The sequence below is a fragment of the Psychrobacillus sp. 05T411 genome (assembly GCF_056396485.1).
Map to the genome: position 1 here is coordinate 57,672 of NZ_JBFTLO010000012.1, position 57,671 is coordinate 115,342.

At 38.4% G+C, this 57,671-nt stretch carries 49 protein-coding genes and 1 other annotated feature (2 of these 50 cut by a window edge); of the genes, 41 read left to right on the forward strand and 8 right to left on the reverse strand.

What is annotated here, in order from left to right; genetic code table 11:
- From AC1DFT_RS11805 to AC1DFT_RS11905, 21 genes are all read left to right on the forward strand, one after another.
- Positions 1 to 1,118: the 3' portion of a 2-isopropylmalate synthase gene (locus AC1DFT_RS11805; protein ID WP_478158947.1), read on the forward strand. The gene continues 427 nt to the left of window position 1, outside the view; 1,118 of the gene's 1,545 nt are visible here — the last part of the coding sequence; its start codon lies beyond the left edge, outside the window; it ends in the stop codon at positions 1,116 to 1,118.
- An 18-nt stretch (positions 1,119 to 1,136) separates the two neighbouring features.
- A complete protein-coding gene (gene leuB, locus AC1DFT_RS11810) occupies positions 1,137 to 2,237 on the forward strand; it encodes a 3-isopropylmalate dehydrogenase (RefSeq protein ID WP_478158948.1) in 1,101 nt (366 codons plus the stop codon).
- A 20-nt stretch (positions 2,238 to 2,257) separates the two neighbouring features.
- Positions 2,258 to 3,667: a 3-isopropylmalate dehydratase large subunit gene (leuC, locus tag AC1DFT_RS11815; RefSeq protein ID WP_478158949.1), complete on the forward strand. Its 1,410-nt coding sequence runs from the start codon at positions 2,258 to 2,260 to the stop codon at positions 3,665 to 3,667.
- Between the two features lie 18 nt (positions 3,668 to 3,685).
- Positions 3,686 to 4,267 (forward strand): 3-isopropylmalate dehydratase small subunit, encoded by a 582-nt coding sequence (gene leuD / locus AC1DFT_RS11820; protein WP_478158950.1) that lies wholly within the window; start codon positions 3,686 to 3,688, stop codon positions 4,265 to 4,267.
- Positions 4,268 to 4,338: 71 nt separating this feature from the next.
- The gene (locus tag AC1DFT_RS11825) at positions 4,339 to 5,268 is read left to right on the forward strand and encodes a threonine/serine dehydratase (RefSeq protein WP_478158951.1); all 930 of its coding nucleotides are present in this window, start codon (positions 4,339 to 4,341) and stop codon (positions 5,266 to 5,268) included.
- A gap of 367 nt (positions 5,269 to 5,635) precedes the next feature.
- Complete coding sequence (locus tag AC1DFT_RS11830; protein WP_478158999.1) at positions 5,636 to 6,481, forward strand: VOC family protein; 846 nt, start codon at positions 5,636 to 5,638, stop codon at positions 6,479 to 6,481.
- A gap of 357 nt (positions 6,482 to 6,838) precedes the next feature.
- A complete protein-coding gene (locus AC1DFT_RS11835; protein ID WP_478158952.1) occupies positions 6,839 to 8,527 on the forward strand; it encodes a methyl-accepting chemotaxis protein in 1,689 nt (562 codons plus the stop codon).
- A gap of 176 nt (positions 8,528 to 8,703) precedes the next feature.
- Positions 8,704 to 9,198, forward strand: coding sequence for a C40 family peptidase (locus AC1DFT_RS11840; protein WP_478158953.1), 495 nt, complete (start codon positions 8,704 to 8,706; stop codon positions 9,196 to 9,198).
- Between the two features lie 129 nt (positions 9,199 to 9,327).
- Positions 9,328 to 9,708 carry a PilZ domain-containing protein gene (locus tag AC1DFT_RS11845; protein ID WP_478158954.1) on the forward strand — a complete coding sequence of 127 codons (381 nt, stop codon included), beginning with the start codon at positions 9,328 to 9,330 and terminating at the stop codon, positions 9,706 to 9,708.
- A gap of 110 nt (positions 9,709 to 9,818) precedes the next feature.
- The gene (gene hpf, locus AC1DFT_RS11850) at positions 9,819 to 10,376 is read left to right on the forward strand and encodes a ribosome hibernation-promoting factor, HPF/YfiA family (protein ID WP_478158955.1); all 558 of its coding nucleotides are present in this window, start codon (positions 9,819 to 9,821) and stop codon (positions 10,374 to 10,376) included.
- Positions 10,377 to 10,796: 420 nt separating this feature from the next.
- Positions 10,797 to 13,307, forward strand: coding sequence for a preprotein translocase subunit SecA (gene secA, locus AC1DFT_RS11855; RefSeq protein ID WP_478158956.1), 2,511 nt, complete (start codon positions 10,797 to 10,799; stop codon positions 13,305 to 13,307).
- Between the two features lie 25 nt (positions 13,308 to 13,332).
- Positions 13,333 to 14,437 (forward strand): peptide chain release factor 2 gene (prfB, locus tag AC1DFT_RS11860; RefSeq protein WP_478158957.1). Its coding sequence is split into 2 segments (ribosomal slippage): positions 13,333 to 13,407 and positions 13,409 to 14,437, totalling 1,104 coding nucleotides; the frame shifts between segments, so codons are not numbered across the junction.
- Positions 14,438 to 14,654: 217 nt separating this feature from the next.
- Positions 14,655 to 15,524, forward strand: coding sequence for a YitT family protein (locus tag AC1DFT_RS11865; protein ID WP_478158958.1), 870 nt, complete (start codon positions 14,655 to 14,657; stop codon positions 15,522 to 15,524).
- A gap of 52 nt (positions 15,525 to 15,576) precedes the next feature.
- Entirely contained in the window at positions 15,577 to 15,924 is a 348-nt protein-coding gene (cccB, locus tag AC1DFT_RS11870) for a cytochrome c551 (protein WP_478158959.1), read from the forward strand.
- Positions 15,925 to 16,882: 958 nt separating this feature from the next.
- Positions 16,883 to 17,569 (forward strand): cell division ATP-binding protein FtsE, encoded by a 687-nt coding sequence (ftsE, locus tag AC1DFT_RS11875; protein ID WP_478158960.1) that lies wholly within the window; start codon positions 16,883 to 16,885, stop codon positions 17,567 to 17,569.
- Positions 17,559 to 18,446: a permease-like cell division protein FtsX gene (gene ftsX / locus AC1DFT_RS11880; RefSeq protein WP_478158961.1), complete on the forward strand. Its 888-nt coding sequence runs from the start codon at positions 17,559 to 17,561 to the stop codon at positions 18,444 to 18,446. Before ftsE ends, ftsX begins: the two co-directional genes overlap by 11 nt.
- 39 nt (positions 18,447 to 18,485) lie before the next feature.
- Entirely contained in the window at positions 18,486 to 19,793 is a 1,308-nt protein-coding gene (locus AC1DFT_RS11885) for a murein hydrolase activator EnvC family protein (RefSeq protein WP_478158962.1), read from the forward strand.
- Between the two features lie 135 nt (positions 19,794 to 19,928).
- Positions 19,929 to 20,507, forward strand: a complete 579-nt coding sequence (locus AC1DFT_RS11890; RefSeq protein ID WP_478158963.1) for a redoxin domain-containing protein — start codon at positions 19,929 to 19,931, stop codon at positions 20,505 to 20,507.
- A gap of 71 nt (positions 20,508 to 20,578) precedes the next feature.
- Positions 20,579 to 21,997, forward strand: a complete 1,419-nt coding sequence (locus AC1DFT_RS11895; protein WP_478158964.1) for a S41 family peptidase — start codon at positions 20,579 to 20,581, stop codon at positions 21,995 to 21,997.
- An 81-nt stretch (positions 21,998 to 22,078) separates the two neighbouring features.
- Positions 22,079 to 23,248 (forward strand): PDZ domain-containing protein, encoded by a 1,170-nt coding sequence (locus tag AC1DFT_RS11900; protein ID WP_478158965.1) that lies wholly within the window; start codon positions 22,079 to 22,081, stop codon positions 23,246 to 23,248.
- 8 nt (positions 23,249 to 23,256) lie between these two features.
- Positions 23,257 to 23,511, forward strand: a complete 255-nt coding sequence (locus tag AC1DFT_RS11905; protein WP_478158966.1) for a CsbA family protein — start codon at positions 23,257 to 23,259, stop codon at positions 23,509 to 23,511.
- A gap of 228 nt (positions 23,512 to 23,739) precedes the next feature.
- On the opposite strand, the gene AC1DFT_RS11910 is transcribed toward AC1DFT_RS11905, so the two are convergent.
- A complete protein-coding gene (locus AC1DFT_RS11910; RefSeq protein WP_478158967.1) occupies positions 23,740 to 24,048 on the reverse strand; it encodes an AzlD domain-containing protein in 309 nt (102 codons plus the stop codon).
- A 4-nt stretch (positions 24,049 to 24,052) separates the two neighbouring features.
- On the reverse strand, positions 24,053 to 24,757 hold the full coding sequence (locus AC1DFT_RS11915) for an AzlC family ABC transporter permease (RefSeq protein ID WP_478158968.1): 705 nt from the start codon (positions 24,755 to 24,757) through the stop codon (positions 24,053 to 24,055).
- A gap of 113 nt (positions 24,758 to 24,870) precedes the next feature.
- Between AC1DFT_RS11915 and AC1DFT_RS11920 the strand changes: the two genes are divergently transcribed.
- The 8 genes from AC1DFT_RS11920 to AC1DFT_RS11955 all read left to right on the forward strand — a co-directional run bounded on the left by AC1DFT_RS11920 (position 24,871) and on the right by AC1DFT_RS11955 (position 38,067).
- Complete coding sequence (locus AC1DFT_RS11920; RefSeq protein ID WP_478158969.1) at positions 24,871 to 25,506, forward strand: TVP38/TMEM64 family protein; 636 nt, start codon at positions 24,871 to 24,873, stop codon at positions 25,504 to 25,506.
- Between the two features lie 2 nt (positions 25,507 to 25,508).
- Complete coding sequence (lepB, locus tag AC1DFT_RS11925; RefSeq protein ID WP_478158970.1) at positions 25,509 to 26,060, forward strand: signal peptidase I; 552 nt, start codon at positions 25,509 to 25,511, stop codon at positions 26,058 to 26,060.
- A gap of 324 nt (positions 26,061 to 26,384) precedes the next feature.
- Entirely contained in the window at positions 26,385 to 29,879 is a 3,495-nt protein-coding gene (gene addB / locus AC1DFT_RS11930; RefSeq protein WP_478158971.1) for a helicase-exonuclease AddAB subunit AddB, read from the forward strand.
- On the forward strand, positions 29,866 to 33,585 hold the full coding sequence (gene addA / locus AC1DFT_RS11935) for a helicase-exonuclease AddAB subunit AddA (RefSeq protein WP_478158972.1): 3,720 nt from the start codon (positions 29,866 to 29,868) through the stop codon (positions 33,583 to 33,585). The genes addB and addA overlap by 14 nt, the downstream gene beginning before the upstream one ends.
- A gap of 1 nt (position 33,586) precedes the next feature.
- Complete coding sequence (locus AC1DFT_RS11940; RefSeq protein ID WP_478158973.1) at positions 33,587 to 34,783, forward strand: DUF418 domain-containing protein; 1,197 nt, start codon at positions 33,587 to 33,589, stop codon at positions 34,781 to 34,783.
- A gap of 46 nt (positions 34,784 to 34,829) precedes the next feature.
- A complete protein-coding gene (locus AC1DFT_RS11945) occupies positions 34,830 to 35,726 on the forward strand; it encodes a fumarylacetoacetate hydrolase family protein (RefSeq protein WP_478158974.1) in 897 nt (298 codons plus the stop codon).
- Between the two features lie 184 nt (positions 35,727 to 35,910).
- Entirely contained in the window at positions 35,911 to 36,273 is a 363-nt protein-coding gene (locus AC1DFT_RS11950) for a YisL family protein (protein WP_478158975.1), read from the forward strand.
- Between the two features lie 360 nt (positions 36,274 to 36,633).
- Positions 36,634 to 38,067: an alpha-amylase family glycosyl hydrolase gene (locus AC1DFT_RS11955; RefSeq protein ID WP_478158976.1), complete on the forward strand. Its 1,434-nt coding sequence runs from the start codon at positions 36,634 to 36,636 to the stop codon at positions 38,065 to 38,067.
- Between the two features lie 59 nt (positions 38,068 to 38,126).
- Here AC1DFT_RS11955 and AC1DFT_RS11960 read toward each other — a convergent pair whose 3' ends face one another.
- Entirely contained in the window at positions 38,127 to 38,978 is an 852-nt protein-coding gene (locus tag AC1DFT_RS11960) for a DegV family protein (RefSeq protein WP_478158977.1), read from the reverse strand.
- 3 nt (positions 38,979 to 38,981) lie between these two features.
- On the reverse strand, positions 38,982 to 39,806 hold the full coding sequence (locus tag AC1DFT_RS11965) for a Cof-type HAD-IIB family hydrolase (protein ID WP_478158978.1): 825 nt from the start codon (positions 39,804 to 39,806) through the stop codon (positions 38,982 to 38,984).
- A 137-nt stretch (positions 39,807 to 39,943) separates the two neighbouring features.
- On the opposite strand from AC1DFT_RS11965, the gene AC1DFT_RS11970 reads away from it, so the two are divergent.
- From AC1DFT_RS11970 to AC1DFT_RS11980, 3 genes are all read left to right on the forward strand, one after another.
- Positions 39,944 to 40,702 (forward strand): prolyl oligopeptidase family serine peptidase, encoded by a 759-nt coding sequence (locus tag AC1DFT_RS11970; RefSeq protein ID WP_478158979.1) that lies wholly within the window; start codon positions 39,944 to 39,946, stop codon positions 40,700 to 40,702.
- Between the two features lie 48 nt (positions 40,703 to 40,750).
- Complete coding sequence (locus AC1DFT_RS11975; protein WP_478158980.1) at positions 40,751 to 41,059, forward strand: metal-sulfur cluster assembly factor; 309 nt, start codon at positions 40,751 to 40,753, stop codon at positions 41,057 to 41,059.
- Between the two features lie 444 nt (positions 41,060 to 41,503).
- Positions 41,504 to 41,680, forward strand: coding sequence for a hypothetical protein (locus AC1DFT_RS11980; RefSeq protein WP_478158981.1), 177 nt, complete (start codon positions 41,504 to 41,506; stop codon positions 41,678 to 41,680).
- Here the strand turns inward: AC1DFT_RS11980 and AC1DFT_RS11985 are convergent.
- Positions 41,677 to 42,369: a Crp/Fnr family transcriptional regulator gene (locus tag AC1DFT_RS11985; protein ID WP_478159000.1), complete on the reverse strand. Its 693-nt coding sequence runs from the start codon at positions 42,367 to 42,369 to the stop codon at positions 41,677 to 41,679. The genes AC1DFT_RS11980 and AC1DFT_RS11985 overlap by 4 nt on opposite strands.
- Positions 42,370 to 42,523: 154 nt before the next feature.
- Between AC1DFT_RS11985 and AC1DFT_RS11990 the strand changes: the two genes are divergently transcribed.
- Positions 42,524 to 44,650 (forward strand): ATP-dependent Clp protease ATP-binding subunit, encoded by a 2,127-nt coding sequence (locus tag AC1DFT_RS11990; protein ID WP_478158982.1) that lies wholly within the window; start codon positions 42,524 to 42,526, stop codon positions 44,648 to 44,650.
- Positions 44,651 to 44,782: 132 nt separating this feature from the next.
- On the opposite strand, the gene AC1DFT_RS11995 is transcribed toward AC1DFT_RS11990, so the two are convergent.
- Positions 44,783 to 44,971, reverse strand: coding sequence for a YjzD family protein (locus AC1DFT_RS11995; protein ID WP_478158983.1), 189 nt, complete (start codon positions 44,969 to 44,971; stop codon positions 44,783 to 44,785).
- Positions 44,972 to 45,137: 166 nt separating this feature from the next.
- Here AC1DFT_RS11995 and AC1DFT_RS12000 point away from each other — a divergent pair, with 166 nt between their 5' ends.
- From AC1DFT_RS12000 to AC1DFT_RS12030, 7 genes are all read left to right on the forward strand, one after another.
- Positions 45,138 to 46,073 (forward strand): beta-ketoacyl-ACP synthase III, encoded by a 936-nt coding sequence (locus tag AC1DFT_RS12000; protein WP_478158984.1) that lies wholly within the window; start codon positions 45,138 to 45,140, stop codon positions 46,071 to 46,073.
- A gap of 28 nt (positions 46,074 to 46,101) precedes the next feature.
- Positions 46,102 to 47,337 carry a beta-ketoacyl-ACP synthase II gene (gene fabF / locus AC1DFT_RS12005; RefSeq protein WP_478158985.1) on the forward strand — a complete coding sequence of 412 codons (1,236 nt, stop codon included), beginning with the start codon at positions 46,102 to 46,104 and terminating at the stop codon, positions 47,335 to 47,337.
- A gap of 1,267 nt (positions 47,338 to 48,604) precedes the next feature.
- Complete coding sequence (locus AC1DFT_RS12010) at positions 48,605 to 49,618, forward strand: ABC transporter ATP-binding protein (RefSeq protein WP_478158986.1); 1,014 nt, start codon at positions 48,605 to 48,607, stop codon at positions 49,616 to 49,618.
- Entirely contained in the window at positions 49,615 to 50,562 is a 948-nt protein-coding gene (locus tag AC1DFT_RS12015; protein ID WP_478158987.1) for an ATP-binding cassette domain-containing protein, read from the forward strand. Before AC1DFT_RS12010 ends, AC1DFT_RS12015 begins: the two co-directional genes overlap by 4 nt.
- A 1-nt stretch (position 50,563) precedes the next feature.
- Positions 50,564 to 51,526 (forward strand): oligopeptide ABC transporter permease, encoded by a 963-nt coding sequence (gene opp4B / locus AC1DFT_RS12020; RefSeq protein ID WP_478158988.1) that lies wholly within the window; start codon positions 50,564 to 50,566, stop codon positions 51,524 to 51,526.
- Between the two features lie 30 nt (positions 51,527 to 51,556).
- Complete coding sequence (locus AC1DFT_RS12025; protein WP_478158989.1) at positions 51,557 to 52,468, forward strand: ABC transporter permease; 912 nt, start codon at positions 51,557 to 51,559, stop codon at positions 52,466 to 52,468.
- Positions 52,469 to 52,530: 62 nt separating this feature from the next.
- Positions 52,531 to 54,375: an oligopeptide ABC transporter substrate-binding protein gene (locus AC1DFT_RS12030; protein ID WP_478158990.1), complete on the forward strand. Its 1,845-nt coding sequence runs from the start codon at positions 52,531 to 52,533 to the stop codon at positions 54,373 to 54,375.
- 244 nt (positions 54,376 to 54,619) lie between these two features.
- Here the strand turns inward: AC1DFT_RS12030 and trpS are convergent, their stop codons facing one another.
- Complete coding sequence (gene trpS / locus AC1DFT_RS12035; RefSeq protein ID WP_478158991.1) at positions 54,620 to 55,606, reverse strand: tryptophan--tRNA ligase; 987 nt, start codon at positions 55,604 to 55,606, stop codon at positions 54,620 to 54,622.
- Between the two features lie 283 nt (positions 55,607 to 55,889).
- Positions 55,890 to 56,104 (reverse strand) — a binding site (T-box leader).
- 40 nt (positions 56,105 to 56,144) lie between these two features.
- Positions 56,145 to 56,489 carry a DUF3899 domain-containing protein gene (locus AC1DFT_RS12040; RefSeq protein WP_478158992.1) on the reverse strand — a complete coding sequence of 115 codons (345 nt, stop codon included), beginning with the start codon at positions 56,487 to 56,489 and terminating at the stop codon, positions 56,145 to 56,147.
- 236 nt (positions 56,490 to 56,725) lie between these two features.
- On the opposite strand from AC1DFT_RS12040, the gene AC1DFT_RS12045 reads away from it, so the two are divergent.
- A protein-coding gene (locus tag AC1DFT_RS12045; RefSeq protein ID WP_478158993.1) for a peptide ABC transporter substrate-binding protein crosses the window boundary here: on the forward strand, positions 56,726 to 57,671 show its 5' portion. It continues 761 nt past the right edge of the window; only the first 946 of its 1,707 coding nucleotides appear in the window; it begins with the start codon at positions 56,726 to 56,728; its stop codon lies off the right edge, out of view.

The window sequence follows — 57,671 nt, forward strand, 5'->3', positions numbered from 1 at the left end:
CTCGTTCAGATAAAGACTTCCTTGTTCGCATTATTAATGAAGTGATTAAAGCAGGGGCAACAACGATCAACATACCAGATACAGTAGGGTATGCAACACCTATAGAATACGGTGCTTTATTCAAATACTTGACTGAAAACGTGAATGGCATTGAAAAAGTGAAGCTTTCTGCTCATTGTCACGATGATTTAGGTTTAGCAACAGCAAACACTTTAGCAGCAATTGAAAATGGTGCAACACAAGTAGAAGGTACGATAAATGGTATTGGTGAACGAGCTGGAAACGTAGCGCTAGAAGAAATTGCAGTTGCACTACATATTCGCAAAGACTACTACCAAACGGAATCCGGCATCATTTTGAAAGAAACGAAACGCACAAGTCAGCTTGTTAGTAAGCTAACAGGTGTTGCCATTCAACCAAACAAAGCGGTAGTTGGGAAAAATGCTTTCGCACATGAATCTGGCATTCACCAAGATGGCATGCTTAAAAATCCTGAAACCTACGAAATTATTACACCTGAATTAATCGGTGATGCAACTACTGAGCTTGTCCTTGGAAAACACTCTGGTCGTCATGCTTTCTCTAGCCGAGCAGTGGAAATGGGCTTCCATTTAACGGATGAAAAACTAAATGCAGCATTTGTAGCATTTAAAAAATTAGCGGATTCTAAGAAAGAAATCACAGAAGATGATTTATTTGTTTTATTAACAGATCAACAAGTGAAAACATCTGAAGTGGATGTATATGAATTAGAGAGCGTGCAAGTGCAATACGGTACGTCCAATATTCCGACTGCTACCGTTCAAGCGAAAACACCATCTGGTCAAGTGGAAGTAGTATCGTCTACTGGAGCTGGCTCGGTGGAAGCTATTTTCAATACGCTAGAAAAACTGGTGAACGGGAAAGTTCATATTGTTGATTATCGTGTATCTTCTGTATCTAAGGGAAGAGATGCACTTGGCGAAGCTGTTATTAATTTAACTTTTAACGACGTGGTTTCAGTTGGTCGCAATGCTTCACAAGATGTATTAGAAGCTTCTGCAAAAGCGTATTTAAATGCCATTAATAGACAATTAATAAAAGCCTATTATCAAGAAAGAGTGCCAGTAACACAATAATAAACGGGAGTGAATGGGATGGAAAAGACGATAACGGTATTACCAGGAGATGGAATCGGTCCAGAAGTAACGGGTGCAACTGTCCAAGTGCTTCAAGCCATTGAAAAACGATTTAATCATACGTTTAACTTTCAGTATGCATTGATCGGTGGGGCGGCAATTGATGCATGCGAAAATCCACTTCCAGAAGAAACGATTAACTTATGTAGCGAAAGTGATGCCATTCTTTTAGGTGCAGTTGGTGGGCCGAAATGGGATCAAAATCCATCTCATTTACGCCCCGAAAAAGGATTACTTGCTATTCGCAAACATTTCGGATTGTATGCGAATATTCGTCCAGTAAAAGCAATACCTGCATTACTAGAAGCATCACCGCTTAAAAAAGAAATTGCTGAATCAGTAGACTTAGTTATTGTTCGTGAATTAACAGGAGGTTTATACTTTGCTGAACCTCGTAAGAAAACAAAAGATTACGCAATAGATTCACTCGTTTATACACGCGAAGAAATCGAGCGTATTGTGGATACAGCCTTCCAACTTGCGCGTAGCCGTAGAGGAAAACTTGCTTCTGTCGATAAAGCAAATGTACTAGATTCAAGTAAGTTATGGCGCGAAATTGTGGAAGAAAAGAAACAAGGCTATCCAGATGTAGAAGTGGAACATATGCTTGTTGATTCGACTGCAATGAAGTTGATCACGAAGCCAGATGCATTTGACGTTATTGTAACGGAAAATATGTTTGGAGATATTTTAAGTGATGAAGCATCTGTTATTACAGGTTCCCTAGGAATGCTAGCTTCTGCAAGTACAAGAGGAGACGGTTTTGGTTTATACGAACCAGCTCATGGTTCTGCCCCTGACATTGCAGGGCAAAACAAAGCAAATCCAGCAGCGACTATTCTTTCGGCAGCAATGATGCTACGCGAAGCATTCCAAATGGAAACAGAAGCAGCAGCAATGGAAGAAGCGGTATTTAATGTGCTAAATGACGGCAACTTCACAGCAGACCTACAAATAGAAGGCAAACGCGTTCTTTCCACTACAGAATGGACAGCAAAAGTGTTAGAAGAATTAGACTCAGAATTTGTATCCGATAGTATTATGTTTACTTATGTCTAACCAAAAGGAGAGAAACTAAAATGGCAAAAACGATAATTGAGAAAATTTGGGATGAACATGTAGTATATGAGGAAGAAGGTAAACCAGACCTTCTCTATATCGATTTACACTTACTCCATGAAGTGACATCTCCGCAAGCTTTTGAAGGGTTACGACTAAATAATCGCAAAGTTCGTCGTCCGGATCTTTGCTATGCAACGATGGATCATAACGTGCCAACTCGTAATAGAGAACAGATTAAAGATGAAATTGCACGCAAGCAAATTAATACGTTGCAAGAAAACTGCGAAGAATTTGGTGTTCCACTTGCCAATATGGACCATCCAGATCAAGGAATTGTGCATATTATCGGACCAGAGCTTGGTTTAACACAACCAGGTAAAACAATTGTTTGTGGAGACAGCCATACTTCTACTCACGGAGCATTCGGTGCCATTGCTTTCGGGATTGGAACGAGCGAAGTAGAGCATGTTCTTTCTACCCAAACACTGTGGCAAGCAAAACCGAAAACGATGCAAATTAAAGTAACAGGTGAGCTAGGTTTCGGAGTTGCAGCAAAAGATATTATTCTAGCCATTATTTCGAAATTTGGAATCGATATGGGAACAGGTTATATCGTCGAATATACGGGTGAAGCTATTCGCAAACTATCGATGGAAGAACGTATGACAATTTGTAATATGTCCATTGAGGCAGGGGCACGTGCAGGTTTGATTAGCCCTGACGCAACTACGGTTGAATTTTTAAGAGGGCGCGAACATGTTCCAACTGGCGAAGCTTTTGAAAAAGAAGCAGCACGTTGGATAGCACTCGCTTCTGACCAAGATGCAGTTTACGATAAAACAGTTGAAATTTCAGCAGATGAAATCGAACCATTCGTTACTTGGGGCACAAATCCTTCCATGGGATCAGGAGTTTCCAACAATATTCCACTTACAACAGATTTCACAGAAGCAAGCGACCGCTCAGCGCATGAAAAAGCAATTGCTTATATGGGTCTTGAAGAAGGAATGCCGTTAACGGATATTGCAATTACGAATGTATTTATCGGATCATGCACGAATGCTCGCTTAAGTGATTTACGCACAGCAGCAAGCGTAGTAGAAGGACGTAAAGTACATCCAACCGTAAAAGCAATAGTTGTTCCAGGGTCACAAACAGTGAAAAAACAAGCCGAACAAGAAGGCATCGATCAAATCTTCCTTAATGCAGGATTTGAATGGCGCGAATCAGGTTGCAGTATGTGCCTAGCGATGAATGACGATATTGTTCCTGCTGGCGAACATTGTGCTTCTACATCCAACCGTAACTTCGAAGGTCGTCAAGGTGCAGGATCTAGAACACATCTGATGAGCCCAGCAATGGCAGCAGCAGCAGCAATCGAAGGACATATTGTAGATATTCGCAAATTCCAACTAGTGAATGCGTAAGCGTAAGGAGGAAAAACGATGGAGCCTATTAATGAAGTAAAAAGTGTCATTACACCTTTAAATCAAAAAAACGTCGATACCGACCAAATTATTTCAAAAGAATTTCTAAAAAGAATCGAGCGTACGGGGTTCGGCAAGTATTTGTTTTACCACTGGCGCTTCGATGCAGAAGATAATCCAATTAAAGACTTTGTATTAAATGATGTGCGATATAAAGATTCTACTATTTTAGTAGCGCATGATAACTTCGGATGTGGATCATCGCGTGAGCATGCTCCATGGGCAATTCTTGACTATGGTTTCCGTGTAGTTATCGCTCCAAGTTTCGCAGATATTTTTTATAATAACTGCATGAAAAATGGAATTCTTCCTATTAAACTGTCAGTCGACGAAGTGGAAGCCATTTTGAGTAAAGAGCAATATAAGGTAGAAGTAAATTTAGAAAATCAAACGGTAACAGGAGCGGACGGTGCGATTTATTCATTCGACATCGATCCCTACCAAAAGAAAATGCTTCTAAATGGATGGGATGAAATTTCATTGACCTTCCAATATGAAGATCATATTCAAGCTTTTGAAAACAAAAAATTAGCAAACTAGGAGATGGTTTTGTTGGGAATTCATACGACACTGTAGGTTTATTTGAAGCATCAGAAAGAGTAGCGGAGTTCGTGCATCGTACACCGTGTAAAATGTCGACTACAATTAATAATATGACAGATAAGAAAGTGTACTTGAAATTAGAGAACTTGCAAAAAACAGGTTCATTTAAAATTAGAGGTGCGATGAATAAAGTATCACAGCTAACAGAAGCAGAGTGCGAGAAAGGATTAATCGCCGCTTCTGCAGGGAATCACGCACAAGGAGTAGCCTATGCCGGAAGAGCACGTAATGTGCCAGTGACGATTTTTATGCCAATCGGTACTCCGGAAACAAAAGTGAATGCGACAAAAGGTTACGGGGCGACCGTGAAGCTAGTCGGACAAAATTTCGATGAAGCCTTCGTTGCAGCAAGGGAAGAACAGCTTCGAACAGGAGCGACTTTTATCCATCCTTTCGACGATTTAGCCGTTATCGAAGGCCAAGCGACGGTTGCAATGGAAATGCTGCAGCAAAGTCCAGGAATCGATACAATTGTCGTTCCAGCTGGAGGCGGCGGCTTACTAGCAGGCACCTTGCTTGCAGTGAAATCAACTCGTCCAGATATCCGTGTCATTGGCGTCCAACCAGCAAACTCCCCTGCCATTGCAACTGCTTTTAAAGGAAAAAATGGAGGACTTATCCCATTCCAAGGCAAAACAATTGCAGAAGGTATTAACGTGAAAGTACCAGGTAAGCTGACGATGAACATAATTCATTCGCTCGTTGACGATATCATCACTGTATCCGAAGCAGAAATTGCATCCTCAATTCTCTTTATGCTCGAACACGAAAAAACACTTATTGAAGGTGCTGGAGCCGCAGCAGTAGCGGCAGTGTTGAACAACCGCATGCCATCCGCATCACGAAATGTAGGAATCATCGTAAGCGGAGGAAACTTCGACATCAGTAAACTGACTGAATGCCAAAGCATGTCATTCCAAGTTCCATTAGCAAAATAAAGCTTGTAGAAAACCACTAGCCTATGACGGCTAGTGGTTTTCTTACGTGGAGCGGGATCTTGCGATTCTGCGACTAGATCTTGCGATTTAGAGCAGCTACCTTGCGATTCATCGCTCCTATCTTGTGATTTGGACAAACTAGTCCTACATTTTGCGATTTGAAGGTAGTATCTTGCGATTTAGCCCCTCGATCTTGCGATTCAGAGCAGCTACCTTGCGATTCATCGCTCCTATCTTGCGATTTAGACAAACTAGTCCTACCACTCCCAATATCTTTCTCAAACAATTGATTAACTTACTTGACTTTACAAGGTAACTAAAATATAATTACTTACGAAAAGTAAGTTAAAAAAGAGGAGAATATTAAATKAAATATCAAAATAAACCATACACATTTGTAGAATTAGTCGAATTAAAAGTAATGAACTTAGAAGAATCACTTGCATTTTATCAAGAAGTAGTAGGATTCAAAGTGCTAGAAAAACAAGACAACAAAGCACTTTTAACAGCTGATGGCAAAACAGCATTACTTTCCATCGAACAACGACCAGACTTCGAACCGAAAAATCAAAAAACAACTGGTCTTTATCACTTCGCTTTATTACTTCCTACTCGTGCTGATCTTGGGGCAGTATTAAAACACTTTATCGAGATCAATATTCGAGTTGGAGCAGGGGACCACTTAGTAAGTGAAGCACTTTACTTAAATGACCCAGATGGTAATGGCATTGAAATTTATAGTGACCGCCCAGATACGGAGTGGAAATGGAATGGTGAACATGTTGCAATGGACACATTACAAATCGATGCACAAAGTATTTTAGCAGAAGGCGCAAGTACTAAATGGGAAGGTCTACCAGCAGGCACTGCGATGGGACATATTCATTTACATGTTGCAGATTTACAAGCATCTGAAAAGTTTTATAATGCATTAGGATTTGAAGTTGTAACTCCATACCCAGGCGCATTATTTATGGCAACCGGAAAATACCATCACCATATCGGTATGAACACATGGGCCGGAGTTGGAGCACCTGCTGCAGCGGAAAATATTGTAGGATTAGAAGCATTCACTTTAGTATTTCCAAGTAATGAAGTATTAAATACTGCAATTGAAAATTTGAAAGCAATCGAAGCATCACTTACTGAAGAAAGTGGAGTATACATCACAAAAGATCCATCTCAAAATAAAATCAAATTAATCGTGAAATAATCAAAGAGCGCCCTTTATTAGGCGCTCTTTTTCATACAACAAAATCCAAATAATGAATATAAGCCATCGTTCCTCCCTCATCATCCACGAAATCTTCTCCTTCATTGCAATAATTTTCTCCAATCATCATTCGACAAATTACTCCTATTCGACAAAACAAAATAATCGACAAATTTTATGTAGAAAAAACAGGAAGTCACTAATTTTACATTTTACATATTTAGCGGAAAATGACATTACTTAAAAACATATAACGACATAATTTTTCTTATTGTAAAGTTACTGTAAAGTTTTGAAAAAGTCGCTCTAAAACGCGTTATAATATGCTATATTTCCTAGTGGGAGGTCTCATTACCTATGAAAAAATGGTCTAGCATTCCACTGAGAACGAAGTATTTAATCGCAATTTTTAGTTCTTTTCTCTTATTTGGCATCATGACAGTGTTATTAATTATTCAAGTGATTCACAATCAAAAACTGTCCGATAAATTAGAAGTGTCATCAGAAAATGTCGAGAAAGCAGACATTATGAGGGCTGAGGTAGCTAGTTTATACATAGCGATTTCCCTTTTTGCGGGTGATCCTTTAGAAGAATTCGACAAAGATTACGAAACGAAGAAAACCAATTTGGCCCAGCTAGTACCCACAGCCAGTAAGCGAATGGCTCACATAGATTGGGAAAATTTTACACAAACTCTAGAAAGTATTCAAACGACTTATGAAAACAATTTGAAAAAATCAGTTGTCAATAAAGAAAATGTTGCAAAACGTCGCCAGCTTCAATCGATTAATGAAAAGTATACTATATTAATTGAAATGCTCGATGCGACAAGAGAGCAAGAGTCAAATAATCGACAATTAATAATAGATGAAATGAATGCAAGCCAGCAAAATACGATTGTCATAGTCGTTGCTTCTTTCTTAATAGCCGGTATACTTTCAATCATTTTATTGTTACTAACGAACAGACAAATAAAAAGTCAACTAACAAATGTAGCATCATCGGCAAAAGAAATTTCTAAAGGGAATCTACTTGTGAAACCAATACATATTTCGACAAAAGATGAAATCGGCGAAGTATCAATGGCGATGAATGAAATGAAAAGTAATCTAACTGACATGGTAGAAATGATTAAACTAACAGCAGAAAAGTTAAGTATCGACAGTACTACATTAAAAACGTATTCGGCCCAAACGGTGGAAAGTTCCAATACTGTACAAATAGCAATCAATGAAACTAGTGTAAGTATGATGGAGCAAAAAGAAGCGTCTATAGGAATCCGGGCATTTTTAGAAGAATTTTCACGAACTTTTGAGAGTGTATCAGAAAAAGCGGTTACTTTAAATAATCACGCTTCAGTTGCAGTGGAAGTTGCAGATGCAAGTGCGGATGCCATGAAAAAAGCAGCAGCGGAAGCCGCACATTTACGTTCTTTATTCAAAGCGGCAGATAAAGAAAGAAAATTATTACAAGAGCGAACAGAAGAAATCGCAAGGATGACATCTATTGTACAATCTATTTCTAAACAAACAAATCTACTTGCCTTAAATGCAGGGATCGAAGCCGCAAGATCTGGTGTGCATGGAAAAGGATTCGCGGTCGTTGCTGAAGAAGTAAAAAAACTGGCAGATGAAGTATCAGTAACAGCGAATACGATTAATAGCATATCCACGTCTATTTCACATCAAGGACACGAAATGGAAATGGTTTTTGCAGAAGGGCTTTCAACGTCCAAAAATAATGCAAGATCGTTCCAGTTATTGCATGAAAAATTTGATACAATTGTGTCCTTTATTCGGGAGTCCAAAGATCAAAATGATCATATGACCGATTCTATTAGGACAATCGAACAGGAAAAGAATATGTCTGAAAAACTAATTTTTGAATTAAGCGAATCTATCGAAGCAAACACAACCCAAATGGAACAAACGGTAGAATTACTAGTTTCAAATGTCCAAACAATAGAGTCACTATCAGCGTTGATCAATGAAATTAGTGATCAAGCAACGATACTAGAAGCATCAACCGCACGTTTCGTTATATAATCTTAGCCCAAAAAGTCATTTTACGAGACTTTTTGGGCTTTTTCTTTGTGATAGTCTTATATTAGACGCCTTTGTAATATAATTGTTACACAAATGTAAAATTTGAAGGTTCTAAAGCGTGGTAAGATGAATTTAGAAAAATTTTTCTGAAAACTTCAGCCACTCGGAGGAACACAATGAATTTCAAATCTATGTCGCAAAAAGTCATTGCAATATTCATATTATCTATACTTTTAGTTACAGCACCATTCGCAGGAAATACTGAAGCAGCAAGTTCAGTAGACTCGAAAGAATTAGTAGCAACTGCTAAAAACTTAATAGGGACTAGATATCGCAGCGGTGGTACTACAAAAGCAGGATTTGATTGTTCAGGTTTCGTAGGATATGTATATGAAGATTTAGGTATCAGTCTACCTCGAAGTTCATCAGGTATGCATGCATCCGGTTCAAAAGTAGAAAAGGCTGATTTATTATCAGGAGATTTGGTTTTCTTCAATACATCAGGTAAAGGCGTTTCACATGTTGGTATATACATAGGCGACGGTAAGTTTATCCATTCATCGACTTCCAAGGGCGTGAAAATTGATAAATTAAACGATCCACATTATTGGGGAAAACGCTATGTTGGAGCTAAACGAGTGACAGATATAACAGTAGCTATAAATAAATAAACATATACAAGAAGGCTCTATCGTATAATTTACGGTAGGGCTTTCTTTTTATACAAAAATAGTTTGAAAAAAATGATATTGGGAGTCATAATGGAGAAAAAACGACTCAAAGTAAAGGGGAGATAAACAATGCACTATAAAAGAAATGAATCCTTCCGCTATACCTTTACTGAACCATGTAAAGCAACTTTTCGATTAATCAAAGATGCAGCAGGATTTACAGGACAAGAAATATCGAAAAAAGGTAGTTGCGAAATTATTGATATAAGCCCACATGGCTTGAAAATTTTTACAGAGTTTTCCATCGCAATCGATAAACAACTACATGTAGAACTCCATTTTACAATAAACGAATTACCCATCGATTTAGTAGGCGAGTTTGTCTGGTCACACAAAAAAATGAGTGGATATGAATACGGTATTAACTTCCCAGTTGATATTAATACGGAGCAAATAATTATTAGTGAATTAAAAAGTCTTCGTAGAAAATCGATGAACCTGGAAAAGTAAAGATTATTACATCATTCGACAAAAAATAAATAATTTCTTAAAAGTAAGAAGGATATTTCGGGTGCGATGTTGAATCATATATATAGAGTTAAATTAAAGGAGGAATTTTCATGCTAAACTTTAACATTCGTGGAGAAAATATTGAGGTAACTCCTGCAATTCGTGAACATGTTGAAGGGAAAATTGAGAAAGTAGACCGTTACTTCAACGAAGAAATCCAGGCAACAGCTAACGTCAATTTAAAAGTGTACAACGACAAGCAAACGAAAGTAGAAGTAACGATTCCTATGAAAAATTTAACACTACGAGCAGAAGAACGCCATTCCGATATGTATGCTGCTGTAGATCTCATCGTAGACAAGCTGGAAAGACAAATACGTAAATATAAAACAAAAGTAAATCGCAAATTCCGTGAACGAGAAGGGGTCGCTACTTTTTTTGCTACAGTAGACGCACCAGATGCCCCTGTAGTGCAACCGGACGARGAAGCATACAATATCGTTCGTACAAAACAATTCGATCTTAAACCAATGGATCAAGAAGAAGCAGTTTTACAAATGAATATGCTTGGGCATAATTTCTTCATCTTCACCGATGCCGAATCGGATGGCACAAACATCGTCTACAAACGAAAAGACGGTAAATACGGCCTAATCGAAACAAACTAACTAAACCAACTCCCCTTAAACTTAAGGGGAGTTTTTTGCTGGTTGGCAAAAAATAAAATTAATACGCAACGTTGAAGTACATATTCGCAACGTTTATAAATGATGCATCCCAATCACTGGCTTCGCATTCCAGGTAAAGAGTTATTTTAAGAATTGGTTGCTTCCACCAGCAATTTGGTTGCTCTCATGCGAAATTGGTTGCTTTCCAAGTAGAACTGGTTGCTTCCCATGGTCAATTGGTTGCCCTAAGCCATTTTCTGTATTCACTCAGTCGAAAAAACATATAAAACAATAAGCAAAAGTTTAAGCGTTTTTCCATCTCATTTAACTCACTATTGTCCAATTGTAAATTTGCTTATTTGCGTGACTTTCTATCGAATGGTAAAATGGGGAGTAAGACTAAATGGGAAGTGAAAATAGATGCTTGGTGTATTAAATAAAGTATTCGATTTAAATAAACGTGAGATTAAACGATTAGAAAAAATTGCAGATCAAGTAGAAGCATTGGCTAACGAAATGGAAGCACAAACGGATGATCAGCTAACTGCAAAAACAGAAGAGTTCCGTGCTCGTTATGCAGAAGGAGAAACATTAGACAAACTGCTACCAGAAGCATTTGCGGTAGTGCGTGAAGCGGCGAAGCGTGTACTCGGCATGTACCCTTTCCGTGTTCAAATTATGGGGGCAGCTGCACTTCATGAAGGAAATATCGCGGAGATGAAAACGGGGGAAGGGAAAACCCTTACTTCTACCATGTCTGTATATTTAAATGCGATTCCAGCACTTGGGGCACATGTTGTAACGGTCAATGAATATTTATCTAGCCGTGATGCTGAAGAAATGGGACAACTGTATAATTTCTTAGGATTATCAGTAGGCTTAAATTTAAATTCATTGTCAAAAGAAGAAAAACGAGAAGCATATGCGGCGGATATCACGTATTCGACAAATAATGAGCTTGGTTTCGATTACTTGCGCGATAATATGGTGTTGTACAAAGAAGATAAAGTACAACGTCCACTTCATTATGCTGTAATTGATGAAGTCGATTCGATTTTAATTGATGAAGCAAGAACGCCATTAATTATTTCGGGGCAAGCAAATAAAGCAGCATTATTGTACAAGCAAGCAAATGCCTTCGTCCGTACACTGATCATCGAAACGGATTATACCTATGAAGAATCTACAAAAGGCGTTACATTAACTGATACCGGCGTAGAAAAAGTGGAAAAAGCGTTTAATATTGATAACTTGTTTGATTTGACACATGTTCGTTTAAATCATGCGATCAATCAATCGTTGAAAGCACATGCTTCCATGCATTTAGATGTGGACTACGTTGTACAGGACGGCGAAGTGGTGATTGTTGACTCGTTCACAGGTCGTTTGATGAAAGGTCGTCGTTATAGCGATGGTTTGCACCAAGCGATTGAGGCAAAAGAAGGATTAGAAATTCAAAATGAATCGATGACAATGGCAACGATTACCTTCCAAAACTTTTTCCGTATGTATGATAAATTATCTGGTATGACTGGTACGGCTAAAACAGAGGAAGAAGAGTTCCGTAATATTTATAATATGAATGTTATTGCGATTCCTACAAACCGTACGATTGCAAGGGATGACCGCGCAGATTTAATTTACGCGTCCATGAACGGAAAATTTGAAGCAGTTGCTGCGGATATCGCAGAGCGCAATCAAAATGGGCAACCAGTTTTAATCGGTACGGTTGCCATTGAGACGTCTGAAATTATTTCCAAATTGTTAACAAAACATGGCATTAAGCATAATGTATTAAATGCGAAAAACCATGAGCATGAGGCGGAAATTATTGCAACGGCGGGACATATAGGTTCTGTTACTATTGCGACAAATATGGCTGGACGTGGTACGGATATTAAATTGGGCGACGGCGTTTTAGAAGCGGGCGGTTTAGCTGTAATTGGTACAGAGCGCCATGAATCACGCCGAATTGACAATCAGTTACGTGGACGTGCTGGTCGTCAAGGAGATCCTGGGGTGACACAATTCTATCTTTCGATGGAAGATGAATTAATGCGTCGTTTTGGTTCGGACAATATGCGTAATATGATGTCCAAACTAGGCATGGATGATTCGCAGCCAATCCAGTCGAAAATGGTTTCTCGTGCTGTAGAATCTGCACAAAAACGTGTTGAAGGTAATAACTTCGACTCACGTAAACGCTTGTTACAATATGATGATGTTTTACGTCAGCAACGTGAAATTATTTATAAAGAACGTAATGAAGTATTGGAAACGGAAAATATGCGTGCACTTGTAGAATCAATGATTTTCGGTGCAATCGAACGTTTAGTAGGCTCAAACACTGCTTCGGACAATAAGGCTGAGTGGAGTTTAAAAGGAATAGTAGACTACGTACAAGCGAATTTATTGCCAGAAGGTATTATTACAATTCAAGACTTGGAAAACCTGTCTTCCGAAGAAGTTATTGAAAAGTTAAAAGCCGAAGTAATCCGCTTCTATGATGCCAAAGAGGAAGAAATGACTCCGGAGCGCATGCGTGAATTTGAGAAAGTCGTATTACTTCGTTCGATTGACTCTAAATGGATTGACCATATCGATGCAATGGATCAGCTACGTCAAGGTATTCATCTACGTGCATACGGGCAAACAGATCCACTTCGTGAGTACCAAAGCGAAGGGTTCGCGATGTTTGAAGCAATGGTTGATGCCATCCAAGAAGACGTTGCCAAATATGCAATGAAAGCAGAAATTAGAAATAATTTAGAACGTGAAGAAGTAGCGAAAGGGCAAGCGGTGAATCCAAAAGAAGAAGGTGGATCCGTTAAGAAAAAACCAGTTCGCAAAGAAGCAGAAGTTGGACGAAATGACTTATGCCCATGTGGAAGTGGAAAGAAATTTAAAAACTGTCACGGGACTGGGCAGTAATCGAGAAAGTCGGAGGAATAACAATATGGTAGAAATAGCAGTAGTACGTAATGAATTGGATCGAACAGCAGGGAAACTAAAAGACTTTAGGGGGTCTCTTTGACTTAGAAAACAAAGAGGTTCGTATACAAGAATTAGAAGAGATGATGACATTTCCTGACTTTTGGGATGATGCTCAAGCTGCTCAAAAAGTAATTAATGAAATGAATGCACTAAAAGCAATTGTGGAGCAATACAATGATCTAGTATCTACGCAAGAAAACTTAGAGATGACACTTGAACTTATTAAAGAAGAACCGGACGAGGAACTACAAGAAGAACTTGGTTCAGAATTAAAAGAGTTCACAAGTGCACTAGGTGATTTCGAATTACAATTATTGCTAAGCGAAGAATACGACAAGCATAATGCGATTTTAGAATTGCATCCTGGTGCTGGTGGTACCGAGTCACAAGACTGGGGTTCCATTTTACTTCGTATGTATCAGCGCTGGGCTGATAAACATGGGTTTAAAGTAGAAACGCTCGATTATTTACCTGGAGATGAGGCAGGTATTAAATCGGTCACATTGCTTATAAAAGGGCATAATGCATATGGCTATTTAAAAGCAGAAAAAGGTGTACATCGCCTTGTTCGTATTTCGCCTTTCGATTCATCTGGTCGCCGCCATACATCATTCGTTTCTTGTGATGTTATGCCGGAATTCACTGATGAGATTGAAATTGAAATTCGCACTGAAGATTTGAAAATTGACACATACCGTGCAACAGGTGCCGGTGGTCAGCATATTAATACAACCGATTCAGCGGTCCGTATTACGCATGTACCGACGAATACGATTGTTACTTGCCAAACCGAACGTTCACAGATTAAAAACCGTGAGCATGCGATGAAGTTATTGAAATCCAAATTGTATCAATTGAAAATCGAAGAACAAGAAGCACAACTTGCCGCAATCCGTGGGGAACAAAAAGAAATCGGATGGGGAAGTCAAATCCGATCTTATGTGTTCCACCCATACTCGATGGTAAAAGATCACCGTACAAACGAAGAGAGCGGTAATGTCCATGCAGTTGTTGATGGTGAATTAGATCAGTTCATCCACGCATTCTTACGTTCACGCATAAATTAATAGATAAAAAAAGCCTAATGTTATGTTATATAACATTAGGTTTTTTTATACGCTTACTTTACGTGTTACAGATATGTTACTGGTGCCAGGCACCAGTAACATATCTGTAACATTGCTCTAATACTTTAACTAGTTAAAACGGTGCTTTGTTGAAGTTCACAAATATTGTTTCTGTTGTTATACTAGTGCAATCAATGACTATGAAAGAGGATATTCGATGGAAACTAATCACAGACTACATAAAGAACTACCTCCAATTGTGGAGCATACGAAAGATTATTTGTTCGTAATTATTGGTGCTGCCATTATTGCGATTGGTTTTAATGTTTTTTTATTGCCAAACCAAATTGCTTCTGGTGGAGTAAGTGGGATAAGTATTATTTTAGAGCATATTTTTGGATGGAAACCGGGAATTGTGCAGTATGCATTTAATATCCCCTTATTTATCTCCGGTCTAATCTTTTTAGGTGCAAAATTTGGTGCGAAGTCCTTACTTGGAACCTTAGTTTTACCAGCCGTTGTTTTACTAACAGCCGACGTCGAACCTTGGACAACTAATCCGTTATTGGGCTCCATATTTGGAGGAATGATGGTTGGCCTTGGATTAGGAATTGCTTTTCGCGGTGGTGGGTCAACAGGAGGAACGGATTTAGCGGCACAAATCATTACGAAATATACTGGATTTTCCCTTGGAAAAAGCGTATTGCTGTTGGATGGTTTAATTGTTATTAGCGCTGCGGTCGTTTTTGATATTGAAAAGGCACTTTATGCATTAATTGGCTTATTTGTGACGACGAAAACGATCGACATTGTGCAACTAGGTTTTAGCCAATCGAAAATGATTTATATTATTACGAATAAACAAGATGAAATAAGAGATGCTATCTATAAAGAGATAGATCGTGGGGTGACAAAGCTTCCTGCTTTTGGCGGATACACAAATAAAGAAAGACCTATTTTAATGGTTGTGGCATATCAGACGGAGTTCACAAAACTGAAACATATCATTAAGACGATCGATCCGGCAGCTTTTGTGATAGTTTCTGATGCCTATGAAGTGCTTGGCGAAGGTTTCAAAAGGTATTAAATTTGGTATAATAAAGAATGTAAGTAAAATTTAGTTGAGGGAGGTTATAGTGATGAACAAAAAACTATTAGCCGTAATATTTGGTGCTGGATTAATGTTAGCTGCTTGTGGCGGTGGCAATGATAAAGCAAATGATACTGACACTACAACTGACACAGGTACAACTACTGAAACTGCTACAGTAGATGCAGAGAAAATCGTTAACTCGAAATGTATTAGCTGTCACGGTGGTAACTTAGAAGGGCAAGGAAACTTCCCAGCTCTTAATGATGTTGGATCTCGTTTATCTGAAGATGAAATTTTAAATGTTATTGAAAATGGTAGAGGTGCTATGCCAGCTGGACTTGTAACTGGCGAAGAAGCTCAAGCAGTAGCTGCATGGTTAGCTGCTAAAAAATAAAATCTAAGAAAAATCAGTTGCTCCAATTGGACAACTGATTTTTTTGTGTGCAAGGATATATTTCTGCAAACATCCTTATGCTCGATGTTTATTAAACACAATATAGGGATGATGCGTCGCAGTGACCGCTGAACCCTCCCCGCTACCCTTAGGTGTACGCCTGCGATCTCTCATTTGCCCATAAAGGAACAAAGGCTAAGAGCGCCACATCATGTGGCAACGCCTTCATGACCAAGATCCTGTTGGCATCGGTAGGAGTCGATGCCGGCAGCGAAAATAAATGGAAAATACTAACTTATCAGTGACCCAAATTAACAATAAATGGTTGAACGAGACAATATACACTGCGAACACGACAATAAGGCAGCTGAACACGACAAACCCGGCTAGCAGATCCTAGCCTGGCGAGTTCGGCACATATTATTCTCGAAATCATAGTCATCTCACTCCAAGTAAAGAGCTGTTTTAAGAATTAGTTGCTTTCAATGATCGTTTGGTTGCTCTATTCCATTTATTGGATTTCCTCCGTTGGAAAACTGGATATAATTTTGTCTTTTTAGCAAGCCGACACTGATAATTGTGCAATTTCCATTGATTTTTGCTGCATGTACCGAAAATCCCAGCGGTCCCTTCTTTCAACACACTAAAACACATTATCCCCAAACAGTTCATCTCCTCCCGAAAATAATCAATTAGATTTCTACAGCATTTTACTGAAAAAAAGAAAATGTTAAAAGAAAAGAAGGATTTCGACCGAATGATGTAGAAATGAACAGCGATAGGACATTCGTAAGGAGGTAATTTTACCTATAAAAACCGAAAAACAAATCGAATTATCGAATTTATCCCTAATATTTCCCATGAAATGAAATGTAATTGTAACAAATAAAGTAGCGTCTAATGTTATAATAGGCATGTCGCATTTTTAATTAAACGAAACAAATTAGGTGGTTTATAAATGATTGAAATGAAAAATGTCTATAAAAAGTATCCAAACGGGATTGTTGCCGCTAATGGAATTGATATAGAAATTAAGCAAGGTGAATTCGTTTACGTAGTCGGTCCAAGTGGTGCAGGAAAATCGACATTCATCAAAATGATGTATCGGGAAGAACGACCAACATCAGGAGATATATTCATCAATGGAACTAATTTATCGACATTAAAAAACAGTAAAGTTCCTTATTTGAGAAGACAAATAGGCGTAGTCTTTCAAGACTTTAAATTACTGCCACGTCTAAGTGTATATGAGAATGTCGCATTTGCATTAGAAGTTATTGAAGAAACACCAACTGTCATACGCAAAAAAGTGATGGAAGTTTTGGAACTAGTAGGACTTAAACATAAAGCAAGAATGTTCCCGACGGAGCTTTCAGGTGGGGAACAACAACGTGTTTCGATTGCAAGATCCATTGTCAACACACCGAAGCTTGTCATTGCGGATGAGCCAACTGGAAACTTAGATCCAGACACATCATGGGAGATTATGAATATATTCGAAGAGATTAATACTCGAGGAACTACAATAATAATGGCAACACATAATAGAGAAATTGTAAATACCATAAGACACCGTGTGATCGTTGTTGAGGGTGGATTAATCACTCGAGACGAAGATAAAGGAGAATACGGTTATGAAAACTAGAACAGCAGGTAGGCATTTTAGAGACAGCCTAAAAAGTATCAGTCGAAATGGTTGGATGACCTTTGCTTCCGTAAGTGCAGTAACTGTTACGCTATTATTGGTCGGCGTGTTTGTCATGATTATGATGAATTTAAACAAAATTGCAGATGATCTTGAAAGAGATGTAGAAATTAAAGTAATTGTCGAATTGACAGCGGATGAAACTGCTATTACAACACTAGAAGAAGAGCTTAAAAATACATCAGGTGTAGCAGAAGTACAATATTCGCCAAAAGAAGATGAACTAAACAAATTAATGCTGGATTTCGGGGAAGATTTGCGTTTATTTGAACAGCAAAACCCTTTACATAATGTATTTTATGCAAAAGCAGCAAATCCGCAAGAAACAGAACAGGTAGCTAAAAGAATCGATCGTCTAGATAACACGTTCGAAGTGAAGTATGGAGAAGGAAAAATTGAAAGACTATTTTCTTTCTTGAATACTAGTAGAAATGTAGGGTTAGTACTCATATTAGGGTTATTGTTCACAGCGATGTTCTTAATATCAAACACGATTCGCATTACCATTGTTGCAAGAAGAAGAGATATTGAAATTATGAAACTTGTTGGAGCGACAAACTGGTTTATACGTATTCCTTTCATATTAGAAGGAATGTGGCTAGGAATTCTAGGTGCGATTATTCCAATCACGCTCGTAACAACACTCTACTACAATATTCATAAAGTACTAGCGCCGAAACTTGCGCAAGGAAACTTATTCGAACTGCTCGACTTTTCACCATTCATCTATCAAGTGAATGCGTTGATTTTATTGATGGGCGTCCTGATTGGTGTCTGGGGAAGTTTCATGTCGGTAAGAAAGTTTTTACGTGTATAAAAGAGAACTATGAACGTAATTTGAAAGGAGCAAGAAGTTTTGAGAAAACAGTCTAAATGGGTGCTACGTGTATTTGCGGTAGCTACTACTTGCGCACTTTTATTCACAGGACCAAGTGCCCTTGCTAACACATTGAACGATTTAAAAAGTCAACAACAAGAACTGGAACAAAAGAAAAATTCGATTAACTCCAATATTAAAGAAACAGAAGGTAAGATGAACGAAAATGAGACTAAAATCGAACAGATTATGGCTCAAATTCAAGCATTAGACACAGAAATTATTACGACAGAAGATAAAATCTCAAAAGTGTTAAAAGAAATAGAGTTAACAACGACGGAAATTGAAGCTCTACATGCTTCTATTGCAGAATTAGAGCGCAAAATTGAAGAACGTGATGAGCTATTAAAAGAAAGAATCCGCGCAGTGCAAGTTAGCGGAGGATCCGTTAGTTATTTAGACGTTTTACTAGGTGCAAATAGTTTTATCGATTTTATCGACCGATTTTCCGCAGTCAATACGTTAATGGAAGCCGATCGCACGATTTTGAAAGAACAAGCAGATGATAAAAAACAACTAGAAGAGCAAAAGGCAAGCTTAGAAGAAAAATTACAACAACAAGAAGCAAGCAAAAATGAGCTACTATCGTTAAAAGCTTCATTAGATAAACAAAAAGCATCTAAAGGAACTTTAGTAGATCAATTAGAAGTAGAGCAACAAAAATTACAAGCGGATAAAGAAGTAATGGAATCCGAGTACGAGGAAGTATTAAATTTAAGCGAAGAAGTAACAAATAAAATTGTGGCAGAACAAAAACGCCAAGCAGAAATTGCTCGAAAACTAGCAGAAGAGAAAAAACGTAAACAAGCAGAGGAAAGAAAACGTCAGCAAGCAGCAAGTGGTTCATCTACCGAAATTCCAGCAGTGTCTTCAGGTGATTGGACAAAACCAGCGTCAGGACGTTTTACTTCCGGTTATGGATATCGTATGCACCCGATTTATGGAAAAGGGAAAATGCACTACGGAGTAGATTTTGCAAATTCGATTGGAACTCCCGTAGTTTCAGCAGCTGATGGTGTCGTTTCTTATGCTTCTCCACTTAGTACATATGGAAATGTGATTATGGTGACACACTCTATTGATGGTCAAACATTCACTTCTTTATATGCACATTTAAGTAGTATTAAAGTAAGTGTTGGACAAGCTGTATCAAAAGGACAAACTATTGGTGCAATTGGTAATACAGGTAATTCTACCGGACCGCATTTACACTTTGAAATCCATGTTGGCACTTGGAGCGGCATGGCGGCAAACTCCGTTAATCCATTAAGATATATTTCTTTATAATTTCAAACTAAGACGTCATCCAATCTTTGGACGGCGTCTTTTCTTTTGTCATAAACAATACATTGGTATACAAGTGCATATTCGGTTTATAATAAGGGCGAGGACGTACTGAAAATGCATTAATGGAGGTAAGCTGTGAAGAAAAAATTAATAGGCTTATTAATCGTAGGTTGCTTAGTCGCTATTGCAACTATATCCTTTGTAAAAAATAATATAGACGATGCGGAAGCGTTTACCGGAGAACAAATGGGAACTGACATGGCAGCAAACCCTGCAAACGAAGGGATTGGTCAAGGGGATCGTGCTCCGAATTTTACACTTACAACGCTTGATGGAAAAGAAGTATCACTTTCGGATTATCAAGGAAAAAAAGTAGTGTTAAATTTTTGGGCAACTTGGTGTCCACCCTGTAAAGCCGAAATGCCCCATATGCAAAACTATTATGAAGATATGGCAGAACAAGAAAATGTAGAAATTTTAGCTGTTAACTTAACAAGTTCAGATGTTGGCATCGATAAAGTAGAGCTTTTTAAAGAAGATTATGGACTTAGTTTCCCTATTCCCTTAGATGAAGAAGGGGATGTTGGAAAAACATATCAAGCGATTACGATTCCAACCACTTATATGCTGGATACAACCGGGACGATTCAAAACAAAATAGTGGGACCCATGGATGAGCAGATGCTAATAGACTATATAAGTAATTTAAAATAAATACCGATTTTTGGGCAAGTATTAAACTTCGCTTTCCACACATATATTAGTGGAAAAGTAGGAGGTTGAACTTGCGCAAAAGTCGGATTTTTTTATATGTCTTGTTATTTATTATTTTACTAGGGGCCGTGTATTTTTGGTTTGGAAAATCTACTAAGTCGGAAGTAACAGGGGTTAGTAATAGTCAAGTAATTGACGAAGCATTTCAGTTGATCAAAAAAGAGGCGGTGTTTTCAAAAAATGAAAAGTTGCTAGTTGAAGGTGCCATTCGGGGAATGACTGAGGCATTAGAAGATCCGCATAGCACGTATTTGACAAAGGAAGAAGCAGCAAATCAAGAAGCATCGCTTGCAGAGGAACGGGTTGGAATCGGTGTAGAAATTATGCAATCAGCGGGTAAATTCATCGTCGTTGCTCCTCTCAAAGACTCGCCAGCCTATAAGGCAGGTTTAAAATCTCAAGATGAAATTGTCAGGGTAAATGAAGAAAGAATAGATGGTAAAACCATGGCAGAGCTCGTCCAATTATTAAGTGGAGAAAAAGGCACATCGTTGAAAATGACGATCTATCGCGCAAGTGAAAATCGTCATGTAGAGTTACATATGAAACGGGATACAATCGCTATGCATACGGTTTCCAGTGAAGTATATGAAGTGGATAATCATTCCATTGGGATTGTGACTATTTCATTATTTGGGGAAAAAACAGGGGAAGAATGGGAAAAGCAAACAAAATCATTAGTGGAGCGTGGCATTGACGGATTAGTCATTGATGTGCGTGGAAACCCTGGTGGTTACTTATTTAGTGTTTCATCTGTCATTGGTACATTGATGAAAAATGGAACGACTTTTGCCTATATGCAAAATGCAAAAGGTGTTTTAGAAATGCTAAACACTGAAAGTAAAGAAGCCCCTTATTTGAACAAAGTACCTACTGTTTTATTGCAGAACGGGGGAAGTGCTTCTGCGAGTGAAGTATTAGCCGGTGCACTAAGAGATAATAATCGAGCGTTAATTGTAGGGGAAAAAAGCTTCGGTAAAGGAACCGTGCAAGAAACACATCCATTATCAAACGGTGGGAAGCTGAAAATTTCCACGCATAAATGGTTGACTCCTAAACAAGAATGGATTCATCATAAAGGAATAGAAGCGGATTTAAAAGTAGAGCAAGAAGAATTGTTTGCAATGGATCAAAAATATTTGAGCGGAGAATTCCGAAGTGGTGATTACGGGGAAGAGATAAAATATGTCCAACAAGTATTAAGCGCACTTGGCTATAATATCGGTCGAGAAGATGGCTATTTCGATGAAGATACAGGAGATGCAATCGAAAAGTATCGACAGGAGAGAAGCTTAGGTGAGGGGAATGAAATGAACGCTGCTTTATTTCAATCTTTAGCGGATACAATAGCAGCATATAAGGAAAAGAAGGAAAATGATAAGCAATTACAAATGGGAATCGGTTATTTAATACATGATTTAAAAAAATAAGATTATACGAAAATCCTATACGCAAAAGGCTCCTCGTTTGTTACAATAATAGGATAATATGTGCAAGTGAGGAGGATGCGTATGGTAGAGGAAATATTAATCGAATTGGCTAAAGGAATCGGACGGTTTTTCCTTCATCCAGCAGTATATATTACGATCCTTTTCTCTGTTTTAATTGGCTATTTCCGTGTAAAGCGGGAAAGAAGACAGTTAAGAACAAGAATTTTGTGGGGATGGACAGAAGCAAAGCGACTTGTGGTCGATGGATACTTATGGGCAATCATTTTATCAGTCCTTAGCGTCGGTATTGGACTTGTACTCCAAACTTCCTGGATATACATATTTAGTGCGTGGATGATTTTGATTGTTTTATTGTTTATGTATCAAGTTGGTTCTGCTATTTTCGCAATTGCTTTAAGCGTAGCAACGTTGTATGTAATTGATTTATACGATTGGTCATTCAACATATTATCATGGAATTTAACTGGATTTAATATAATGAGTAAGGCAATTGTCCCGATCGCAATTTTAGCAGGATTGTTACTAATTGCAGAAGGGGCGCTCATTCAAAAGCACGGTGCAAATCATGCTTCCCCGCGCTTAGTAACTACCGCCCGCGGAATTGAAGCAATGGAATATGTAACGAAACGACTATGGTTATTACCGATTTTACTCGTTGTGCCAGGTGATGTGATTAGTTCATATATTCCGTATTGGCCGCAATTCCCGTTAGGAGAATCTACGTTTTCACTGATGCTTTTTCCTTTTGTAATTGGATTTCAGCAGAAAAGTAGACATACATTAACGGTGCATTTTTTCAAAAAGTACGGGAAAAAAGTTTGGCAGCTCGGAATTATCGTGACAATCATTGGGGCGGTTGGTTATGTCATGCCTCTAATCAGTGTAATTGCGATTGCACTTGGGGTAGTAGCTAGATTACTTATTACCTATTTAGAATATAAGAAAGAGACTTCCGGATCGTTTGCGGTGTCTCCACAGTCAGATGGTGTTATGATAGCAGCAGTGCTTTCCGATTCTCCAGCAGAAAAAATGGGGCTTCTTATCGGAGAACGTATTGTGAAAGTGAATGGACAAAAAGTGGCCAGCGAACAAGAATTATACGAAGCGATACAAATAAATGCAGCACACTGCCGCTTAGAGATATTGGATTTCAACGGCGAGCTCCGCTTACGTCAACATATTTTGTTTAGACATGATCATTATCGATTAGGGCTTATTTTAGTAAGGTAGGAGAATTTATGGAAACATTATCTTTATCAACGCAAATAATACTTGCCATTTTTGCCCCTGCATTACTTGTTGTTCTTTTTACACGCATTACATTTAATCGTTATGTGGCACTCATACTTACGGTCGCATTATTTGCCGCTTCTGTACAAGCAGGGTATACACATAGATGGTGGATTTATATACTAGATGCAGCATCACTAACTGTAGGATTTTGGTACTCTACTAAAAATAAAAAACCAAAGAAAAATTCCGTCTCTGAATGAGGCGGAATTTTTTGTGAGGAAAAGAAATAGGCTAATCAAATCGCAAGATAAGACTCCAGAATCGCAAGATAGGACTCCGGAATCGCAAGATAGACCCTGCAAATCGCAAGAACCACTCTCGAAATCGCAAAATCCAGGTGAATCGCAAGATAGGTGCTCAGAATCGCAAGATACCCCATGCAAATCGCAAGATCCATCCTCAAAACCGCAACATTATGTAATCACCAATCAAAATATCAAACTATAAACAGCTAAAACCCCAATTGTCCCTAAAACAACGACCATCACATTAGAAAACAGAATGGCCAAAGTAAAAGCTACGATTGTCCCGATTATTCCAAACAATAAATTCCCTTCTTGGACATATAAAATGGCCGGGAATATCAATGCACCTAAAACAGCGAATGGAATATTGCGCAAAACACCAGAAACAACTGGCGGCAATTCTTTTCCTTCTAAAAAAGTAAGTGGAATCGCTCTTGGAATATACGTAACGACCGCCATGCCAAGTAAAGTCCACCAATACCATGCTCCCATTTTGTTAAGCTCCTTTCGGTAAACTTTTACCACGACGTACATAAATAATTTCCACAAAAATAGAGGATGCTAAAGTCGCAACTAAAATAGACCATCCTGTTGATAAAATACCAGACCAAAAGAAAAATCCATTAATAACAGCGGCAATCAATGCAAGCATGACCACTTTTCGATTGCCACGCATAGATGGTACGAGTAAGCCTACAAACATCGCATATAAGGCAATGGACATCGCCGCTTGTAAAAATTGTGGTAGATTTGCGCCGATTACATGTCCAACTGCAGTGAAAATTACCCAACTACTATAGGCGATAAAAGCGACACCGAATGCAAAGGACGTGGCAATCTTGTCCTCTTTTCTCGTTGCGAGGACAGAAAAAGATTCATCTGTAATGCCAAAAGCATAAATTCCTTTTATCCATCTTTTTTCGCTCTGCATCTTTTCATTGAGTGCAGCCGTCATTAAGAAGTGGCGAATATTAAGGACAAATGTATTTAAAACGATTAAAATAGGGTCAACCCCTTTTGAAATTAGTGTTAAAGACATGTATTGTGATGCTCCCGCATAAACGAAAATACTCATCGCAGTAGCTTCCCATATGGATAACCCTGATGTTTTGGCCAGTAAGCCGAATGTTAAAGCGACTGGGAAATATCCGATTGCAATACTCAACCCAGATTTCAATCCTAAAACAAAATTATTATTCAATTATTTGTCACCACCTAAAAAATCATAATAGACAAATTATACTATAACCGAATAGTTTTATGAATATGAAATATGGGAATAGTATAAACATACATATCTTGGAGGAGAGCAACATGTTTGATTGGTTTTCAATGGATACATTTACAGGTTTGACGCAAGATTATAGGGCACTTGGGCCGATAATCGGTATCCTTTTGCCTTTTTTAGAAGCTTTTTTACCGTTTTTACCTTTAATTGTGTTTATAGTGGCGAATGTAACGGCCTATGGGTTGCTCTTTGGATTTTTACTTTCCTGGGCTGGTTCGGTACTTGGGGCATATACAGTCTTTTTAGTTATTCGAAAATATGGACGAGCGCGTGTGCTTGGTTTCATAACAAGACATGAAAAGATCCAAAAATTAATATTATGGGTAGAGAGGAACGGATTTGGGCCGCTTTTTTTACTCATTTGTTTTCCATTTACTCCCTCTGCACTTGTGAATATTGTTGCAGGTCTTTCCAATATGAAAAAGAAGACATATTTATGGACGGTTACCCTTGGAAAGCTCATTATGATTTTCATCGTTAGTTTTATTGGTTCGGATATTAAAGCACTTATTACCCAACCAATTCGAACGGCGATTGTGGTCTTGATTATTATCATCCTATGGTTTGTCGGAAAAAGGATAGAGAAACGGATCGAAAAAAAGGTAGAGGAAGATTTACATGGATTCAATAAAGATAGAAAAACGAGTAAAGAAAGGAGATAAGCTTGAGTAAAACGAAAAAGGAAATAATAGAATGGCTTATCGCTTTAGTCATTGGAATTGTAGTTGTTTTATTCGTTCGATCGTTTATAGCAACAAATTATGAAGTGGTTGGAGAGTCGATGATGCCAACACTTCATAACAATGATCACGTCATGATTAGTAAAGTATCACCGATTCATCGAATGGATATTGTTATTTTTCATAGCGATGAAAAAGAGGATTATGTAAAACGTGTTATTGGGTTGCCCGGAGATACGATTAGCTATGAAAACGATGAATTGTTCATTAACAATAAAAAAGTGGAAGAGCTGTTTTTAAGGTCATATGAACCTTATATGAATCCCGAATCAAATTTTACAGAGGATTTCGATTTACTTGAGCTGACTGGTAGTAAAACCGTTCCACCTGGTAAGTTATTCGTTTTAGGCGATAATCGGATATCCAGTTTAGATAGTCGTTATTTTCATTTTGTTGATAAAAAGCAAGTCATTGGAGAAGTAAAGCTAATCTACTGGCCAATTTCCGATATTACCATGAATTTTCGTTCCGAATAATTTCCTTCCCTATTGGATGTTTTGTACAATAGAGTAAAGGGGTTATTCGGATTTTTTCTATGTCTAGCTCCAGCACCTTGCCCCTCGGGGTCAAATGTGAAAAAGCTGTGGTGGCTGAGGAGCTGCCTACTGGGCCCGCACGATGCGGGTCATGTCTGCTTTGCCACAGGATGTGGCGCACTTTGCAGACCTACAACATCCCCATTTGCCTGTCGGAGGCCAGCACGATGCTGGTCATGCAGTCGTTGCGACACGATGTCGCGCATTTAGACTGTATTCCTCTAACAAGGCGCTTGCGCTTTTCAAGAAAGGAGTTTGGTTCTAATGTCATTACGAATCATTAGTGGAAGATCAGGAACAGGGAAGACTACAATGATGCAACAAGAAATCATACATACATTACAACAAAACCCACTTGGGGACCCGTTATTTTATATTGTGCCCGACCAAATGTCCTTCTCCAGTGAATATGACCTGGCTGCTGGAGCGGGTCTATCAGGGTTAATACGTGCGCAAGTGACGACATTTAAACGATTAGCTTGGCGTGTCTTACAAGAAACGGGCGGCATTGCCAAAGAAGAAATCAGTGGATTCGGATATCGCATGCTTATCCGAAGCTTACTGGAAGATCATAAAGATGAATTCACTCTATTTAATAGAGCCGCAACAAAACGCGGATTTACCGATCAAATAGAAGTACTCATGAAGGAATTCAGTCGATACTGTTTAGATCACGCCACAATGGCAAATGCCTTAAATCAATTAGAAGCGGTCCAAGCACCTAAAACACTAATCGATAAGTCAGAGGACCTTATGCTCATGCTCGATCTGATGGAGCAAAAACTAGGGACAAGTTATATTGACGGGGAGGGCTATCTAACTTTACTTGCCTTGAAAATAAAAGACTCTAGCTTGCTTGCAAAAACAGAACTCTATATCGATGGTTTCACATCCTTTACAACGAGAGAATTAGAAATTATTCAAGCGTTAATGAAGCAAGTAAAGCGACTTACAATCGCGCTGCCGATGGAGACACTTGCGGATGCACAAGATGAGCAGTCCTTGTTTTACCAGCCTGCAAATACTTGCGTCAGATTAATAGAAATGGCACAAGCGGAGCAAGTGGAAATAGAAGAAATGGTGAACCAAGGGGAGCAAAAACGATTTGTGTCGAGAGAACTTGCCCATATCGAAGCAAATTTTGATCAGCTACCACCGGAAGAGATAAAAACAGAAGGTAAATTGCGCATAACAGAAGCAGCCAATAAACGCGCAGAAATTCATGCCGTAGCAAGACAAATAAGAGAAATGATGCAAGAAAAAGAGATCCGTTATAATGAAATGGCCATTTTGCACCGGGATGCGGAAAGCTATGAGGGACTAATCGAAACGATTTTCCCGCAATATGATATTCCTGTCTTTATTAGTCAAAAAAAATCGATGCTGCATCATCCATTAATCGAGTTAAGTAGAACGGTTCTAGAAGTTATTAGAACTGGTTGGAAGTATGAACCGGTGTTTCGAGCGATTAAGACCGATTTATTTTTCCCCTTAAATGCTTCCAAAAGTAAGTGGAGAGAACGGACTGATCGACTTGAAAATTTTGTTCTGTCATTTGGTATTTATGGGGATAGATGGTTTGATAAGCGCAGATGGGTATATAAAAAATATCGCGGCTTGGAATTTTATTCGAAAGTGCAAACCGACGAGGAATTAAGTGTGCAAGCTGATTTGCATGGAGCCCGTGATATAGTCGTCGGGCCTTTAAAAATACTGGCGGACACCTTTGCAAAAAGTAAAACAGGCTTGGAAATCGCAACTGCAATATTTACGTTTATGGAGTCGCTCCAAGTTTATGAGAAACTGCAAGTATTGAAGCAGGCAGAAGAAGAAAGTGGTCAATTACTGCTTGCAACAGAGCATGAACAAGCTTGGAATGAGTGGGTGAATGTACTCGACCAATTCGTCTTAATGTTTGGCGAAAAAGAGATGACTGTCGAAGAAGCGGCGAAAATATTAGATGAAGGATATGATCAGCTAGCATTTTCACGAATCCCACCAACAATCGACCAAGTAACCGTTGCAAATGTCGATATTGCGCGTTTAACGAATATAAAAGCCGTGTTTGTTATCGGAGTAAATGACGGTGTATTTCCAAAACGAATGGATCATGAAGGCTTGCTGTCTGATACGGAACGTGAATGGTTTTCACAAGTAGGATTCGAGTTAGCGCCAACATCGAAAATGCGCTTGCTTGATGAAAATTATTTAGTATATAAAGCATTCGTGACTGCATCCCATTATTTAGCGGTTTCATATCCAATTGCAGATAGTGAAGGAAAAGCACTGCTCCCATCCATGTATATTAAAAAACTCCAACAAATGGTCACGGGTGTAGAGGTAGAGTTTGCCGTAATGGATCCAACTGATCACGTGGATATAGCACTCGATCTCCAATCCATTAGTCATCCAAGAACAACATTGCCATATGTTGTCATGCAGCTTCGAAAAGCAATAGAAACTGGGGAGTTACCAGAAGTTTGGCAGTCAGTCTATCATTATTATTTGGACGATCCATATTGGTCCACTATTTTAAAACGTGTGGTGAAACCTTTAATAGTTGGCAATGAAACAGAAAGACTCCCACAAGAAATAACATCCGCTTTATACGGAGAAACGATGATTTCCAGTGTTTCTCGTGTAGAACGATATTATAGCTGTCCATTTGCTCATTACGCGGCATATGGCTTGAAGTTAGAAGAACGAGCGGAATATCGCCTAGAAGCTCCGGCAATAGGGGATCTATTCCATGCTGCTTTGAAATGGATAGCAGACGAAACTGCAAGACTTGGTTTAACATGGGGTGATCTGTCCAGGGAGCAATGCGGGGCACTTGCAAAACAAGCAGTCGATCAAATTGTGCCAGTATTTGTGCATCAACTACTATTAAGTACCAATCGTTATCGATATATTCAGCGTAAATTAGAGCAAATTGTGGCATCCACCCTTTACGCACTAAGCAAACATTCTAAAGTATCTACTTTTGTACCAATCGCAATCGAAGCTGGTTTTGGTCCAGGGGAAGATCTACCTGCATTAGAAATTCCTTTAAAACGTGGACGAAAAATGCAATTACGTGGAAGAATCGACCGAGTAGATGCATCCAATGTAAATGGCAATCTATTCGTTCGGATTGTCGATTATAAATCTTCTCGTAAAGGCATTGATTTGAACGAAGTGTATTACGGACTGTCGCTTCAAATGCTCACTTATTTAGATGTTGCGATTGAAAATGCGGATATTTGGCTACATGAAAAGGCAGAGCCAGCAGGGGTTTTATACGTGCATATGCATAATCCTTTCATTAAGACGCAAAAGGAAATGAATGACGAAGAACTGCAAGAAGAGATTTATAAATCGTATAAGATGAATGGTTTATTACTAGATGATCCAGAAGTGATTATGGAAATGGACGAACAAATCGAAGGATTTTCCAAAATCATTCCAGTGCGAATGAATAAAGATGGGAACTTGTCCAAATCGTCTTCTAAAGTAGTAGAGCCGGAACAGATGAAACTTCTTCAATCGTTTGTCCGTAAAAGACATGAACAAGCTGGTAACGGGATGAATGCAGGAGATACGCGTGTTTATCCGTATCGCCTGAAAGACAAAATGCCATGTACCTATTGCGCCTATCGAAGTGTTTGCCAATTTGACCCACAAGATCCGGCGCAACCTGTACGTAATTTAAAAATAGAGCAACCAGATATAGTGACGGAAAAAATTCGAAAGGAGATCGGTACAGATGAACATTCCTAATATGCCAGAGGAGCTAACATGGACACCTGCTCAGTGGAAAGCCATTTGGGCAAGCGGTTCAGATGTTCTCGTATCCGCGGCAGCGGGCTCGGGGAAAACGGCTGTCCTCATCGACCGTCTCATCCAAAAAGTAATCGCCAAAGAAAATCCGATTAACGTCGATGAGTTATTAGTCGTAACATTTACAAATGCATCTGCCGCGGAAATGCGTCACCGAATGGGAGAAGCACTAGAAAAAGCAATCGCACTCGACCCCACCTCTACACATTTACGCAAGCAATTAAGCCTTTTAAGCAAGGCACAAATATCAACGCTTCATTCATTTTGCTTAAATATTGTCAAGCAATATTCCTATATGCTCACGATCGATCCTGGATTCCGTATTGCAAATGAAGCAGAAGCAGCACTTATTCGAGATGATATTTTAGCAGAAGTGTTAGAAGAAGCATATGAAGTAGAAAACCCGGAAGCCATGTATAGACTATCAGACAGTTTCACATCGGACAGGGACGATCAATCGATTGAGACGATGATTGAAAAGTTATATACCTATGCCAGGGTACATCCAGAACCGAAAAAGTGGTTACTGGCGATTCCTCAAGCATATATATTAGGGGAAGATATGACGATAGATGAACTTTCCTTTATCGAACCATTGAAACTTGCAATCATTCATCATTTGGAGGAAGCGATAGCAGTAGCCGAAGAAATTCGGAAGTTAGCCAATATGCCAAATGGTCCCGCTCCTCTTGCTGAGACTGCTATAAAAGATCAGGAAATGATTGGGGAAGCCATTCGCCTGATGAAGATGAGTTCTTGGCAAGATGCATTTCATTATTTTGGGAGTCTGTCATGGGTGAAAGCTGCTTCGATAAAAAAAGATTCCTGTGATGAAGCTTTGAAAAAACAAGCAACAGCTAAACGAACGAAAGTAAAGAAAATAATAAATGATTTAAAAGACAATTATTTCACGAGAACGCCCGAACGTTTACTCGAAGAAATGAGACTGATGGCCCCACAATTACAAACGTTAGTTGAACTTGCCATTACATATGGAGAACGATATACCGCTGTCAAAAACGATAAAGGGTTAGTCGATTTTTCAGACCTAGAGCATTATGCGCTAGACATATTAACCGAACGCGATGAACATGGGCAACTAGTGCCATCTGAAATTGCAAAAGAATACCAGGCAAGATTCAAAGAAGTGCTGACGGATGAATACCAAGATGTCAATTTGCTACAAGAAACGATTTTGCAATTAGTGAAAAGCGGCGACGAACGAACAGGTAATATGTTTATGGTTGGGGACGTCAAACAATCCATCTATCGTTTTCGCTTAGCAGAGCCGATGCTATTTCTAGGGAAATATCTTGCATTTAACGACATGCCAAAAGATGCTGGCGTGAAAATTGATCTGAATGCAAACTTCCGTAGCCGCAAAGAAGTGCTACATGCGACAAACTACATTTTCCAACAAATAATGGGGGAAAATGTAGGAGAAATAAATTACGACGAGGACGCTTCTTTAAAGCCGCAAGCACCATATAACGAAGCAATCGCACCAGTCGAGCTAGCCCTTTTATATGAAGTGGAAGATGGAAGCATAGAAGCATCAGAAGAAGACGACATGGTAAATGCCGAGGAAGAGTTAAAAAAATCACAAGCAGAAGCTCGATATATTATTTCTAAAATAAATGAAATGACGGATTCTGGAGCAACAGTATATGACCCTTGGAAAAAAGCAAGTCGCCCTGTTGCGTATAGCGATATGGTCATATTAATGCGCTCGATGACTTGGTCACAAGAAGTGACAGATCAATTTAAAGAAGCAGGTATTCCTTTATATGCAGAGCTATCAAAAGGGTATTTTGAAGCAATCGAAGTGCTTATCATGCTCCATACACTTCGAACAATTGATAACCCGTATCAAGATATATCACTAGCATCGGTGCTTCGTGCCCCTTTTGTAGGACTGACTGAATCAGAACTTGCAATCATTCGTCTTGCTGCACCGAAAGAGCCTTTTTATGAAGCGCTGAAAGTATTTGTAGCTACTGCTGGTGCTGGGATTTCAGCAGAAACTGCGGAGAAATTACAACGATTTTTGCTGCAGTTTGAGGATTGGCGGAATATGAGTAGAAGAGGTTCTCTTGCGGATTTGATTTGGCGAATTTATTTGGATACGCATTATTACGAAATGGTTGGTTCTATGCCAAATGGAATGCAAAAGCAAGCGAATTTACGCATTTTACATGATCGTGCGGTGGAATATGAAAAAACGTCTTTTCGTGGGTTGTTCCGCTTCTTACGATTTATCGAGCGGATGCGAAGACGAGGGGATGATTTAGGAGCCGCACGTGCGATGAGTGAGAAAGAAAATGTTGTGCGGCTTATGACGATTCATGCTTCCAAAGGATTGGAATTCCCAGTTGTATTTTTAGCAGGAATGGGCAGACCATTTAACCAAATGGATTTCAATGAACCATATTTATTTGACCAATCATTCGGACTTGCGGTCAAAGCCATCGATCCAGAAAAGCGAATATCGTTTACCTCTTTGCCGTTTTTATCCATGAAAGAAAAGAAACAAATGGAGTTAAAAGCGGAAGAAATGCGAGTCTTATACGTAGCGATGACGAGAGCGAAGGAATATTTATACCTCACAGCTTCTATTAAAGATTTGGCTAAGACACTGGCTAAATGGGAAGACGCGCAAGCACTTTTACCGGATGAAATGCTTCCGGAATATGTTCGCGCCAAAGCAAAAAGTTATTTAGACTGGATAGGACCAGCAATTGCAAGACATGCAGATTATGAGCAACTTGCAGAGGTCATCGAAGCAAATATTGTCGAAAGCGATTCGAAATGGCGAATTGTTGCAAAATGTGTCGCTGAGCTGAAACTGCAGACTGAAACAGAAGTGAAAGAAAAGAAATCTATCGACCAATTGATCGACGTGAAAAAAACGACTGTATTAGCTCAAGTGAAAGCACGTTTTGACACGGAATATCCTTTTGCGCTTTCCACACAGAAACGATCGAAACAAAGTGTTAGCGAAATGAAAAAAATACAGCTGCTGATGGCAAGAGAAGATGATGCCTATTTTGAGCAGGACAAACTTGAGAATGGTCAATCAAGAGTTGCCAAGCGTCCGTTCTTTTTACAACAAGAAGCGAAACTAACAGGAGCAGAAGTCGGAACAGCCGTCCATGCCTTCATGCAAAACGTCGATTTGAAGGAAGTAAAAACAGCCGAACAAGTACAGGCATTCGCAAATGAGCTTTACCAACGAGAGATTTTAACAAAAGCGGAGCAAGCAGCGATTAATCMAGAAAAAATAGTGCCGTTTTTCCATTCGGAAATTGCAGAAAGACTAGGTGCTGCAAAAGAAGTGATGCGAGAATTCCCATTTACCTATGCCATGGAAGATCAGGACGGGGATAAACAAATTATTCAAGGGGTTGTCGACTGTCTATTTTTGGAGGATGACGGACGCTGGGTTTTACTAGATTATAAAACAGATCGTGTTGGGCATTTCGTAAACAAAGAAGCATTATTACAAAAAGAAATGAAAAATCGTTATGCCATTCAATTATCTATTTACGCGCAAGCAATTGAATCCATTATGCAAGTGGAGATTAAAGAAAAGATACTTTATTTATTTGATATAAACAAAACGGTTTCGATATTAGGAGGCAATTAGGTTGTTGATTCGTCCAGTGGGGGAGAAAGAAAGAATTATTTCAATTGACGTGATGAGAGGATTTGCGCTACTAGGCATTTTTGTCGTCAATATGTTGTTTTTTCATAGTCCTTATATTTATGTAAATCCATATACTTGGTATCAAGTTCCAGGGGATTATGAAACGCATAAGGGCATTGACATTTTCGTGCAAGGGAGCGTATATCCGCTGTTTTCCATGCTTTTTGGCTACGGACTTGCCATGCAGTTTATGAAGTCGCAAGAGAAAGGTACTTCTTTTAGTAAGCTAGCCGTTCGTCGATTGTCCATATTACTAATAATCGGGTGTATTCATGCATTTCTTATTTGGTCTGGAGATATATTGATCACGTATGCCATTGCCGGGTTCTTTTTATTATTAATGATTCGTTTAAAGCCGTTGTGGTTAGTATTAATAAGTGCGCTATTATTTTTAATACCTAACGGACTGTTAACTGGGTTATTGTATTTAATGGGAAAATTGGAGCCAGATAGTTTAATTATTTTTACAGGTATTCAAAAGATTGAGTCATCGATTCTTGCTTATTCACTTGGTTCTTGGGGAGATATTTTCTCACAACGACTAGATGACTGGCTTTTTATGAACGGCAAAGGGGCAGTAGTCCTAATAATTTTAATCACTATTTTGCCATTTTTAATGCTCGGAGCAGCAGCGGCCAAGATAAAGTTAATCGAACGTGCTCGGGAATTGAAAGTCTTTTGGATTATCGCCATTATAGTAGGGCTCGGAGCTGGGACGGCTATTAAGTGGCTACCTTATCTCACAGAGCCAAATCTCCTTACGATGTCGGTACAAGATACATTTGGGGGACCACTTCAAGCAATCGCTTATGCAGGTATTCTCGCACTTGTGTGTACCATTCCGTTCATGCAAAAATTGCTTTCTCCAGTGGCAAAAGCCGGTCGTATGTCGATGACTATCTATTTGATGCAATCGATTATTGCAACAACCATTTTTTATGCATATGGTTTTGGCTTATACGGAAAAATCGATATTCGCACAGGAACGTGGATGGCAGTAGGTATTTACGTGCTTCAACTAGTCTTTGCGGAAATCTGGTTTATGAAATTTAAACAAGGACCTGTAGAAGTATTGTGGAGAAAACTGACTTATCAAAATAATTTGTCGAAAAAAGATGAAAATGAAGCCAACTTGTAATAGACTAAGAATAAGCTATTAAACTACTTGAAGGAGTGTCGAGACGATGAAGCTATTATCATACCGTTTAAATGATAAAATTTACTTCGGACCAAAAGTGAAAAAAGAAGAAGCAGTATGGGATGTATTAAGTATTCAAGAGACGCTTCAAGTGTTACCTAATTTCCCGTCTACTATCGTAGAAGGTGTTGGATTAGGTATGGATTTCATCGAACAAATTCGTAAACTAGTGGAAGCTGCTTTGAAAGATGAACATGCAAATACGTTTAAAAGACAATTCACTGAAATAGAATGGTTATCTCCAATACCTCGCACACCGAAAAATATAATGGCTGTTGGAAAAAATTATGCGGATCATGCAAAAGAAATGGGTGGCGTAGCGCAAGACTTTGTTGTGTTCACAAAGTCACCAACTTCTATAGCAGCAGATGAACAAACTCTTTCAGTTCATGCAGATAAAACAGATGCTTATGACTATGAAGGGGAATTAGCGATTGTCATTGGTAAAAAAGGAAAAGGCATTCCATCTAAACTTGCATATGATTACGTGTTCGGATATACGATAGCAAATGATCTAACGGCTAGAGATTTGCAATCAAAACATCAACAATATTTCTTAGGAAAAAGTTTAGAAGGCTCTTGCCCTATGGGTCCTTATATTGTGACAAAAGATGAATTGCCTCATCCGCAAGAACTTACGGTCGTAACAAAAGTAAACGATGAAATTCGCCAAAATGGTCAAACTTCTGACATGGTTTTTCCGGTTGAGCAAATCATAGCGGAAATTTCTAAATCGGTTACATTAGAGCCAGGAGATGTCATCCTAACTGGAACTCCTGCTGGTGTAGGAAAAGGATTCAATCCGCCTAAGTTTATAAAATCCGGCGATATTGTGAAGGTTTCCATTGAAGGAATCGGTACTTTGGTCAATAAATTTGAGTAATATATTTCATTTAATGGTAGAATATAAATGACAACTTTATTCTTCTTGGGAAAACCCAAGATGAAAAAAGTTAATGCCTCCGGCGGATGCCACAGATTTTTAAAGGAACCTATCGAGCTATCTCGATAAAATCTGGATGCAAATAAGCCAAGGCGAATTTGATTAAACTCTAGAGGTGAAAAAAATGGAATTTTTAGCATCGCCACATTTACACATTACAACTTGGGTAGTTGCGATCATTTTGTTCTTTGTAGCATTAGCAATAAGAAATCCAAAAGTAGTGCATATGATTTTACGATTATTTTATATTTTAATCATTATTACGGGAATCGCTTTATTTATGAAAGGCATGGATTACGGCCAAGGAATGCTGTACGGATTGAAATTCTTAGCGGGAATTTTAGTCATTGGAATGATGGAAATGTCTTTAGTGAAAAAGAAAAAAGGAAAACCTTTTACAATGTTTGTTGTATTATTTTTCATTTTCTTCTTCATCACACTTTTCCTAGGATTCAAATTACCAATGAACATCAATTTCTTAGCTTAAGCAAACGATGGGAATATCATTATTAATTTTTGTCCTTGTATTGATGATTATTTTTGTTGTTACTTCTATTATGATCTCGCGTATACAAGCGAAAATCTCAGAAGAAGATGCCTTACATCATCATATTCTTCCTAACACTAAACCACCAAAATGATTGGTGGTTTTTGTTATGAATGTTAGTTTTCCAACTAACGAAAATTGCTAGAATAATTCTAGCTTATGTCACAGTTTGGACGAATTATCGGCTGTTTTTAGGGCTTTCGTGCCGAAACGATGGCGATTACGAAAGAGCTTTGATAAAATAACAATGACCTGTTTTAATAAAAAATATGCTCTTTCCTAGATAGAGGAGGATTTACCTTGAAATTTAATAAGTGGCTAATGACTGGTATACTAGTCAGTGGACTTTGGATCACATCGACTCAACCAACTAATGCTGAAACAAGCGCTTCTATACATAACGAAAGTATTTACGATTTATATGTGGATCGTTATTTTAATAAAGTAATTTCCAATGACTACGATGTAAACGCAAAAGATCCAAATGCATTTGCTGGTGGTGACTTTTTAGGAATCATTGAGAAAATGGACCATATAAATGATATGGGATTTACAACAATCTCCATCGGACCGGTATTTGCAACCGAAACGTACGATGGGAAGCGCATTTTAGATTTTAATAAACTAGAAAAACGCTTCGGTACACCCGAAGAATTTCAGCAGCTAATAAGCGAAGCGCATAAACAGAATTTAAAGATTATGATTGAATTTCCGCTAAATGATTATAGCGTCAATCACGTATGGAATGCAGAAACAGACTGGATTCAGAGTACGGAAAATGATGTACTTACATTAGATTTAACAAATGCAGAGGTCCAACAAGCTCTTACAGATACATTGGTCGAGTTTGCAAATACATATGAAATCGATGGTGTGAAACTATCTACATTAGACGGAGCGCCAATTTCATTCATCAACGATTTAATCGCAAGCGTAAAAGAAGTGCGTGATCCCATGTATGTGATTGCACTCGAAGAATCCGATGCAAGTTTTGATGTAAAGTATTCAGATGATTTACTTGTGGATTTTAGAGATGCTTTCAAAAATACAGATTTATCAACAGAAAGCATTGTGTCAACCGCCGAGAATGATTTATTACTATTTGATGATTTAAAGACGGAGAGATTCACTTACTATAGTGCGCTGGAGAATATGTTCCCACCTACTCGCATCAAAACGGCACTAGGTGCAATGTTTACAATGCCTGGTGTACCATATATGACATATGGTACAGAAATTGCCATGAACGGACAAAATGCGCAGGAAAGCCATCAAGTCATGAATTTCCGTGTGGACGAAGAGCTAATCGAATATATTAAAGATATTAACTCCATTCGCAATAAATCCGAAACAATGCGCACGGGCGAAACAGAATTATTAGAAAATGAGAATGGCTATATCGTTTTTAAACGTTTTTCAGAGGACGAACAATTTATCGTCGTGATTAATAACACAAGTGAAACAAAGCGAATCGATTTAACGAGTGACGTAGTTGGTGAAGATAAAGAGCTACGCGGCTTGTTCGAATCGGATATTGTTCGAGCAGATGATAATGGGGAATATAGATTAGTATTAGATCGGGAAATTGTAGAAGTGTATCAAATAACAGATCGTACCGGATTAAATAAAGGTTATATTTTTGCAATGGTATTATCGTATGTATTGTTCCTTGGCTTTTTAGTAATCGTGTGGAGAAAAGGAAAGCAACGAAGAAACGAAGAGGCTAACAAATAATAAAAAAACTGCTGTACTAAGTCCATTTGCTTTGGACATAGGCAGCAGTTTTTTATCTTTTAATCTACTTTATTTAAAAAGAATAATGCCAATGTGCCGGGTCCCGTATGCGCAGCAATTGTAGACCCAATCATGTAAATTTCAATACTTTTCGGATGAAACTTTTCTTCAATCATTTGTTTTAGGGCAAGCGCTGTTTCTTCATCGTCCCCGTGGCTAATCGCAACGATTTGCTCGTCCAGACGTTGGCCGCGTTCTTCCATCACATCAATCATTCGCTTGATCACTTTTTTACGCCCACGAATTTTTTCAATAGGCACTAGTTTCCCATCTTCCACATGAAGAAGGGGCTTAATATTAAGCAAACCGCCGATAAAAGCACTGGCTTTGGAAACTCTACCGCCCTGTGCTAAATAATCCAAATCTTCCACGGTAAAGAGATGTTCCATATGCTCGGCTTGAAATCTAATTTTTTCTTCCATCGTTTGTAAATCAAGACCTAGTTCTTTTAAACGAACTGCCTCTTTTACAAGCAACCCATAACCTAAAGATGCACATTTAGAGTCAATAATTGTTAACTTTAAATCGGGATAGGTTTCCATTACCTGTTCACGCATCATTACTGCAGTGCTATACGTTCCGGAAAGCGCGGAAGAAAAGGCAATATACAATCCTTCTTCTCCGGATTTAGCTAATTCCTCAAACACTCGCAAAAAGTTTTCCGGTGAAGCTTGTGAAGTCTTTGGATGGGCACCTTTTCGAATCTCCTCATACACCTGTTTCGAATCAATTCCAACAATGTCTTCGTATTCTTGCTCCCCAATATGCACTCGCAGTGGGAATAATTCTACTTGGTGTGTTTCATAAAATGATTTAGGTAAATCACTGGCACTATCCGCAAATAGTTTCATCTTTTATCCCCCTATACTTTGTTTTAACTTTAATCTCTCTATTAAGAAATCAGCAATACCATCTTCATTGTTTGTTTTCGTTATTTCGTTGGCAATATTTTGCAATGGTTTGATGGCATTTCCCATGGCAACCCCAACTCCCGCATACTCAATCATTTCCAAATCATTGTCTTCATCCCCGAATGCGATAATTCGATCTTGCGGTATGTTCAAATAAGAGGAAACATGAGATAGGCCAACCGCTTTATTTAACCCGTGGCGAACAATTTCGATCACATCCCACGGCGCACCCCATCTACGATGATCAATCACTTCAGCGTGGACATCACGTAAATGTTTGCGCACTAAATCGACCGAATCATCTTCTGCATGAATAAGTAAACTGGTAGGGTCTTTTTTTAAGAATGTACGTAAATCACCAGTCGTAATGCTCGGATTACCTAATGCAAATGCGGACATCATTTGTTCATCATGATAATGGAGATAGACATCATCGAGCACTTCGGCAAGCATATTTTTAATAGAGTATTCCTCGACAGCTTCCACTACTTCTTTTACAACTTTCAATTCGATTGGTTTATGTACAGTTTGCCACGACGAATTCATAGGATGGTGTACAAAGGCTCCATTAAAATTGACAATTGGTGTAGTTAAACCAAGCTCTTTATAATACATTTCACTCGATCTATACGGTCTTCCAGTTGCTATCATGACTTCATGTCCTTCTTCTTTCGCTTGAAGAAGTGTATTTTTCGTCTTGTTTGAAATAACCTTTTCATCTGTTAATAAAGTTCCATCTAAATCTAATACGATTAAATGACGTTGCAATTGAAAAACTCCCTTCTATTCTTATATAAAGTGTATCGTGTTCACTGAAGAAGGTCAAAATGTATAGTTTAAGCTTTTTGTAAATATTGAATTGCTTTGTTAAAATAATAATATAAACAAAAAGGCGGGGGAAGTAAATGATTGTACAACAAGAATCATGGCGGAATATTCCTATATTACATATTTTTTATGAAGAAACGCAAAATAATGCACCAATCGTTCTTTTTCTACACGGTTTTGAAAGTGCTAAAGAACATAATCTCCATTATGCCTATCAACTAGTGCACGATGGATGTCGTGTCATTTTACCGGATGCCCACCTGCACGGAGAACGAGATGAGCAATTGGACCAAGTCGAGATCAGTCTGCGTTTTTGGGAAACGGTATTAACTTCCATAGAAGAAGTAGGCATTTTAAAAGAAGAACTAGTAAAACGCGGCTATCTAATGAATCAGAAAATCGGGATTGCCGGTACGTCGATGGGCGGTATTACAACACTTGGCTGCTTAACTGCATATTCTTGGATAGATGCTGCAGTTATTCTAATGGGAACACCAGGTTATGTGGAGCTGGCGAAAGCACAGATGGAACAAATAGAACAAAAAGGCTTTCAAATACCATTAAATGCAGAAGAACGAAAAAATATGCTCGACACGTTAGCTACGTTCGACGCATCAAACCAAATGGAAAAACTAAAAGATAAGCCACTATTTTTCTGGCACGGGGAAAAGGATCCAGTGGTACCTTTTACACCTACCGCACAATTTATTAAAACATTCGAAGAAGAATATGGGAATCAATCGATTGAATTTATAAAAGAAAAGTCAGCAGGACATGCCGTATCACGCAAAGGAATGTTAGCAGCAACCAAATGGATTGCAAACAGTTTGGCATAAGCAGACTAGTTTGTTATGATGAATGAAAGCAATAAAGGAGGATTTTAAATGGATCAAGATATGAAAGACAGCATGATGGCTGCACTCGAAAATGTGATTGACCCTGAGTTAGGCGTTGATATTGTCAATTTAGGTTTAGTATATGATGTAGATTTAACGGATGAAGGTACGGCAAACGTTACAATGACGCTAACTTCCATCGGTTGCCCAATGGGACCAATGATTGTAGACCAAGTGAAAACGGCACTTGGAGAATTACCAGAAGTAAAAGAAACTGAAGTAAACATCGTCTTCAATCCACCATGGTCAAGAGAAAATATGTCAAGATACGCAAAAATTGCTCTTGGTATTAGATAAATAGAAAAACGCAAAGCATTTAGTAGATTGCTTTGCGTTTTTTTGCGTGAAAACTGCATCGTTTGAGGGAATAAATGGAAAAGGGCACCCAAATCGAGTTGAAAGCAACCAGTTTCGTAGGAAGAGCAACCAATTCACCACCGAAAGCAACCAGCTAGGAAGTGAAAGCAACCAATTGTCCAGGGAGAGCAACCAATTTCAATATAACAAGTACTGTTCAAGTGAGATAACCAGCAAGATGTAGCCTAGGAGGAAATAAGTGGCAATGGGAACCCAAATCGGGTTGAAGGCAACCAGTTTGATAGGGAGAGCAACCAATCAACCACCGAAAGCAACCAGCTCGGTGGTGAAAGCAACCAATTGTCCAGTGAGAGCAACCAATTTCAATATAACAAGTACTGTTCAAGTGAGATTACCAGCAAGATGTAGCCTAGGAGGAAATAAGTGGCAATGGGAACCCAAATCGAGTTGAAAGCAACCAGTTTCGTAGGAAGAGCAACCAATTCACCGCCGAAAGCAACCAGCCCGGAAGTGAAAGCAACCAATTGTCCAGTGAGAGCAACCAACCCCAAAACAAAAAGCACTCCTCAAATGCCAAAGCATGAAKAATGCCAAAACTAATCTATACGACAAATATGTAATGGACAATTGTCGCATTCTATTTCGGTGCGTAAAAACTCCAAATCATGGATTGTAAAAATGCCTTTATCAAAAGAAATGACAGCAAGCTTTTTCAAATCATTCAGCATTCGATTGATTACTTCTCTACTTGTTGCACAAAAGTTCGCTAATTCTTGATTGGTCAAAGCATAATCGATCATTATACTTCCATCTGCTTGTTTCATGCCGTACGTATTCGTCAAACGTATTAAGGTTGAATAGAGTGCCCCTTTTTTTCCATGTAATAATAAATCTCGGAAGCGAGTTTCATTTTTCAGGTTATGTGTTTGGATAATCTTCATCCATTCCATCATTAACTGTGGGGAGGAAGTAAGATGTTTCTCTAACAGATTTTGAGGGAAGGTTATTAAATGTACCGGTTCATTTGCATGCGCCGAAACCGAATGATACATGACTTCGCAAAAGACAGAAGTTTCACCTATATACGTATTGGGACCAGCAATTCGAATGGTTAAAACTTGACCACTTTCTGTATCTTTACTAATACGAACGGAACCGGACTGGATAAGGTAGACATCCTCTGAACGTTCGCCCTCTTCGAAAACTGGCTTATTTTTTCCAATTTTTATTATAGAACCATATCGTTCGAATAATGTATTAATTCCAATAAAAGAAGAATCCTCGCTCATAAATCTCACAACCTTTCCTTCTATATCGACATGATATCATAATTGTACAGTTATACGCCGGTAAAATCAGTTTTCTTTACAAATTCCATGAAATGATATTATAATTACATTAGTCAAAGAAGGTCAAACAATTTCAAGAAGGAGATGTTTGGTTATGCAAATGAAACAACAAGATGAAAAAACGCCTTTAGAAACGTACGGACGTAACCTAGTTACTGCAGTGAAGGAAGGAAAAATGGATCCAGTTATTGGACGAGACCAAGAAATAAGAGACGTTATTCGAATATTATCTAGAAAAACGAAAAATAATCCAGTGTTAATAGGAGAACCAGGTGTTGGGAAAACGGCAATTGTAGAAGGACTCGCACAACGTATTGTCCGAAAAGATGTACCAGAAGGATTAAAAGAAAAAGAAATTTTTGAGCTAGATATGAGCTCCCTTATTGCTGGTGCGAAATATCGCGGAGAATTTGAAGAGCGTTTGCAAGCTGTCTTAAAGCAAGTAAAAGATAGTGAAGGGCAAATTATTTTATTCATCGACGAAATTCATACAATTGTCGGGGCTGGTAAAACGGACGGTGCCATGGATGCCGGTAATATGTTAAAACCGATGCTTGCCCGCGGTGAACTGCATTGTATCGGAGCTACGACATTAGATGAATATCGCATGTATATCGAAAAAGATCCAGCGCTTGAAAGACGATTCCAACAAGTATTAGTTCGCGAACCATCTGTAGAGGATACAGTATCTATTTTACGTGGATTAAAAGAACGTTTTGAATTGCATCATGGTGTGCGTATTCATGACCGTGCAATCGTAGCTGCGGCGGAACTATCGAATCGATATATTACGGAACGTTTTTTACCAGATAAAGCAATTGACCTTGTAGATGAAGCTTGCGCCATGATTCGAACAGAAATTGATTCAATGCCACAAGAGCTAGATGAAGTAACGAGAAAAATGATGCAATTACAAATTGAAGAGCAAGCGCTGATGAAAGAAAAAGATGCTGCAAGTCAAAAACGCTTAGAAATTTTGCGTGAAGACTTAAAAGAACTGGAACAATCTTCAAGTGAAATGCGTAACAAATGGACGGAAGAAAAAGAGTCCATTCAATTTATTCAACAAAAACGAGAAGAATTGGACCGTTATCGTAGAGAATTAGAAGAAGCGGAAAATAAATATGATTTAAACAAAGCGGCAGAACTCCGCCATGGGAAAATTCCGACATTAGAAAAGGAATTACATGCATACGAGGAACAAGTAAATGAAGACTCAAGCACTAGATTACTACGAGAAGAAGTAACAGCAGAAGAAATTGCTTCGATCGTTTCTAGATGGACAGGAATTCCGGTGACGAAGCTTGTAGAAGGAGAACGTGAAAAACTGCTCCGTTTAAATGAAACGCTAGCTGAAAGAGTAGTAGGTCAAGACAAAGCTGTTCAATTAGTAACAGAAGCAGTTTGGCGTGCAAGAGCAGGCATCAAAGATCCACATAAACCAATCGGTTCCTTCTTATTTTTAGGGCCAACTGGTGTAGGGAAAACGGAGCTTGCAAAATCACTTGCTGCTAACTTATTTGATTCGGAAGAGCATTTTATCCGTATCGATATGTCGGAATATATGGAAAAACATAGTGTTTCACGACTGGTTGGTGCACCTCCTGGCTACATTGGCTACGAAGAGGGTGGACAATTAACCGAAGCGGTGCGTAGAAATCCATACTCGGTTGTTCTACTGGACGAGATTGAAAAAGCACATCCAGATGTTGCGAATATTTTATTGCAATTAATGGATGATGGACGAATTACAGATAGCCAGGGACGAATCGTAAACTTTACAAATACGATTGTAATTTTAACTTCCAATATTGGCTCACAATTTTTAGCAAATACAACAGGTGTGGTTGGTGAAGAGGAAGAAGCATTGGTAATGGCTGCCTTGCGAGAACATTTCAAACCAGAATTATTAAATCGGATGGATGATATTATTATGTTCCATTCACTCACTACACATCATTTTGAGAAAATTGCAGAAAAGTATGTAAAACAGCTGCAAAATCGTTTGCTTGAGCAAGAAATCAAGTTACAAGTGGACGACTCGGTCATTAAGTGGATTGTAAAAGAAGGTACAGACGCCGCATTTGGTGCAAGACCATTGAAACGTTTCATCCAACGGCATTTAGAAACAGCAGTAGCAAAACTGTTGATCGGCGGTACAGTACTTCCAGGTGGAACAGTAGTTGCCTCGCTAGAAGATGGGGAATTACTGATTAAGTAATAAAGGCCGCAACGTATCGGGGAATCGCAAGATAGGGTATGCAAATCGCAAGATGATGTCTTCCTTCTTGCCTGTGTTTCTTAAAAGTTCAAAAGCAAAAATAAAACAGCTCCTAGTTGCAGGAGCTGTTTTTTAGTGTTGTTCTTTCGGAAGTGGATCGTTTGGAATGATAGCAGCAATGATAAAAATCAAAATTGCAACTGGTATTGACATAATTAGTCCATTTTTAAATATAAAAGGTACAGCTTGTACGGAACTAACTACATAATTTAACATGGAAACTAAAATAACCGACCATACTATTGTCATAATATATTTCATATAATTTCACCTCAAGAACTAATTTTTACTATATGTATCATACCATAACAAAAGACTTTGCAAAAGAATATTTAAAGAAGGAAACTCTGTTGTTGAAAAATGTACATAAATTCGTTATTATTATCACCAGGTACTAATAATAGATTATAAGAAAAGGGGAACTTTCATGAATGCAGGAATTATTGGGTTAGGCACATACGCACCTGAAAAAGTATTGACAAATGAAGACCTTGAAAAAATGGTAGATACATCAGACGAATGGATACGTACAAGAACTGGTATAGAAGAAAGAAGAATTGCAGGAGATGACCAAAATACATCACATTTAGCGTTTGAAGCTGCTAAAGAAGCGATTAAAGATGCAGGCATTACTCCTGATCAAATCGGACTTATTTTAGTAGCTACTGTAACACCGGATTATGCGTTTCCAAGCGTTTCCACTATGCTGCAAGATCAGCTTGGCGCGACAAACGCAGCTGCAATGGATATTTCAGCAGCTTGTGCTGGATTTATGTATGGATTAGTGACTGCAAAACAATTTGTAGAGTCTGACACTTATTCTCATGTACTTGTAGTAGGTGTAGAAAAGCTTTCGAAAATTACAAATTGGGAAGACCGTAATACTGCAGTATTATTCGGAGACGGTGCGGGGGCTGCAATTGTAAGTAAAGTTTCAGAAGGTCGTGGCATATTATCATTTGAACTAGGAGCTGCTGGTAGCGGCGGTAAACACTTATTACAAAACGGTCCATATTTAGAGATGAATGGTCGCGAAGTATTTAAATTTGCTGTTAGACAAATGGGTGAGTCAGCTGTAAATGTAATTGAAAAAGCGGGACTTTCTAAAGAAGATATCGATATGTTAATCCCACACCAAGCGAATATTCGCATTATGGATGCTTCTAGAGAAAGATTAGGACTACCAGAAGAAAAAATGTCTAAAACAATTCATAAATACGGGAACACATCATCTGCATCTATCCCACTTTCCTTAAAAGAGGAAGTAGTAAATGGCAAAGTAAAAGATGATGATATCCTTGTTATGGTAGGCTTTGGTGGCGGCTTAACTTGGGGTGCCATAACGTTAAAATGGGGAAGATAATTAAAGAACTTCGAAAGGATGAAAATGTATGACTAAACGTAGAGTTGTAGTAACAGGAATAGGCGCTGTTACCCCACTTGGCAATGATATAGAGACAACTTGGTCTGGTATTAAAGAAGGTAAGTCAGGCGTAGGGATGCTTACAAGGTTAGATGCAAGTCAGTTCGCAGCAAAAGTTGCAGCGGAAGTAAAAGACTTTGACATAGAGAAATATATTGAGAGAAAAGAAGCGCGTAAAATGGATCGCTTCACGCATTATGCATTAGCTGCTTCGATTATGGCAGTGGAAGATGCTAATTTGACAATTACAGAAGAAATAGGTCTTCGAACAGGTGTCTGGATCGGTTCTGGTATTGGTGGAATGGAAACATATGAAAACCAATTCCGTACATTTTTGGAAAAAGGCGCGCGTCGTGTAAGTCCGTTTTTTGTACCAATGATGATTCCAGATATGGCTGCCGGTCAAGTATCTATTCATTTTGGAGCAAAAGCGATCAATTCATGTTCGGTTACTGCATGTGCATCTGGAACAAACTCTATTGGGGATGCATTTAAAGTAATTGAACGTGGGGATGCAGATGTAATGATTACGGGGGGAGCAGAGTCTCCAATCACTCACATGTCTGTTGCAGGATTTTGCTCTAGCACCGCACTATCATTGAATACAGATCCACAGACTGCATCTAGACCATTTGATGCAAACCGTGATGGATTTGTCATAGGTGAAGGTGCAGGAATTATTATTCTAGAAGAATATGAACACGCAGTTGCTCGTGGAGCGAAAATTTATGCAGAAATAATTGGATATGGCGCTACAGGCGATGCACATCATATAACAGCTCCGGCTCCTGGTGGGGAAGGCGCTGCTCGTGCAATGCAACAAGCAATTGACGATGCAGGTATAAGCCCAGAGCAAGTTGATTATATTAATGCGCACGGAACAAGTACTCCGTATAATGACCAGTTTGAAACAATGGCCGTGAAATCTGTTTTTACGGAACATGCGTATAAACTTGCCATGAGTTCTACTAAATCGATGACGGGTCACTTATTAGGAGCAGCTGGCGGAGTTGAAGCAATCTTTACAGTGCTTGCATTAAAAGAAGGTATTTTACCACCAACGATTAATTTAGAAACACCGGATCCAGAATGCGATTTAGATTATGTACCAAATGTTGCGAGAACAGCAGACCTTGAATATGCCATGAGTAATTCACTAGGATTTGGCGGACATAACGCAAGTATTTTATTTAAAAAATTATAAAACAATAGGAGAGGGGCGCTACGCTTTGCGGGCGCCCCTCTCCTATTGTTAAATGTATCCAAAGGTAAATTTAAGCTTACTGTTTTCATATAGGGATACTGCGATGTAGTGCGTTGACTAAAGTGTCCGATGTGATTTTCGCTACAGCCGTACGCTTTCCGCCGGGTGAGCGATGAGCCATCCCCGCCGCCCTCAGGCGTACGTTGGGATGTCTCATTAGCCCACTCATCCGGCAGGAGTCGACTGCTGTAGCGAAAATCAAAAGAAATTACCCAATTATCAATATCATCCCGTTAAAAAACAAAATTTCAACCGGTTTTTCCATTGGATTCATCCAATAAATGGCTTAGGGCAACGAACCGATCACTGAGAGCAACCAGTTCTACTACGAAAGCAACTAAATCAGCACGAGAACAACCAAATTACTCGTGAAAGCAACCAATTCTCAAAATGGCTCTTTACTTGATGTGAGACAACTATAATTCCGACCTATTATAGGAATTATATGTCTTAAAGCCCATCGAACACGCCTGGCCGGCATCTACTCGAATAGTTTGTCGTGTTCAGCTATCTTATTGTCGCGTTCGCAGTGGATATTGTCTCGTTCAACCATTTATTGTTAATATGGGATTTCAATAATTTAGCAATTTCCATTGATTTTCGCTGCAGGCGGCGACTCCACCGGATTAAGTGAGCATGATGAGACTTCACATCGTACGCGCTAGCGTCGGTGAAGGCTCATCGCTCACCCCGTGGAAAGCGTCCGCCCTACAGCGAAAATCACAGCGGACACTTTACGTCGCAGTATCCCTAAAAAGCGAACTAAATCTTAAAAAAACTATCAGGAATAAAGTTGAAAATTATCAATCAAAAACACAAAAGCATTTCCAAGTAAATATTTGGAAATGCTTTTTTATGTGCATAATATTTTGTTGAGTTGAAGTGCTAGTTTGCTAGTGTTATAGCGTGTTGATGAATATTTTTTTGAAATAATATGTCGAAAAATGATGTCTCGTTCATTTTGTTAAAAAAATTTTAAATAATCTACAACAAGAGTAAATCGTTGAAAACACTGCATTTTCACCTAATTACCAATTTTCTAAAAAGAGTAAATAAAGGGAACTAACAAAAAATAATATTGCGATTGTAAAGAGATTGTAATAGACTTTGTAATTAAGATAACAAAACTGAAAAGTATAACAATTTAATAGTTGAGTAGTTTCCAATGTTTGGAGAAAATGATCGATGGCATGAAAGGAGAAATACTTTGAACAGCACAGAGCAACTTTTATCGATTAATAACTTACATACTGGTTTCCGGATTAAGGATACATATTATGATGCGGTCGATGGCGTATCGATTTCACTAAAGAAAAACGAAATACTTGCCATTGTTGGTGAGTCTGGGTGTGGAAAGTCAACACTAGCAACTTCTATCATTGGACTTCATGATCATAACAAGACGAGAGTAGAAGGAGAAATCATTTATAAAGGTAAGAATCTCGCAAAGTTGGATGAAGAGAAGTTTAACAAAATTCGTGGTGAAGAAATCGGTATGATTTTCCAAGACCCATTATCTGCATTAAATCCGTTAATGCGTATTGGCGATCAAATTGAGGAAGGGTTAGCCTTTCATACAAAAATGTCTAAAGAAGAGCGGGACAAACGTGTTTTAGAGTTGTTAACACAAGTTGGAATTTCCAATCCGTCGCGAATTGCCAAACAATTTCCACATCAATTGTCCGGTGGGATGCGTCAACGGGTTATTATCGCAATCGCTATATCTTGTAAGCCGAATATAATCATTGCAGACGAACCGACAACAGCACTTGATGTAACGATTCAAGCGCAAATTTTGGATTTATTAAAAGATTTGCAAGCAGAAACTGGAGCAGGAATTGTTTTAATAACACATGACTTAGGTGTTGTAGCAGAAGTTGCCGACCGAGTTGCCGTTATGTATGCGGGTCAAATTATTGAAGAAGCACCAGTAGATGAACTATTCGCAAATCCGATGCATCCATATACACGTTCTTTATTCAACTCGATTCCACAAATGAATAGCGAGGATGAGAAACTACAAGTAATTCAAGGAATCGTTCCATCTTTAACAAATTTGCCAAGAACAGGCTGCAGATTTTCAGCGCGTATCCCGTGGATTACAGAGAAAATGCATGAAGAAAATCCGACGATGCACGAAATTTCTCCAGGTCATCTAGTACGATGTACTTGCTGGCAACACTTTCATTTCGAAAGTGAAGAAGGAGGAATGGCAAGATGAGTTTTATGCAAATAAATGACTTAAAAGTATATTATCCAATTCGTGGTGGCTTTTTCAATACAGTGGTAGACCAAGTAACGGCGGTAGATGGTATCTCCTTAGAATTTGAAAAAGGGAAGGCATATGGCTTAGTTGGTGAATCGGGCTGTGGAAAATCGACGACTGGTAAATCGATTATTGGTTTAGAAAAAATTACTTCTGGAAGTATTATTTACGAAGGGAAAAACGTAACACATAATCGTAGGGGTCACGGCTCTTCCTACAATCGGGATATACAAATGATTTTCCAAGATGCAAATTCTAGTTTGAACCCTCGTAAAAGGGTGCAAGACATTATTGCTGAACCGATTCGAAATTTTTTGAAACTTTCACCTGATGAAGAAAAACGAAGAATTAATGAATTGCTCGCAATTGTAGGGATGAATGAAGATGCCAAATTGAAATATCCGCATGAGTTCTCAGGCGGTCAAAAACAACGTATTGGTATTGCTCGAGCAATCGCTTGTAACCCAAAGCTTATTATTGCGGATGAACCAGTATCGGCTCTAGATCTTTCCGTTCAAGCACAAGTATTGAATTTCATGAAAGATATCCAGCAAGAATTTGGACTAAGTTATTTATTTATCTCTCATGATTTAGGGGTAGTGAAGCATATGTGTGATCATATATCGATCATGTACAAAGGACGTTTTGTTGAATCAGGCAATCGCCAAGATATTTATACAAATCCACAACATATTTACACAAAACGATTACTATCAGCAATTCCGGATGTGAATCCAGTAGGGCGTGCAGAGCGAAAAAAGGAACGAATCGAAGTAGAAGCAAACTATGCTGCAAATCATAAAAACTACTATGATGAAAACGGAAGAGTATATGATTTGAAATCCATTTCTAATACACATCAAGTAGCGATAATCACTAGTAATAAGGGGGTTATCTAAGATGTGGAAAACGATATTAAGACGAGTATTAGTTATGATTCCCCAGTTATTCGTGTTAAGTTTACTTATTTTCATCATGGCTAAGGCTATGCCAGGGGATCCATTTACTGGATTGATAACACCGGAAACAGATCCAAATAGATTAGAGGAACTACGTCAAGCTGCTGGATTTTATGATCCATGGTATGTGCAATATTATAATTGGATAGTAAATGCGGTACAAGGTGACTTTGGAAAAAGCTATACATATAAAGTGCCTGTAGCAGATTTAATCGGAGATCGAGCATTGAATACATTTTGGCTTTCTTTATTAAGTGTAGTGCTACTTTATGCGATTGCTATTCCCTTGGGAGTTCTAGCGGGACGTTTTCAAGATACTTTTTTAGATAAAACAATCGTTTTGTATAGTTTTATTACTTATGCTATTCCAACATTTGTTTTAGGATTACTTTTATTATTCTTTTTTGGATATCAATTAAATTGGTTTCCTACAACTGGAACAGTGGATATCGCGCATGAAAAAGGTTCGATTGGATATATTTGGAGCAAAATTTATCATATGCTTTTACCAGCCATCACCTATGCTATTTTAGGTACGACAGGAGTTATTCAGTATTTACGCTCCGAAATTATCGATTCAAAATCGATGGATTACGTTCGTACTGCTAGAAGTAAAGGTATTCCGGTTCGTAAGGTATATAGCAGACATATTTTTAGGAATTCGTTATTGCCAATAGCTGCTTTCCTCGGTTTTACAATAACTGGATTACTTGGTGGATCCATTTTCATCGAAACAATTTTCGGTTATCCGGGAATGGGGCAGTTGTTTGTTCAATCTCTTTCATCACGAGACTATAGTGTCATTACAGCATTAGTTATGCTTTTCGGCTTCTTAACATTAATGGGTAGTCTATTGTCCGATATCATCATGAGTATTGTAGATCCTCGTATTAGGATAGATTGACCAAAATAAAGGTTAAGGAGAGAGAAGAAGATGAATGAACAATTAGAAAATGTAAATAATCATGCCGACAAAGTAAATAGCTCTCCGCCTACTGGTTTTCAAGTAATTGCGCGAGAGTTTAAAAAAGATAAATTAGCAATGTTTTCTCTTATTGGATTAGTCATTGTTATTCTAGGTATTTATATTTGGGCAATGTTTATTGATCAAGAAACAATGATGAAAGTAAGTCTTCGAGATAAGTTTTCTGAGCCGGGGGAAAAATTTCTCCTTGGTGCCGACCAAGGTGGACGTTCCATTTTAGGTCAACTAGTACTTGGTGCGAGAAATTCGATAACTATTGCAATATCAGTAACGGTTATAACAGGGATTATTGGAATTGCTATAGGTCTAATCACAGGTTATTTTGGTGGCTGGATTGATAATGTTTTTATGAGAATAATCGATTTCTTTATAACGATACCATCTTTAATGATCATTATTGTTTTCGTTACTGTTGTACCGAAATATACAGTACCAACCTTTGTATTTATTATGAGTGCCTTTTTATGGATGGGAACAGCACGTCTTGTTCGAAGTAAATCACTTACAGAGAGTAGACGAGATTATGTCAATGCCTCTAAAACAATGGGTACAAGGGATATAACCATCATTTTTAAAGAAGTGATGCCAAATATAAGTTCCCTATTAATCGTAGAGTTGACACTAAACTTTGCAGGGAATGTGGGACTTGAAACAGGATTATCTTATTTAGGTTTCGGATTACCTCAATCCACACCGAGTTTAGGAACACTTGTAAGTTATGCGAACAATCCATTAATCCTAGAAGATAAGTGGTGGGTATGGCTGCCGGCTTCTTTACTAATATTAGTATTGATGCTTGCAATTAACTATGTTGGTCAAGCAATTCGCAGATCCGCGGATGCTAGACAGCGTCTTGGATAATATGTTGGTATTAAACGTTTATCGTTTGATATATATATCAGATAGAAAAGGGAGGAAATAAAATGAATAAGAAGCTTTGGTCACTACTTGCAGTACTTTTAACATTCATGCTAGTACTTGGTGCGTGTAACAGTGAAGACGATAAGAGTTCTGAAGGAGCAACAGAGACAGAAGGAACTACAGAAACAGCTACTGAAGAAGGTGCAGAGGAAGAAGCGGAAGAACCAGCAGTAGATACTGAAGGTTTATTTCCTTTAACTGTTGACAATGAAGGAGAAGCTATTGAAGGTGGAACTTTAAAAGTTGCACTTGGAACAGATACACCATTCAAAGGGGTATTCTCTTGGTCATTATATGACGATGCTTACGATGCTGAGATTATGAATTATGCATCAAACGTAATTTTTGGAACTGATGGTGACTTCCTTGTCAATGATAAAGGAATTGCAACACTAGAAGTAGATCAAGATAACAATAAAGTACTTGTGAAAATTCCAGCGGATGTTAAATGGTCTGACGGGGAACCACTTAAAGTGGAAGACTTAATTTATCCATACTTAATTATTGGTCATCCGGACTATGAGGGTATTCGTTATGATGGAGATTTTCAAAATATCGTTGGTGCAGTTGAGTATCATGATGGAGCAGCTGACACGATTTCTGGTTTGAAAAAAGTGGATGAAACTACTTTAGAAATTTCATTCAAAAAATTATCACCTGCAATCTTCTCAATAGGAGATGGACTATGGGGATATGCAGAACCTAGCCATACTTTAAAGGACGTTCCAATTGGACAATTATTAGAATCTGACCCAGTACGTAAAAATCCGGTTACATTAGGTGCGTTCAAATTTGAGAAAATTGTACCAGGTGAATCTGTACAATTCGCACGAAATGAACATTATTGGAAAGGCGCTTCAAAGCTTGATGGAGTGTTATTAAAAGTAGTGCCTTCAACATCAATTGCGAAGGCAATCGAATCAGGTGAATATGATATGACTGCTGGTAAATTACCTGCAACGACATATCCACAAGTGAAAGATTTACAAAATATTACGATTTTAGCTCAACCAGAACTATCTTATTCTTACTTGGGCTTTAAACTTGGTAAATATGATACGGCGCAAGGAATTTCGATTATGGATCCAAATGCGAAGATGGCTGATGTAAAACTACGTCAAGCAATGGGCTATGCACTAGATGTAGAGCAAGTGAATGAAGTTTATTATGATAACTTACGTTCTAGAGCAAATTCATTAATCCCACCAGTATTTGCTTCTTTCTATGACCCAACTTTGAAAGGTTATACTTATGATGCAGATAAAGCAATCGCTATACTAGATGAAGCAGGATATAAAGATACAGACGGAGATGGATTCCGTGAAACTCCAAAAGGAGAAAAATTAGAAATTAGTATGGCTTCTATGGCAGGAGATGCAATTGCGGAAGAAATGGCAGCATTTTGGATGCAAAACTGGGCAGATGTTGGCTTAAAAGTAGAATTGGCAACTGGACGTTTAATCGAGTTTAACTCTTTTTATGATAAAGTAGAAGCAGACGACCCAGAAATCGATATCTATATGGCTGCATGGGGTACAGGTACAAACCCTTCACCTTCAGGGCTTTATGGAAAAGAAGCAGCATTTAATATGAGCCGTTTCACAAGTCCGGAGTTAGATGAGTTACTAGCTGCTATCGACTCTCCTGAAGCATTTGATCCGGAATACCGTGCAAATGCATTCCGTGAATGGCAAGAATATATGGAAGAAAATGCACAAGTTATTCCTACTCAATTCCGTACAGCAATTTATACAATTAACAAACGTGTCAAACACTACGATGTAAACTATGATACAGAGTTTGACTGGAGTGAAATCGAACTACTTGCTGAAGAGCCTATTAAATAATTTATAAAAAACCGTTCCTAGACGAAAGTTTAGGAACGGTTTTTCATATGGTTTAAGAAGGATGTGATACATATGAGAATTCTATTGTTTTTAATCAGTTATGGGATAGCGGTTATTAGCTGCTCCCATCTAGTATTATTCTTAAACTTTCTATCTTTAGGTTATTCGTTGAATTCTGTCCTCGTGTACATGCTTCAGACGAAGGAATTTATCATGCTTTGTGGATCATTTTTAGCTTTAACGATTATCGTCTTCTACCGAGGCCCATTGCGGCTTCCATCTTAGCCAGTGTCGCATTTGCCAATGCATTTGCTTTTTCTGCTCCAAGATCTAATATATCGTCAAGCTCAGATGAATTCAATAATTCTTCGTATCTCGCTTGAATTGGAGCTAGATGATCGATAATAACTTGAGCTACAGATGCTTTAAAATCACCATAGCCTTTTCCTTCGTATTTTTGTACAAGTGTTTCTATTGATAGGTTAGTCAGAGCTGCTTCAATAGTAAGTAGATTGGAAACGCCAGGTTTATTTTCAAGATCAAAGGCAACAATACCCTCCGAATCTGTTACGGAGCTTTTAATTTTCTTTTCAATTTCCTTTGGTGTATCTAGTAAGCGAATGGTTGCTTTTTTATTTGGATCGGATTTACTCATTTTTTTCAGTGGATCTTGTAACGATTTAATGCGAGCTCCGTTTTTGGGAAGTTGGATATCAGGAATCGTTAGAACTTCTCCGTATTTCTTATTAAATCTTTCGGCCAAATCACGTGTCAATTCAACATGTTGTTTTTGATCATCCCCAACAGGTACGATATCTGATAGATAAAGTAGAATATCCGCTGCCATTAAAGGTGGATATGTTAGTAATGCTGCCGATACTGCTTCTTTACCTGTTGATTTGTCTTTAAATTGCGTCATTCTTTCTAACTCACCGATATACGAAATACATTGCATAATCCATCCTGCTTGCGCATGAGCCGGAACTTCGGATTGGATAAATAAAGTTGATTTATTAGGGTCAATTCCTACTGCAATATACAAAGCAGCAAGGGAGCGAATATGACCGCGTAATTCTTCCGGATCTTGTGGAACGGTGATTGCATGTTGATCGACAATACAAAATACGCATTCATAATCATCCTGCAAAGCAGTAAACTGCCTGAATGCACCGATGTAATTTCCTAATGTAATAATTCCTGTTGGCTGTACGCCTGAAAAGATTTTCTTCATGTTTTTTCCTCCTAAATTAATTTGAAAAATTAAATCAAATTCGCCTCGGCGTATTTGCGTCCAGATTTTGAACCTGCGCTTGAGGCCAACAGGATGTAGGTCATGCTCCTGCGGTTACTCGTTGCAGAAAGACATTGCAGTCGTTGCGACAGGACGTCGCCAACTTAGACTGCCTTCCTTGACTCCTTTCAAAATCTGTGACATCCGCCGGAGGCTTTTATTTTATTCCGTAGGGTTAATTTCCCCTACGGAATAAAATAAAAAAACATCATGCATCCCTATAAAAAGGGACGAATGATGTAAAATCCGTGGTACCACCCAGCTTGCTAAAATAATTAGCCACTCTTCTTCTTAACGTGAAGGATACGGTATATGCTACTACAAGTTCACATACACTGCTCAGAAGCCCATTCCATTTAAAGTATGTTCTGTTTGCACCAACCACAGACTCTCTATTCATACCGTGTTAAATGTACTATTCTTCGTCAAAGCTTAACTATTTTGTTTCGCTAATTATATTATAGAAGGAAGGCAAAAATCAAGCGTAAAAAGCAACTAAAGCAATGCCCATACAAACTAAACAGGACAAGCCTAATGTTACAATCGGCTTATATGGAAAAGAGAAAACCTCGGATGGCAACCGCATGTCATTTGCGGTTTTTTTCATATGCTTAGGCGTAAACACTTTGCGTGTGCTTGACACAAAAAGATCGAAAAATCCACCGGAAACTACATATGTCATGAGTCCAATAAATGTAATAGAACCTCCAATATAAAAGGATATATTTATATATGAAGTAAGTGTTAAAGACCCATTCGTAATAAACATTAGTACAAAAATAATAAGTTGTAAGACTAAGAAATAAATAATTGTTTTCTTCATAATTCACCTCGACGAAATAAAGTATAAAAGATTCTCTTAAAATAATCAAAAATTAGACAATTCGAAATGTCAGAAATGAACAAATTAATTACCAATGATTCTCAATTGTTAGGACAATGTAATGATTTTGTTACTGAATTGTAAAAAAATAATCGAAAAACCTGTACAAGTTTATAGGAAAATGTATAATGATTATTGTAATGAATTTTTCTGAATATTTAAAGGGGGTTATTCTTTTGAAGAATAGCAAGTTTGCTTGGCTTTTAGGCCTAATGTTAGTTGTTGCTCTTTTCTTAGCTGCATGTGGCGGCGATAAAGAAGAAGGCACAAAAACAACTACAGACACAGAAGATAAAGATGCAACAACTGAAGAAGTAGCAACTGACGAGGAACAAGTTCTAAACTTGATCATGACAGCTGAAATTCCAACAATGGATTCTGCTCTTGTTACGGATGCAGTAGGTTTTGACCTACTTAACAACGTAAACGAAGGTCTATACCGTTTAAACCAAGATAACGTTGCAGAACCTGCAATCGCTGAAGGCGAACCAACAGTTTCTGAAGATGGATTAGTTTACACATTCACTTTACGTGATGCTAACTGGTCAGATGGTTCTCCTGTAACTGCTAATGATTTTGAATTTGCATGGAAACGTGCGATGAACCCAGATACTGCTTCTGAGTATGGTCCATATATGATGGATGGCGTTATTAAAAACGCTACTGCAATTATGGAAGGTTCTTTGGAGTACACTGAACTAGGTGTTAAAGCTCTAGACGAAAAAACATTAGAAGTAACACTTGAAAAACCAATACCTTACTTCTTATCACTTATGTCATTCGGGACATTCTTACCACAAAATGAAGAATTCGTTACAGCGCAAGGTGAAAACTATGCGAAAAATTCTGAAGCACTTTTATACAACGGACCATTTACACTTGCTAGCTGGGACGGAACAGGATTATCTTGGCAACTACTTAAAAACGAAGAGTACTGGGATAAAGATACTGTAAAATTAACTGAAATTAACTATGATGTTGTTAAAGAACCAGGTACAGGCGTTAACTTGTATTCTGAAGGTCAAAAAGATAAAGCTCCACTTACTGGTGAATTCGCAATGCAGTATGCTGCTGATCCAGAACTAATTAATGAATCAGAAACATCTGTATTCTATTTCAAAT

Coding starts and splice junctions, on each gene's coding strand:
- AC1DFT_RS11845 (WP_478158954.1), top strand. CDS start 9,328: ATGCACTATAAAAGAAATGAATCCTTCCGCTATACCTTTACTGAACCA.
- AC1DFT_RS11985 (WP_478159000.1), bottom strand. CDS start 42,369: ATGAGCGAGGATTCTTCTTTTATTGGAATTAATACATTATTCGAACGA.
- AC1DFT_RS11835 (WP_478158952.1), top strand. CDS start 6,839: ATGAAAAAATGGTCTAGCATTCCACTGAGAACGAAGTATTTAATCGCA.
- trpS (WP_478158991.1), bottom strand. CDS start 55,606: ATGAAGAAAATCTTTTCAGGCGTACAGCCAACAGGAATTATTACATTA.
- AC1DFT_RS11960 (WP_478158977.1), bottom strand. CDS start 38,978: ATGAAACTATTTGCGGATAGTGCCAGTGATTTACCTAAATCATTTTAT.
- AC1DFT_RS11920 (WP_478158969.1), top strand. CDS start 24,871: ATGTTTGATTGGTTTTCAATGGATACATTTACAGGTTTGACGCAAGAT.
- fabF (WP_478158985.1), top strand. CDS start 46,102: ATGACTAAACGTAGAGTTGTAGTAACAGGAATAGGCGCTGTTACCCCA.
- AC1DFT_RS11900 (WP_478158965.1), top strand. CDS start 22,079: ATGGTAGAGGAAATATTAATCGAATTGGCTAAAGGAATCGGACGGTTT.
- AC1DFT_RS11995 (WP_478158983.1), bottom strand. CDS start 44,971: ATGAAATATATTATGACAATAGTATGGTCGGTTATTTTAGTTTCCATG.
- ftsE (WP_478158960.1), top strand. CDS start 16,883: ATGATTGAAATGAAAAATGTCTATAAAAAGTATCCAAACGGGATTGTT.
- AC1DFT_RS11990 (WP_478158982.1), top strand. CDS start 42,524: ATGCAAATGAAACAACAAGATGAAAAAACGCCTTTAGAAACGTACGGA.
- addB (WP_478158971.1), top strand. CDS start 26,385: ATGTCATTACGAATCATTAGTGGAAGATCAGGAACAGGGAAGACTACA.
- ftsX (WP_478158961.1), top strand. CDS start 17,559: ATGAAAACTAGAACAGCAGGTAGGCATTTTAGAGACAGCCTAAAAAGT.
- secA (WP_478158956.1), top strand. CDS start 10,797: ATGCTTGGTGTATTAAATAAAGTATTCGATTTAAATAAACGTGAGATT.
- AC1DFT_RS11950 (WP_478158975.1), top strand. CDS start 35,911: ATGGAATTTTTAGCATCGCCACATTTACACATTACAACTTGGGTAGTT.
- AC1DFT_RS12030 (WP_478158990.1), top strand. CDS start 52,531: ATGAATAAGAAGCTTTGGTCACTACTTGCAGTACTTTTAACATTCATG.
- opp4B (WP_478158988.1), top strand. CDS start 50,564: ATGTGGAAAACGATATTAAGACGAGTATTAGTTATGATTCCCCAGTTA.
- AC1DFT_RS11910 (WP_478158967.1), bottom strand. CDS start 24,048: ATGGGAGCATGGTATTGGTGGACTTTACTTGGCATGGCGGTCGTTACG.
- leuD (WP_478158950.1), top strand. CDS start 3,686: ATGGAGCCTATTAATGAAGTAAAAAGTGTCATTACACCTTTAAATCAA.
- AC1DFT_RS12015 (WP_478158987.1), top strand. CDS start 49,615: ATGAGTTTTATGCAAATAAATGACTTAAAAGTATATTATCCAATTCGT.
- cccB (WP_478158959.1), top strand. CDS start 15,577: ATGAACAAAAAACTATTAGCCGTAATATTTGGTGCTGGATTAATGTTA.
- leuB (WP_478158948.1), top strand. CDS start 1,137: ATGGAAAAGACGATAACGGTATTACCAGGAGATGGAATCGGTCCAGAA.
- AC1DFT_RS12000 (WP_478158984.1), top strand. CDS start 45,138: ATGAATGCAGGAATTATTGGGTTAGGCACATACGCACCTGAAAAAGTA.
- AC1DFT_RS12025 (WP_478158989.1), top strand. CDS start 51,557: ATGAATGAACAATTAGAAAATGTAAATAATCATGCCGACAAAGTAAAT.
- AC1DFT_RS12040 (WP_478158992.1), bottom strand. CDS start 56,489: ATGAAGAAAACAATTATTTATTTCTTAGTCTTACAACTTATTATTTTT.
- AC1DFT_RS11865 (WP_478158958.1), top strand. CDS start 14,655: ATGGAAACTAATCACAGACTACATAAAGAACTACCTCCAATTGTGGAG.
- AC1DFT_RS11970 (WP_478158979.1), top strand. CDS start 39,944: ATGATTGTACAACAAGAATCATGGCGGAATATTCCTATATTACATATT.
- AC1DFT_RS11975 (WP_478158980.1), top strand. CDS start 40,751: ATGGATCAAGATATGAAAGACAGCATGATGGCTGCACTCGAAAATGTG.
- leuC (WP_478158949.1), top strand. CDS start 2,258: ATGGCAAAAACGATAATTGAGAAAATTTGGGATGAACATGTAGTATAT.
- AC1DFT_RS11945 (WP_478158974.1), top strand. CDS start 34,830: ATGAAGCTATTATCATACCGTTTAAATGATAAAATTTACTTCGGACCA.
- AC1DFT_RS11905 (WP_478158966.1), top strand. CDS start 23,257: ATGGAAACATTATCTTTATCAACGCAAATAATACTTGCCATTTTTGCC.
- AC1DFT_RS11840 (WP_478158953.1), top strand. CDS start 8,704: ATGAATTTCAAATCTATGTCGCAAAAAGTCATTGCAATATTCATATTA.